The organism is Thermostilla marina, assembly GCF_054657455.1.
In genome coordinates, this window is sequence record NZ_BAAHYR010000001.1 from 288,357 (window position 1) to 346,027 (window position 57,671).

Sequence of the window (57,671 nt, forward strand, 5' to 3'; positions counted from 1 at the left end):
CGACGGGGTGATCTCGGGCGTGCGGCTGGAAGTCAAGCAGCCCTCGAGCTATCCCGTGACCGTCGAAGTCAAGACGACCGATTCCGATCTGGTCGCCACGGTAAAGACCTTCGTCGACAACTACAACAAGTTCCACGACCGGCTCAAAGAGCTGACCTATTACGACCCCGAAACGAACAAGGGCGAAGTCCTGGCAAACGACCCGACCGCCATCCGCGTCGAAAGCGACCTGCAATACCTGTTGACCGGCCGCTTCGTCGGTGCCGGTTCCGTCCAATCGTTGGGTGAGCTGGGCATCACCTTCTCGCAAGACGGCCAGATGCAGTTCGACGAGACACGGTTTCGCAATCGCTACCAAGACGATCCCGAAGGCGTCAAGAACTTCTTCCTCGACGAAGATTTCGGCTTCGCCAAGAAGTTCGATCAACTCGCCGAGCAATTGGTGGGGCAAGACGTCTCCCTGTTGGCCCAACGATTCATCGCCCTCACCCGCAAGTACGAATCGAACAATCAAAAAATCGAAGATTGGAACGAACGACTCGACGCGCAGCGCGAACGCTTGTTGCTCGAGTTCTATCGGATGGATATCGCCATCGGAAAAATGATGACGAACCTGAATGCGCTCTCGGCGATTCGCCCGATAACCTACGATACCGGCGGAAACGATAACTCATAGTCCAGGAGGATGCCGCCGCGGACGCGCCCGCATGCCGCTCCGCAGGCGACATCGCACGACGACCCGATTTCACCGTGACGACGGTTTGCACCATGGAGAAAGGAGGTTCCGGCCGAATGCCCGCTTCGGTTCGCGACAACTATCTTGAGGCCGAAATTCTGACCGCCAGCCCGCAAAAACTGCACCTGATGCTCATCGAAGGGGCGATTCGTTTCATCGAACGTACCCGCATCGCGTGGCAGGAAGAGAACTGGGATGTCGGCTGCGAAACGTTGATCCGCTCGCAGCAGATCATCGCCGAGATTCTCGCCGGGCTGAACCCGAACACCGGCGGCGACCTGCCCAAGAAGGTGGCGGCCCTTTACATTTGGATGTACCGCACCCTGATCGAGGCCGGTGCCTCGCGCGATCAGGACAAGCTGCGTGAGGTCGTCCGCGTGCTCGAAATCGAACGCGAGACATGGCGGCAACTGTGCGAACAGCTCGGCGACACGCGTCCCGAAGCGGCCGTCGACGAAGCCGAGATTGCCGAAACGCGCCCGGCCGACCAGGCGCCGGCGGCCCCGCCGCTCGACGTTCCTCCCACCCTCGACGAGTACGCCGGCGGCTTTTCGCTCGATGCCTGACGTCCGCCGCGAGGGCGGCCCTCGCACCCTCCCCGCCGAGTATGTTTTCGCGGCAGCATGCCACCCTGTTACGCCCGCCGATGCGCGTGCCCGGCGCGCATGACGCCGTCGCGGCGCTGTGACGACGCCGCAGAAGAAGAGGGCCGCCGAAATAGGCTGTTCACCCTACGCGCAGGCCCTGCGGCAAGGGCGGCAGCGAGGCGATGTACTCGGCGTATTGACGGTCGAGTTCGTCGAAGCGCGTGCCGCAGTAGCGGGCGAGCGTCTCGGGTACGTCCCTTCCGGCGTATACGTCGTTCAAATACAACGCCACCGCGTCCCGGTACTTGCCCCCGTCGTAGTGCATCAAGAAGTGCGTCAATCCCGCGGCCTGTGAGTAGAGGACCGCGATCCGCTCGTCCGTCTGGAACTGCTGCATCGTCATCCGGCAGAAGTCGGCCAGCGGAATGTAGAACCGGTCGACCTGGTAGCGGTACTGCGCGGCGATCATGCGGTTGTTGCGCGGATCCCCCAGCACGTAGAAGGGCCCTTGCTCTTTGAGCGTCTCCATGTACATGGCGACGCCCTCGATGATCCAAAAATTCCCCCGCCGCCCGATCGTGTTCGCCGGCTTGCGCATCTCAGAGAACAGCTGATGCGTCGCCTCGTGGAAAAGCGTCGTGCGGTCGGCCGAGTCGCGATCGTAAAAATACGCCGTGCGGGTTTCACCCACGTAAATACCGACCGACACCTCGATCTGCGGAAAGCGCGGCCGCAACGCCTGCACGTACTCGTCCCGCGAACGGTAATAGATCACCTGGTGCCGAACCGCGGCAGTGCGACGCGGTAAGCGACCCTCGAACATGGCGGCCACTTGGGCCCGAGTGGCGTAGAAACCCACGAACAATTGGCTCCACACCTGGTAGAGCTTTTCGAGCTGCTTGGCCAGTCGGGCGGCCGCCTCGAGCGACACGTTCGTCAGCACGTGATAATGCTCGGTCTCGACGACCCAACCGTTGCGGATGTCGCTGCGCAAGCGGGCTTCGTCCTCGGCCGAAACCCACTGTCGCCCGACCCGCCTTTGCCCCTGTTCGTACAGGTTGAGGTAGCTTTTCGGGATCCAGCCGAAGCGGTCGTCCCACACCTCGCCTTGGCGGCTCTTTTGGGCCTCGAAGGCCGTCTTCCAGTCGTCGCCGTAGCGGGTGTAGCCCAACAACCGACGGATCGCCGAGTGGTCGGGGTTCTCGTGGACGGCCGCCAGCGTCAGGTTCAGCGCCAAGGCCATCCGGCCCTGCTTGGCCGCCGATTGGGCAAGCGTGAACAGCTTGTCGGCCTGATCGCGCCGTAACGACATCCACTTGCGGAACCACTCCCGAACCGGATCCGAAGGGTTCTCCGGCGGCTTTGGATTCGTGTTCCGATCCAAGGCCGTCAGGTAGATGTGCTCAGGATCGTAGGGCTGCACATTCTCGAGGACGCGACGGGCCTCGTCCTCCAGCCCGTTTTCCCGACACCAAGCCACCAGCGCGTCGAGCTTGTGTCGATACTCGGCGAACGCGCGGGCGACGGCGTCGTCCAGGGGTGCGGCCTCGAGTTCGCGACATTGCACCGGCGCCAGCGACGCCAGCGCACCCCCGGCCAAGGCGGCCAACAGCCGCCGCCGGTCGAATCGAATGGTCGATGGCGGCCTCGTCTTGCCGAAAGGTGTCATCTTTTCTCGTTTTCTCGGCCGTGTCCGGCAGTTCACGTCGGGTGGGAGATACCGGTTCTTCCTTGTAGTGTACCACGCCGCACGCCGCGGCGGGGGCTCGAAAATCCCGGCATGGCCCCTGGGGACGGTCCGTCTGAAACGAAAAGGGACACCGTGCACGCTGTACCGCGGCATTTCCGGCGGCGGGCCGGTGCTGCATCCACCCCAGGACTGCGCCGTCCGACAAGTCCGGCCGTTGCCCACCGGACGCCTACCGAGCCGCCCGAGCGTTCTCACGTCGTCCCTGCGGCCCGCTCGGCGATCTCCCTGCCCGGCAGGCTTGACAAAATAGGGGCTTTCCGGTTTTTGGGTAGCGCAAAAGCGGCCGAGAAATCTTGTGAGAAGGGGTATCTTTTTTCTATAACGGGTGCACCCCGGCCGGGTTCGCCGCGGATTGGGCGCCCCTTTCGCCCGGCGACGCAAATCGACATGGAGCCGTTCTTCAATGCGCGACCCGAGTACGAATCGAGTCACTCCTCCGGCAAACGACGATCAACGTCCTCTGTGGACGCGCAGCTTCGTCGCGCTGTTGGTCGTTCAATTCACCGTCGCGCTGAACGACAACATCTTTCGCTGGTTATTGATCCCCATCGGCAAGGAACTGTATCAAGACCCGGACGCCGTGCGGTCGGTCGGATCGGTCATCTTCTTGCTGCCGTTCGTGCTGCTGGCCGGTTGGGCGGGAAGCATCGTCGACCGCTACAGCAAGCGAAGCGTCATGATGGCCGCCAAGTTCGCCGAGATCGTTGTAATGGTGCTGGGCATCGCGGCGATTCTGTCGGGCAATCTGGTGTTCTTGGCCGTCGTGTTGTTCTTGATGGGCGCGCAGAGCACGTTCTTCAGTCCCGCCAAGTACGGCAGCATTCCCGAGATCGTCGGCCATCGCAACGTGGCCGCCGCCAACGGTTGGGTCGGCATGACGACGATGATCGCCGTGATCCTCGGGGCGGTCGTGGGGAACGCCATCTTTTCGCTCACCACGTTACCCAACTGGGCCGAAACGGCCGGAGGCGCGATCGGCCCGGGCCAATATCGCTGGTGGATCAACGCCGCGGTCCTCATCGGTGTGGCGACCGTCGGATGGCTGGCGAGTTTCTTCATCCGCAAGCTGACCGCGGGCAATCCGCAGGCGAAGATTCCCGTCGTGCCGTTCGGTCAGTGCGTGCGCGACTTGAAGTTGCTGTTTTCCCACCGGGGCCTGTTCTTGGCGGCTTTGGGCAGTGCCTATTTTTGGAGTTTGGGCGTCGTCGCGCAGTTGAACGTCGACAAGCTGGCCGTGCCCGAGCTGGTCGGGCCGGCCGAGACGGGTCAAAGCCTCGTCGGCCCGATGCTGGCCGTGCTGACACTGGGAATCGGCCTGGGCAGCATGCTTGCCGGCTGGTGGTCGGGCGGTCGCATCGAGCTGGGTATGGTCGGCTTCGGCGCCTTGGGAATCGCGATCACGGGCATCTTGTTCGTCGTCATTCCGCAGGGCACCGGGTATTGGTTGTCGCCGGCCTATTTCGTCGCGTGCCTGCTTTTGTTCGCGCTGGGGCTGACGGCCGGATTGTACGACATTCCGCTGCTTTCGTACTTGCAGGATCGCAGTCCGCCGGAGATCCGCGGACGGATTCTCGCCGCGTACAACTTCTTGAGCTTCTTGGGAATGCTCAGCTTTTCGTTGCTGTTCGGCGTGGCCGCATCGAAGGGGGCGATGGCGATCTCGGCCCGGGGGATCTTCCTGACGGCCGGACTGGTCACGCTGCCGATCGCCGCGTTCATCTTCGTGCTGCTGCCGGTCGAGACCCTGCGATTTCTGTTCGCGAGGCTGTTTCGGCTCCTGTACCGCATGCGCGTGGTGGGTGCCGAAAACTTCCCGAAAGAAGGCGGGGCGGTCGTCGTCTGCAATCATATCAGTTGGCTCGACGGACTGATCGTGATGTTGGCCTGTCCGCGGGATGTGCGCATGGTCGCCGCCAGCGACTACGTGAGCAAAGGTCTGGCCGGTCGCCTGGCGCGCAAGGCGGGGGTGATTCCCATCCCGCTGGGACGAAAGGCCATGGCCCTGGCCATGCGCGAAGCGCGCGAGACGGTGCGCAACGGGGGCGTCGTGGGGTTGTTTCCCGAGGGCGGTATTTCGCGGACCGGGCAATTGATCGGCTTCAAGCCCGGGGTGATGCACCTGATCGACGACGAAACGCCGGTCGTTCCCATGTACATCGACGGCCTGTGGGGAAGCATCTTCTCGTTCGAGCGACGCCGTTTCTTCTGGAAGATTCCCAAGCGCTTGCGGTACCCGCTGACGGTCTACATCGGCGAGCCGCTGCACGGCAAGAAGACGCTGGAGCGTATCCATCGGGCGGTGGGCGAATTGAGCGTGCGGGCGGCCGACGACCACCGGGCACGGTTCCTGGTCCCGCCGCGACGGTTTCTGCGGATGGTACGGTCCAACCTCTTTCGTGAAAAGGCCGCAGACTCGCTCGGCATGCGCGTGACCGGGGCCACGTTGTGTATCGGCAGTCTCGTGTTGCGGCGCGTGTTGCGGCGAAAGTACCTGGCCGACCGCTATGCCGAAAAATACGTCGGCGTGCTGCTGCCGCCGTCGGTGGGCGGGTTGGTGGTCAACGCGGCTTTGGCGATCGACCGGCGGATATCGGCCAATTTGAACTACACGGTGTCGTCCGAGGTGCTGAATCACTGTATCCGCAGTTGCGGCATTCGGCATATCATCACCAGCCGCCGGTTCATGGAGCGGTTCGATTTCGACCTGGACGCCGAGCTGATCTACCTGGAAGACCTTCGCACCGAGGCGGGTTCGGGAGACAAGATTCTTGCCGCGTTGTGCACGTACCTGCTGCCCGCCGCCGTGCTCGAACGGTTGTTGGGGCTTACCGCGATCCGGCCCGACGACCTGCTGACGGTCGTGTTCACCTCCGGCTCGACGGGGCGTCCCAAGGGCGTGATGTTGTCGCAGATGAACGTCGGCTCGAACGTCGAATCGTTCGAACAGGTGCTCGACATTCGCGCCGACGACGTACTGTGCGGGATTCTGCCGTTCTTCCACTCGTTCGGCTACAGCACCACTTTGTGGGCGGCACTGCAATTGAAGCCGAAAGTCGTCTATCACTTCACGCCGCTGGAACCGAAGCAGGTGGGTAAATTGTGTCGCGAGCACGGCGCGACGATTCTGGTCGCCACACCGACGTTCCTGCGATCGTACATCCGCCGTTGCGAGCCGGAAGATTTCGCCAAGCTCGACGTGGTCATCACCGGCGCCGAAAAGTTGCCGCCGGAAGTCGCCGACGCATTCGAGCAGCGTTTCGGCGTGCGGCCGTGGGAAGGTTACGGCGCGACGGAAACCTCGCCGGTCATTTCGTCGAACATTCCGCCCAGCCGTATTCGGGACAAGTGGTTCGTCGATTGCCGTGAAGGCAGCGTCGGTCGCCCCATGCCTTACGTGATCGCCAAGGTCACCGACCTGGACACCGGCGAAGAACTTCCCTACGGCGAGCCGGGCATGCTATGGGTGAAAGGCCCCAACGTGATGCGGGGATACCTGAACGAGCCGGAGCGGACGGCCGAAGTCGTCGTCGACGGCTGGTACAAAACCGGCGACGTGGCCTTCCTGGACCGCGACAACTACATTCACATCACCGGCCGGTTGTCGCGATTCTCGAAGATCGGCGGCGAGATGGTGCCGCATCTGCGGATCGAGGAGGCGATCGGCCAGGTGCTCGAAGGCGACGAACAGGACGAACTCACCTACGCGGTCACCGGCGTCCCCGACGAAAAGAAAGGCGAACGAATCGTCGTCTTGTACACGACGTTGCCCTGTTCGCCCGAGGAAGTGTGTCGCAGGATAGCCGAGACCGATTTGCCTTCGCTGTGGATTCCCTCGCCCAAAAACTTCTTCCACGTCGAGAAGATTCCCGTCTTGGGAAGCGGCAAGTTGGACCTGCGGGCGGTGCAAGAGCTTGCCTTGCAAGTCGCCGATACCGGCCGATGAGCCGGTGCGGCTGCGACGCGATCACCGATCGAGGAAGCCGTCGTACACTCACGCCGCGGCAGGGCAGCGCAGGTCGAACAGGCCGAAGATCTCCTCTTGCGTGAGGCCCATCTTCGTCGGCCCTCGATGCCCGGAAAAGATCGTCTCGAACAACTCGCGTTTTTGTTCGAGTACAAGGTTGATCCGCTCTTCGATCGTGTCCACCGCCAAGAATCGCGTGACAGTGACCGGACCCGCCGCACCGATCCGATGCGCCCGGTTGATCGCCTGGTCTTCGACCGCCGGGTTCCACCAACGGTCGAACAGGAACACGTAGCCGCAAAATTGGAGGTTCAATCCGACGCTTCCGGCCCCGTAGCTCATCAGTAATACGCTGTGTTTCGGATCGTCGCGGAAGCGGCGGATCACGTCGTCCCGTTTTTGCGGGGGGATTCGGCCGTGGTAGGCCAACGGATGGAACCGCGCCAAACGGCGTTCGATCTCGTCCAGGGTCTTCACCCATTGACTGAAGACGATGGCCTTGCGGCCGCTTTGCGCGACTTCCTCCAGATCGGCTTCCAGCCGTTCCAATTTGGCGCTGGCGCCGGTGACCGGATCGAAGTTACAAATCTGCTTCAATCGCAGCACCAATTCGAAGACGTGTTGAATGGTCAACTCGCGTCCCATGTCGTTGAGCCGAATGACGCCTTCGGTCTGGGCGCGATCGTAGGTTTCGCGTTGCTCGGGCGTCAGTTCGACCTCGGCATCGCGCCACAGCTTCGGCGGTAGGTCGGTCAGCACCTGGTCCTTGGTGCGGCGAAGCACGAAGTCGGAGACCGTCTCGCCCATTCGCTGCGGCTTCAGTTCGGGAGAGAGATATCCCGGCGCGAGAAATTCGAAGATGCCGACCAGGTCTTCGGTACTATTCTCGACCGGCGTCCCGGTCAGGGCCCAACTGCGCCGACGCCGGATGCGATGGACGATCCTGCTGGTGGCGCTGGTGCGGTTCTTGATCCGTTGCGATTCGTCGAGGACGACCAGGTCGAAATCGAGCTTCGCCGACGCCGTCGCCTCGTGCGAGTTCCCGTCTTCATCGACCAACCGCAGCGGCGCCGAACGCGAATCGTCGGCAAGTAAGATGTCGTGGTCGCGATGCAGCAGCTCGTAGTTGGCGATTTTGACGGGAATATTCGCCAGGCGCCACAGGTATTCGCGTCGCGCTCGATCGCCTTCGACGATCACGACGGGAATCTCGGGCGCCCACAAATCGAATTCCCGCTTCCAGTTCGTGACCAAGGGTTTGGGACACACCAAGAGCACGTTACGGATTTCGCCCGACCGAACCAGCAGGCGAATCGACGTGATTGCCTGCATCGTCTTTCCGAGGCCCATTTCGTCGGCCAAGATCGCTGCGTGGCGGGCGTACAAGAAGGCGATCCCTTCCATTTGGTACGGAAACGGCAGGAAGGGAAACTCGAGTTGCCGCTCGATCAAGATCGATTCGAGCGACGGTTGCAACAAATAGTGCAAGCGGTCTTCCAGCCGCACGACGTCGCGCGGCGGCTTGACCCGCGTCCGGCTGCGGGCAAGCAGTTTCAACAGTTCTTCCTGCGACACCGCCAACTTGCGACCCGCCGATCGATCGGGCTTCGGCTTCGCCTCCTCGCGCGCCGGCGCAGGATCGCCTTCGACGGCAAAGTACCAGCTTTGCGTTCGGACCGGAACGCGCGGAACGGCCACCGAGATCGCCCGCACGTTCACATGATTGGTATCGAACGCGCGAACGCGACAATCGATTCCGCGTGCCAGCGCCGTGTTCCAACCCGTGGCGTAGGTACGGACGGGCACGTCGACCGGAACACTCTCGATCACGACCGGCAACTCGGCGACCGCCGCCTTCCAGCGGTCAGTGGATTGAACGCACGGCGACTCGCCGACCGCGGCGACCGGTTCCCGCTCGGCGGCGGGTGCGCGCGAGGTTTCTTCCGCGCTGCAAGCGGGCGATGCTACTGCGTGCGCGTCGGCCGGGTGGTGCGGCGCCTCGGTTGTTCGTCGCCGCGTCTTACCGCCGAACCAAAATCGAAACTTCATGACCTCAGCGCCCTCGTCGTGCTTCGTCGACGGCCTCGCGAATCCGTGTGAACGGCTCCACCAAATCGAGGACCTCGGCCCACGGTTCCAGCAAGGTGCGGACATTTTCCGCCCGCGCTGCGTGGGGTTGGGTGAAGACCAATCGATTCGTGCCGATCGTCACGACGACGGGTGCCCGAACGGTGGTCGCCGTGCTCCCTTCTGCCGCGGTGCCCCGATGCGCGAACTCGGCACCGCACGCCAAAGAAGTCTCGGAAACCTGTGCATTGTGGGCAAAGTGTGGGGCCGCGACTGCCGATTGCCGGGACCCGGCGTGCGCTTCCGCCCCATTCGCCTCGCGCGAACTCAAGGCGACCGGAACCGACACGTGATCCCCCAATTCGAGGAGTTCCGGTAAATCGACGCACACGAGGACAGGCGTCGATTTGGCATTTTCGAAGAGCGTGCGGGCGATGCGCTCCCCGTAAAGGTAGCCGCGAAACGTGGGACCGTAGAGAATCTGTTGCGCCTTGGTCGGTTGCACCGGGGCTGTGCAATGGAACTCCAACGGGCGCCCCAGGCCGTTGACGACGAGGTATCCCCCCACGTGGCCGAGTTCTTCGTACTCGACCACCGTCATGAATCCCAGGACTAGATCTGCCCTGAGTGTTGTCGCTGGTTCTTTATCCATATCTCGCAAGTTGCCTATTCTCAGGATGTGCTGCCCTCTCGTGTCCATCGAGAGGGGGATTTCGGTTCAGACTTCACCAGCATCGGGTATCGGTAGTACCGGACTTTAGATCTGCATGGATTGTTCGGGTTATACCAATCCCAAAGCAAGGCGAATGTTTTCTGTTTACGCCGGTCGGTCTTACAATTGCGGTAAAATGTTTCCCGAAAGATTCACGCATAACACTCGACTTTCCTGATCGGGCCTGCCTATACTGGATTTTTCAGACGAGCGGATCACTCCACATCGAGCGGGAAGCCGGATATGCGACCACCATTCTTCACGCAAATCGACGTGACGCAGGTCGGGGCCCAAACCGGCCCGCAGGGGGGCGGCATGGGCGAGTTGATCTTCCTGATGCGCCAAATCTTGGCCCAACAGGAGCAACAGACAAAATTGCTCGAACGGCTCGTACACCAGGTGAACGCAAACCAGCGTCAACGGGCCAACGAGTTGGAACAATGGCGCCAGGCGAATCCGCATTTGGCCAAGCGCTGCCGCAAGGCCGCCGAGGCCCTCAGCAAGATCCAAACCGAGTTTCTCTACCGTTTGACGGAAGAAATCGAAGACGGCTACGACGGCCTGATGGACGGCGAATTCTTTCTCAGTGAGTTTGTCGATCGTTTCGGGCCGCGGATGGCACACTTGAACGGGCTGGTGCAGGTGATGGCCCAGCTCAGCAGCGATCCGAGCCACACCGATTCTGAAAATACCTCGTCCTGAGGCACGACTTCGCAGCCGGCCGTCACTCTTGCCGTTTGTCACGTTGGATTCCACGCCGGCTTGCATGCTGCGCATACGCGAGCCTGCCGTTTCGTCGTCCACGGTCGCGGTGCGTCCGATCGTCCCCCTCGGCGCCGCGCGCTGCTAAGATGGGATACCAAAATCGGTCCTGCTTCCGCCTCTTTGTCTTCTTGTGTTGCGCGCGAAAAGGCTCATGAAATCGAACATTTCGTCTGCTTTCGTCTTCCGATGGCTGTGGGTCGCTGCGTGTGTGACGGCGATTGCCGGCGGCTGCCGCAAGAAGGTCGTTTCTCCGGCGGCGGGACCTTGGCCGATTCTCCAAAGCGATCCGCGGGAAGCAACGGCCGTCGAAAACTGGCCGCAGTTTCGCGGACCGAACGCGCAGGGAATCGGGACCGGCCGCCCGCCGATCACTTTTTCCGAGAAAGACGCGGTCTGGAAAACACCGCTGTCGGGTTCCGGGAACAGCTCGCCGGTTGTTTGGAAGGATCGCATTTTTCTGACCGCCGAAGAAGGTTCCCGCTCGGCGCCCGACTTGTACGTGATGGCCTTCGATCGCACCGACGGTCATCTCCTTTGGAAAGTCCGCGCCGCGAAGGCCTCGGGGCGAACGCATGCGAAAAACGGACATGCATCCGCATCGGCGGCCGTCGACGGCGAGCACGTCTACGTGTGCTTCGGATCACAGGGGCTCTTCTGCTACGACCTCGACGGGAATTTCGTTTGGCATGCCGAATTGGGAAAGCTCGAGCACATCTACGGAACGGCCGCCAGCCCGATCTTGTTTGAAAACAGCGTCATCCAGCTTTGCGACGCCTCCGAAAACTCGTACCTCGTCGCGTTCGAGAAGAACTCGGGCAAACTGCTGTGGCGCAGCTCGCGAGAAAGCACCGGCTCGTGGACGACGCCGGTCGTCGTTCCGGTCGAGACCGATCGCGGCACGCGCTTCGAATGTCTGGTCAACGGCGGCGAATTCGGTCGCACGGGTCGACTGACCGCCTATGATGCCCGCACCGGAAAAGAACTATGGTACGTCGACGGCCTCGAAACGCTGGTCACACCCGTCGCGTTGTATGCGAATGATTTGGTCTTCAGTTTGAGCGGTCGTAACGGGCCGATCATCGCGGTCGAGCCGGGCGGAGGGGGAAACGTCACCAAGAATCGCGTGCGCTGGCGCCTGCCGCGCGGCGGCCCCTACATTCCGTCGGGCATCGTCTACCGCAACCGGTTGTATGTGGTCGGCGATCAAAAGACGATCACCTGCTACAACCCCGGTGACGGTTCAACGATTTGGAGCGAGCGACTCGGCGGCACGTTTACCGCGTCGCTGGTGGCAGCCGACGGGCGCCTGTACGCGGCAAACGAACAAGGTCATCTGTTCGTCGTCGAGGCCGCCGACACGTTCAAGCTGTCGGCCGACAACGAGCTTCCCGGCCGTATCTTGGCCACACCGGCGATCGTCGAAGGCGATCTGATCGTCCGCACCGATCAAGCGTTGTACTTGTTCGCGGGCAGCCCGTCGCGGTCCCAGGAGACAAGCGACGAAGCACCGCAAAACGGCGAATCACGTGCCGGCCCGAATCCGAAGCCCGTCGTCGATTCGACACCTGATTCGGCAAGCCGCACGGAACCGGCAAACTTCGATGCGGCCGGGCCCTCGAGTTGGCCGTTGTATCGCGGAACGCCTTCCTGTACGGGCATCTCGCAGGCGAATTTGCCTGCGCGGTTGGAAACCGTCTGGGTACACACTGAAGAAAAGGAGAGCTTCTCGGCTTCGCCGGTGATTGCCGAAGGGACGGTCGTCGTCGGCAGCGTCATGGGTGCCCTGCTGGCGTTGGATGTCGATACCGGCGAAGTGAAATGGCGTTTCGAGAGCGAGGCAGGCTTCACCGCGTCGGCCGCGTATCACGACGGAGCGTTTTACGTAGGCGACGTCGACGGCGTGTTCTATTGCCTCGACGCCAAGGACGGATCCGTCCGCTGGAAGTTCGAAACCGACGGCGAAATCGACAACTCAGCGAACTTCTTCGGCAACGAAGTCGTCTTCGGGTCGCAAGACTTCAACCTGTACTGCCTCGACGCCCGAACGGGCGAAAAGCGTTGGGCCTTCGAGAACGAAGACCAAATCCGCTGCTGCCCGCCGATCGTCGATCACTTCACGTTGATCGCCGGCTGCGACGGAGCCTTGCACGTGCTGGACCTGTTCACCGGCGAAGAGGTGCGCAAGGTGGATCTCGAAGGGCCGACCGGCTGTACACCCGCGGTGGCAGGCAACATCGCCTACGTGGGCACCGAGGACGGCCTTTTCTTCGCCGTCGATTGGCAAGAAGGTTCGATCGCGTGGCGGTTCGAGGCCGAAAAAGCAGGCAGCCTGTCGTTTCGATCTTCCGCCGTGCTCGCCGACGAGCTCGTGATCGTCGGTGCCCGCGACAAAAGCGTTCGCGCCTTCGACCGCCGGACGGGGAAACCCCGCGGCCAATTCATGACGCGACGCTACGTCGACGGCTCGCCGGTGCGGGTGGGCGACCGGGTGTACATCGGCTCGATGGACGGGCGCCTGTATTGCCTCGACGCGCGCGACACAACGCTTCAAACACTGCTGTGGGAAAAGGATCTCGGCGGCGCCGTTTCCTGTTCACCGGCGGTCGTCGAGAACCGCCTCGTCGTCGCCACCGAGGAAGGTGATATCTACTGCTTTGGTCCTTCCGACAAACCACCCGAATGAGTGGTATTTTTGCGGCTCACAAAACCCCCTCAATCGGGTTAGTCGCAAGCGGATCGGACCTCGTAAAATCGGCGGAAATGCGGTAAAATAAGGACTTTGTGTATCGGCCGGTCGGCCCGGTTCGACATAGCCATCGAGGATGGTCCGGAAATCGTGCAGTCGAAGACACGCGTCCGCCAACGCGAGCGTTCCGACACGCCGCCGACGTTTTTCTACATCGACGGCGAGGACGAGACCGGTCTCCCTCGCCCCGACGATTTCGTCGTGGGATCCGAGAACCGCACCGCGGCCGTCGCCTGCGAGCTGTTTCTCGAAACCGCCGCGCGGCGACGCGAGGAGGATTCGCCCGCAGCCACCATTCCGCCGTTGTACGTGTACGGGCCGGAGGGATCGGGAAAGAGCTGTCTGGTTCGCACGTTGACGGCCGGTTGGCGGGCCCTGTTCCCCGACGTTCCCTTCGTGGTCCAGACGGCGGTCGACTATCGCCGCGCCCTGGCCCGCGCGATCGACCGCGATCAAGGAAACCTGCTGCGTGCGAGAATCACCGCGTTGGGCTTGTTCGTGCTGGAGGACATCGAACACTTGGCCGGGTATCCCGCGGCGATCGACGAGTTCCTCCAAGTGTTCGAGGCAGCCGTCGAATCGCAAACGGCCATCGCCTGCACGTCGCAGTTTGCACCGTGGGAGTTGCCGGGCTTTCCGAGGGCCTTGACAGCCCGGTTGGAAGGCGGATACACCGCGCCGGTGGCGTTTCCCGGCCCGGTCGCACGACGCCTGTTTTTGCGGCTGACTGCCGACAAGTTGGGATGCCGCATTACGGGAGCCGCGTTGGACTATCTGGCGGAATCGTTGGAAGGTTCGGCGGGCGCGATGACCGCTCGATTCGGCGAGCTGCTGGCTGCGGTCCGCCCCGAGGGCGCGACGCGCCGACCGTTGGATGTCGCCGACGTGCGCAAGTGGATCGAACGACGGCGCGCATCGCAGCGTCCGGACTTGCCGCTGATCGCCCGATTGGCCGCGCGAGCCTTCCGCCGCTCGGTCAAAGAATTGCGCAGCGCCGACCGCCGTCAAGTCGTCGTCCTGCCGCGAAACGTTGCCATGTATGTGGCACACGCGCATTTCGGCTACACGCTCAAAGAGATCGGAAAATACTTCGGCAATCGCGATCACAAGACCGTGTCGCATGGTTGCCACAAGATAGAACAATTACAAAAGACAGATAAAATACTTCAACGCGAAATTGAGCGGCTGCTTCGCGAGCTTCGCGTGGAGGACGCTTTGTGCGGCTGACAGCCCGCCGGCCGTCGACGGATCGAAATCCTTGGGGAAAACGTGTCGAATGACTGTCGATCGGTGTCACCGGTCGGCAACCATCGACATCGGCGCCCGTTGTCGCCGGTTGTAAACATTGCAGCGAACGGTTGATCGACAAATTATCGACGATCCGGCGACAGGTTTTCCCCATCGGTATGGTAGACGAGACAACATCCGAACTATTAGGGAAATAAGCGATTTCGAAATCCACCGAGAATCCGAGAGCGGGTTGTCGACACGCCGGATCCGAACACTAACGACAATACGGTTTACTTATACAAGATTCGAATCAATCGACACGCCCGCTCGGCCGGGACGAAGACGAACGGTTCCCTCGAACAGGAGCCTGATCACCATGAAGGTCGAAATTACCCGCGAAAAGTTTTTGCCCGCGTTCCAGACGGTGGCTTCCGTGGCACCCACTCGAACGCCGAAGCCCGTCTTGGGAACGATCAAGATGATCGCGACGAATCAAAAAGTCACCCTGTTGGGGACCGACCTGGAGATCGCGATCCGGATCGACGTGCCGGGCGTCGAAGTGGAGATTCCTGGATTAGCTCTTTTGCCTATCCGCCGCACGTTGGCCATCTTACGGGAAACGAACGATGAGAAAGTCGCGCTCGAGTGCGACGGGGCGAAAGTCGTTCTCTCGGGAAGCCGATTCAACTTCCAGTTGCCCATTCCGAACCCCGACGAGTTTCCCGACGTTGCCGATTTCGACGCCGAGGCCTATCAGAAGTTTTCCGCCAAGGCTTTGCGTGAAATGATTCAGCGAACCGTCTTCGCCACGGATCCGGAAAGCGGTCGGTACGCGTTGGGCGGCGTATTGTTCGATTTCGAAGACGACACGGTATCGGCCGTTGCAACCGACGGACGGCGCCTGGGATGGCAACTCGGATCGATCGACACGGTCGGCGACTACACACCCGAGAAAAACACGATCGTGCCGACGCGGGCGGTGCAACTGATCAGCCGCATCCTCGACGACGGCGACGACGAAGTGCTCTTTTGCGTCCAAGACAACGCGGCACTGTTGCGTCACGACCGAACGGTCGTTTATTGCCGGCTGCTGGAAGGCCGCTATCCGCCGTGGCGGGAAATCATTCCGAAGTATTCCGATGCGGTCGAGATCACCGTCCCGGTCGGCGAATTCTATTCGGCCGTTCGCCAGGCGGCGATCGTGGCCGACGTCGAACGCCGCGCGATCCATTTGATTTTCGGCGACGGCAAGATCGTGTTTACGACGCACGGTGCCGAGCTGGGCGAAGCCCGCATCGAGATGCCCGTCAGCTACGACGGCGAAGAAATCGTCAGCAAGCTCGACCCGCAGTACCTAAGCGATTTCCTGCGGGTGCTCGATGAGGATTCGAGCGTCACGATTCGCTTGCAGGACGGTAGCTCGCCGGTGGTTTTCGAGACCGACGACGGTTACACGCACGTCGTGATGCCGTTGTCGTAGGAACCTTTCCCCGTCGAGGCGAACGGAACCATGAACACCGGATCGAGTCGACGCGGGGGGCGACCGCAGCGATTGGGCGAGATTCTCGCTCAAGAGACGGCCCGGCTGGGGCTGGGGCGGGTGAAAGCGGCTCGGCGGCTCGAGCAAGTGTGGGCGCGGCTGGTCGATCCTCCCTTGGAAGAGTTTACCCAACCCGGTTCGATTCGGCGCGGAACGCTCGAAGTGCTGGTCGCCGCCTCGGTGATCATGCATGAGTTGACCTTCCGCAAACCCGAACTGATTGCACGGCTCCAAGAGGAGTTACCGGAGTTGGGCATTCAAGACATTCGCTTTCGGATCGGAACGTTGCCCTTCAAGTGACGTTGTGAATCGAAAGCTGCAAACGGTCGGCCGGTCATCCCGGCCGAAGCAAAAGGACGGATCCACGGAAAACATTCCACCCGATCGATTCACCGCCGTGCGTCGAGTCGATCGTCGAAATTGTCACGAGGAACGAATACAAACGATGTCGGAAGAGAATCACGTCGAGATGCAAGCGGCTCCCGAACCGGAGAAGAACAATTCCCATTCGTCGCAGCCGGAAAACGAAGATACCCGCACGAACGGCGGAAAGACCGAGTATTCGGCCGAAGACCTGGAACACCTCAGCGATCTCGAGCACGTACGGAAGCGGCCGAGTATGTACATCGGCGATACGGGCGTGCGAGGTCTGCATCACCTGGTGTACGAGGTCGTCGACAACTCGATCGACGAGGCGATGGCCGGCTTCGCCACCGAAGTGCGCGTCACGATCAACACCGACGGCTCGGTGACCGTCGAAGACGACGGCCGCGGCATTCCCGTCGAGATTCATCCCGACTTGGGCGTTTCGACGCTCGAAGGCGTGATGACGGTGTTGAAGTTCGGCGGTAAGTTCAGCAAAGGCGCCTACGCGACCTCGGGCGGTTTGCACGGCGTCGGCGTGACGGTCGTCAACTTCCTTTCGGAATGGTGCGAGGTCGAAGTTTCCCGCGACGGCGCCGTCCATCAACAGGAATATGAACGCGGCGTGCCGACCGGTCCCGTGCAGCGGATCGGAACGACGAAGCGGACGGGCACGAAGACGACCTTCAAGCCCGACCCCCAAATCTTTCAGACCGTCGAATTCAACTACAGTACGTTGTACCGGCGGCTTCAAGAGCTGGCGTTCCTCAATCGCGGTGTGAAGATCATCTATCGCGATGATCGCGTCGGTGAAGGTGAGACCTTTCACTACGAGCGCGGGATCATCGAGTTCGTCGAACATCTCAATCGCGGAAGCAACGCGCTGCACCCGGAAGTCATCTACTTCCACGAAACACGCGACGACATCGAAATGGAATTGGCGCTGCAATACAGCGACGATTACACCGAGAACTTCCATTCGTATGTGAACAACATCAACACGACCGAGGGCGGAACGCATGTTTCCGGCTTTCGGGCGGCGCTCACGCGCACGCTGAACCAGTACGGCAAGAATGCCGGAATGTTCAAAAACCTCGTTCCCTCCGGTGACGATTTGCGGGAAGGCCTGACGGCCGTGTTGTCGTTGCGCGTGCCGCATCCGCAGTTCGAAGGCCAAACGAAGACCAAACTCGGCAACAGTGAGATCGAAGGCATCGTCGGCTCGGCGGTCGGCGATTTCTTGACGAAGTTCCTGGAAGAGAATCCGAAGGTCGCCCGCGAAATCATCCGCAAAGGCATCCTCGCGGCCGAGGCCCGCGAAAGCGCCCGCAAGGCCCGTCAGTTGGTGCGGGAACGCAAAGGCGCCCTCAGCGGTGCGGGCTTGCCCGGCAAACTGCGCGATTGTACGAGCAAAGATTACGACAATTGCGAGTTGTATCTGGTCGAGGGTGATTCGGCCGGCGGGAGCGCCGAGGGGGGACGAATCCGCGAATTCCAGGCAATCTTGCCGTTGAGAGGTAAGATTATCAACGCCTACAAGTCGCGGGACGACAAGGTTCTGGCCAATGAGGAAGTCCGCAGTATCATCTCGGCGATCGGAGTCGGTGTGGGCGACGAAGTGGACCTCGCCAAGCGCCGCTACGGGAAGATCATCATCATGACCGACGCCGATGTCGACGGATCGCATATCCGCACGTTGCTGCTGACGTTCTTCTATCGGCAAATGTACGAGTTGGTGCGTGCCGGAATGGTCTACGTCGCCCAGCCGCCGCTTTTCCGTGTGCGTCAGAAGAAGAACGTCTACTACGTGCAAACCGAAGAAGAAATGAAGGCCCAATTGCTCGAGTTGGGCTTGGCCGACGCCGTGTTCGATCCCGGCGACGGACGACTGATCGAAGGCGCCGAGATGGAACGCCTGTGCCGTTGCCTCGCAGCCTTGGAAAACTCCGTGCTCGCCCTGGAACGGCGCGGCATCTCGCTGCGCGACCACGCGGCGCGGCGCGACCCCGAAAGCGGCCGGTTGCCCGTCTATCACGTGTTCATCGGACGCGAAGAGCACTGGTTCTGCCGTCGTCGCGATCTCGACGGTTTCCTCGCCGAACGCGAAGCCCGTACCGGCGAGCAGCTTCACGTGCAAAGCGACCGCAACGGTGAAGAAGAAAACGGCAATGCAGACGAACCTTCGGCGCCGCGCTTGCACATCACCGAATTGCACGAGGTGCGGTCGATCAACGCCCAACTGGAAGAGCTGCGGAGCATGGGTTTCGACGTCGACGCGCTCATCCCCGTCGAACGCACCGGCACGCAGGAACCGCGATACAAGCTGCGCCGCGGCGACAGCGTCACCGGCTTGCAGGATTTGCGGGCATTGGTGCCGGCGATCCGATCGGCCGGTGAAAAGGGCCTGCAAATCACCCGCTTCAAAGGATTGGGCGAAATGAACGCCGAGGAGCTTCGCGAAACGACGCTCGATCCGGCGAACCGCACGCTGCTGCAAGTCACCATGGAGGACGCCGGCGCCGCAGACGAGATGTTCCGCATCCTGATGGGCGAAACGGTCGCCCCGCGACGCGAATTCATCGAAAAACACGCGCTCGAGGTCCGCAACCTCGACGTTTGATGCGGCGCACGGTCGCTTCGACCGGGTGCGACGAGAAAAGCTTGGGGCGAGCAAAACCGGCGAATTACAATAGACGCGCTTCGCTTCGGCGGGCGCGTCTGTTTGTTGCGCCCGCCGACGGATACGACGGTAGTCGTCCCAGGTTTTCGAGAAGAGGTATTCACGATGCACAACGCGACTTTATTCTCGGCCGCAATCGACCGTGCTCTCCGTCGCCGGCTGACGGCGGCGCTCGTTACCGGAGTTTTCTTGCTGCCGCAGACCGTCTCGGCCCAATGGGTTCGCGACACGTTGCCCGAACCGCCCGCGGGAAAAACGTGGAAGCTCGTCTGGCATGATGAATTCGACGGCGACACGCTCGATTCCGACAAATGGGACGTGCCCGACAACCGGCGGCGCGACGGCTGGTGGTCGCCCAAGGCGGTCTCTCTCGACGGCAAGGGGCATCTCGTCATCAAGACGTTCAAGGAAGGCGACACGTACTACGACGCATGTGTTCGCACCCGCGGAAAATTTGAGCACGCGCAAGGTTACTACGTCGCGCGCATCCGCCTGCACAAGCAGCCCGGGCATTGGTGTGCCTTTTGGCTGTACAACACGTCGGTGGGTAAAGTCGGAAACGAAGGCCGCGACGGCACCGAGATCGACATCATGGAAAAGCCCTGGTTGGACGATCGCGTGCAACAAACCTTGCATTGGGACGGCTACGGCAAGGCCCATCGGTCGAAAGGAAACGTGGCGATCGTTCCCGGCGTCATGGAGGGATTCCACACCTTCTCCCTGTGGTGGAAGGACGATGAGTACGTGTTCTACGTCGACGGCAAAGAGACCTGGCGCACGTCGGCCGGCGGCGTCTGTCAGGTGCCGCTGTACGTGAAGCTTTCCGACGAGATCGGTTCCTGGGCGGGCGACATCCGCCGGGCCGAGCTGCCCGACGAGTTCGTCGTCGACTACGTGCGCGTGTACGACCTGGTCGACCGTCGGCCGTAGCCGATCCCGACATGCAGGAGATCCAGCGATGCGATGGTTGACGATTCTGTCGTTGTGTGTCGCCATGGGAACGTCCGCGGCGGCGGAAGAGCATCTTTGGCCGCGAACGCGTCTGCCCGATCCCAACGCGGGAAGTCAGCAAACGTGTGCCGTGGCGGCCGATTTCGACGGTGACGGACGCTGCGATTTCGTCGTCGGCGAGCGCACCCGCGCCCCGGCGGTCGTGTGGTATCGCTTCGACGGAAAGGAGTTCCATCGCAGCGTCATCGAGCCGCACACGCTCAAGCCCGAGGCGGGTGGGGCGGCCGCCGATCTCGACGGCGACGGCGACCTCGACTTGGTGCTCGGTCAAGACGCCTCGGGCAACGAGATGTGGTGGTGGGAAAACCCCAGTCCCGAATTCGACCGCCCGTGGCAACGCCGCACGATCAAAAGCGATGCGGCCGCCAAGCACCATGATCAGACGATCGCCGACTACGACGGTGACGGCCGCGCCGAGCTCCTCTCGTGGAACCAAAAAGGCCGGCGACTCCTTTGGTTCGAGGTTCCACACAAACCGCAATCGCTCGAAAAGTGGCCGTATCGCAGTGTGTTCGAATGGCGCGCAGGGGCCGAACTGGAAGGATTTCCGGCCCGGCCGGTCGATGTCGACGGCGACGGACGACTCGATCCCGTCGGCGGCGGTCGCTGGTTCTCACTGCGTGACGACGGCCGACTCGAGGCCCACCTGGTCGACGATGCCATGCGCTTCACCCAGTGCGCGGCAGGGCAACTGATCCCCGGCGGATGGTGCGAAATCGTCTTCTCACCCGGTGATGCCGACGGCACCGCAAGCTGGTACGAATATCGCGACGGTACTTGGAAACGGCATCCGCTGGCCGAGGTTTTCCACGGCCACACCTGCGACATCGCCGATTTCGACCTCGACGGCAAGCTCGACATCCTGATCGGCGAGATGGGGGATCCCGGTGCCGGCGACGACGCGCGGGTAATGCTCTTTTTCGGGGACGGCCGCGGAAATTTCACCCGGCAAGTCATCTGCCGCGGGCAGGGGATCCACGAAGGACGCACCGGCGATTTCGACGGCGACGGCGATCTCGACATCCTCCTCAAGCCGTACCATCACCACGCGCCGCGACTCGAGGTGTTGTGGAATCCCGCCCGGTAAACCTCGGCAACACCCCTGTTGCTCAATCGCGAAGTGCCAATCGCGATTGCAACTTTTTGCCGAGTTCTTCGACGATCTCGGGATGCTCCTCGGCAATGTTCTTCGTCTCGCCGGGGTCGGTCGCGTGGTCGTACAACTCGGCGTAACCGTCGTTGTAAAGAATCAAGTGATAACGAGCGGTCCGCAGCGAAGCCCGGCCCGACTGGTACGACACTGCCGGGTGCCCTTCGGCCTTCGGATCTTCCAAAATGGGGCGTAAGGAAACGCCGTGGACGAAGTCGGGCATCGGCAAACCCGCCACATCGCATAGGGTGGGGAAGATATCCAACGTCTCGACGACCGCGGTCGCCTTCTCGCCCGGCTTGGGCATGCCCGGATACCGAATCAAAAGCGGCGAGCGCAGCGATTCCTCGAACAACGAGTGCTTGCCCCAAATGGCGTGCTCGCCCAGGTGCCACCCGTGATCGCCCCACAAGACGACGATCGTCTTGTCGGCTTCGCCCGTCTTTTCCAGTGTTTCGAGCACACGGCCCACTTGGGCGTCGGCATAGCTCACGCACGCGGCGTAGTGTTTGCGAACGAGCTCGGCGAATTCGGCGTCCGTCCGCGGGTCGCGGTTCCAACGATGATATTTCATGAACTCCCCGGAGCCGTGCCACGTCGTTCGCCAATCGGGCTTTTCGGGGTGCGGAATAGGCGGCAGATCCACGTTTTCATACAGCTTGTAGTACTTGGCGGGACAGCCGAACGGCAAGTGCGGACGGAGAATTCCGACCGCCAAGAAAAACGGTTTGTCGTCGTCGGCCAGTTCTTCGAGTTGTTTCAAGGCCTCGGGGATCATGACCCCGTCGGGATAGATCGCATCGGGGCCGTCGACCGCCTGAAAGACGTCCATCTTGCTCGCGTCGCCGCGAATCTCGCCGTTGGCCAATCCGTGCATCCAGCCGCGAGGATGTTGCCACGGCCCGGCCGGCAGCAGGTGCCGATCCCAGGAAAGCGGCATCTCCAGCTCGTTCGGATCGTTCCAATCGGGACCGCCCATCCCGCCGGGATGGTGCGAGACCTTGCCGATCGAGACGGTCGTGTAGCCGTGCGTGCGGAACCATGCGGGCATGCTCGGCGGCACGGCCTGGGGGTCTTGCCGCATCTTTGCCGCCCGCTGAAAGATGGCGTTGTTGCCTGCACCGCCGTACCGGCCGGTCAACAGCGTGAACCGCGATGCGCCGCACGTCGGCGCCTGCACGTAGTTGTGCAGAAAGATGCGCCCCGTCGAGGCGAGCCGATCGATATTCGGCGAATGAATGTACGAGACGCCGTAGCACCCCAGCTCGGGGCGCAGGTCGTCGACGCAAATCAACAAGACATTGGGCCGTTCGGCGGCAGATGCAAAAACCGGCCCCAGGCACACGACAACCGACAGTAAGGCGACGATCCGCTTCATGGAACACTCCCGGTGAGTAAAGACACTGTAAGCGACGACCCGACACAACCCCCAGGAGTTCATTGTCGTATGATACCCTCACACCCGCAGGGGACGAAAGGAAGGAAAGTGGAACTCGGCACGGTTTTGCCGCACCGCGTCACCTTCGGGAAAGCCGGGCGTCATTCGAGCGGACCGACATCTTGCCGCCACGCTTCCCAAATACGACGCAGGCTTTCGAGAACAGCGGGATGAGACGCCGCAAGGTTCTCCGTTTCACTGCGATCTTCGGCAAGGTTGTACAACTCCCAACTCCCGTCGGGTCGGTTGCCGCGCCCGCGTCGCAAAAGGGCTTTCCACGGCCCTTGCCGTACGGCGGCGTATCGTTCGTAATTCCAGCACAACGTGCGTTCCGTCTCATGACCCGAGCGAAGATGCGGCAGCAAACTTCGGCCGTCCAACGGGTGTAGGTTCCGACCGGCATACTCCGCCGGATAGTCGAGTTCGGCGATTTCAAGAATAGTCGGAAAGATATCGACGACGTGGCCGACCTGCCGGGAGACGATCCCCGGTCGTCCAATGCCTGCGGGCCAATGGAAGATCATCGGTGTTGCGATGCCGCCTTCGTAGAGGGTCGATTTGAAGCCACGCATCGGTGTGTTGCAGACGGACGCGCCGACCGCGTTCAATCGGCCGTGCGTTCCGCGGTCGCCCAGACGGCGCCCGGGCGGAATGATAGTCGGATGGCCTTCGGCACTGGCCCCGTTGTCACTCAAGAAAAAGATCGCCGTGTTGTCGAACAGGTCGTTTGCCTTCAGATAGTCGAACAGACGTCCGAGTTCCTGATCCAAGCGATCGACCATCGCCGTGTGAACCGCCAACGCCGTGCGGTAATACTGTTTTTCGTCCTCTCTCAGCGCATCCCATGCTGGAGTCTTATCGTCCAGCGGCGATAACTTGCAGTGCCGTTGATCGACGATGCCCAGTCGAATCATCTGTTCATAACGCCGTCGGCGGGCGGCGTCGGTACCGTTTTCGAAAGTCTTCAAGTAACGATCGACATCGGCCCGCGGCGCCTGCAACGGCCAGTGCGGCGCGTGCGTCGCGTAATACATGAAAAACGGTTTCCGCTTCCCTTGGGTAACGACCTCCTCCTTCAAGAATCGAATCGCGAAGTTTGTATCTTCGACGGTAAGGTACCAGTCGTCGACCGGCACGGTCATATCGGCCTCGGTGTACGGTCGATCGTCGATCCAGATCGTGCTATTTGCCGTGTCGCTCTCCGGCCACCAGTAAATAGGCGTCAACGGGGAACCGAAATATCGCTCAAAACCCAGTTCCAGCGGCTTGGGACGAATATGCCATTTGTCGATCATCAAGCAAACATATTCGTCGGCCAGGGCCTCTGCCGGTGTCATACCGCACAATGTGACGTCGCCTGCGGCGTGATAGGCGCGGGTGCGCTGGTTCCACAGGCCGGTCATCAGCGCTGCGCGGGTGGGGGCGCACTTCGCATTGTTGTAAAAGTTGACGAACAAGACGCCGTGGGCAGCCAGCGAGTCGAGATTCGGGGTTCGGGCATCGCCGCCCATGCAGCCCAAATCCGAGTAGCCCATGTCGTCCGCCAGAATCAGCAAGATGTTCGGACGATCGGCGAACACAGTGCGCGACGGGCAGAGTACCGCCAAGATCCACAAGAACAGAAGGAGTCGAGAACGGTTCATAGATCACAAGTCCTCGTAAGAGCGGCATTCGAGAAAAAACGATGCCGATCGCACCACTCCGCCATGTGCCGCAACACGCGCGTTGCCGTTTCTTACAGGTAGAAAATTGCGACTACAAAGACACTCCATCGTAGTCAGATCGAGGCGGAAGAGCCAAAGAATATCCGATCCTCAAAACGTCGCGTAGAGACCGGAATCGGACGGGCGTGCCGAACGGGCGCCATCGCCGGACGCGGCGAACCGCCACGTTTCCGTATCGCTGGAGAACGACGACCAAATTCGCGGTACGTCTTTGTGTGGCCGGTCCGAGCGAGCCGGAGTCGCCCTGCGGTGGTCGGATCGAATCGGTTGCGCAAAAAAACCGCGGCGAAGGTTTTCCTGCCTTGGCCGCGGGGATTCGTCGGACGATCATCGTTGAAAGAAGCGTGCGTTCGGCGGCGCGCCGCCGGCTTGCGGGCAATCAGCCGGGCAACGGCCAGCCGGGGCGGTGCGCTTCGAAGATCAGTTCTTCGGCCTCGGGCGCGCCGATCGGCTTGAGGTTTGCCGCATCCCACGCGAACGGCTTGCCGACGCGGTATGCGACGTTCCCCAGCAAGACGGTCTCGGCCATCGGGCCGGAATAGTCGAAGTTGACCGTCGCCGGTTCGCCGCCCTTGCAGGCCGCCGTCCATTCCTTATAGAAGCCGGGCGAGTCGGGAATGAACTTCTCGGGATATTCGAAGTCGGCGAACTTGTCTTTCGGGAACAGTTCGTGCTTGCCGAACTCGGTCAGCAGCATCCCCTTGCTGCCGACGAACAACACGCCCGTCCCATAGTGCGGCAGGTTGTGCTCGCGAAGAATATCGGGGCCGGGTTTCGAGTGATACCAGTGCAATTCAAGCTCGGGCAGGTCGCCGCGGGCGGGGAACTTGTACGTCACGTGCATTTGCTTGGGCGTCCGTTCCGGATCGCGTTCGGGACCGGTCGCCGACACGTGCACGCAGTGCTCGAGCTTGAGCGCCCAATAAGGAATGTCCAGCACGTGGCAACCCCAATTGCCCGTCTCACCGGTGCCGTAGTCCCACCAGAACCGCCAGTTGTAGGGGCAGAGGGCGGGCGTGTACGGCCGGAACGGCGCGGGGCCGATCCACAGGTCCCACTTCAAGCCGGGCGGAATGGGCGGAAACTCGGTCGGTTTGGCGGGCATGCCGCGGTCGCCGCCGATCCAGGCGTGAACCTCGCGGACCTCGCCGATCGCACCCGACTGTACCAGCTCGACCACCCGATGCATGTTCGACATCGCGTGCCGCTGCGCGCCTAGTTGTGTGGCCAACTTCTTCGCTTTGGCGGTCTCGGTCATCCGGCGCACGTAAAACACGTTGTGCGCCATCGGCTTTTCGCAATACAAGTGCTTGTCGAGCAGCATTGCCGCCATGGCCGGATGCGCGTGGGTATGGTCGGGCGTCGAGACGACCACCGCGTCGATCTCGTTCGCCATCTCGTCGAACATCACGCGGTAGTCGTAATACTTCTTGGCTTTGGGGAACTTGTCGTACATTTTTCCGGCGCGGGCGTCGTCCACGTCGCACAGGGCGACGATGTTCTCACCGGCGCCCGCCACGCCGTTGACGTTGGCCGAGCCGCGTCCGCCGATGCCGATGCAGGCCACGTTCAGTTTTTCGTTGGGCGACTGCCCGAAAGCCAGCAGACCGGGCCGCAACACCATTGCCGCTGCTGCGGCCGCCCCGGCCGACTTGACGAAGTCGCGCCGCGTCGCTTTGCAGATGTTTCGCTTGCGTGCCATGGTGGATACCTCCAGTGAATCGAGACCGATACGCACCCTCGAGAGTTGCACGAAAGATTCCCCGCCGCTGCGTGCCAAAGCATGACTTGCTTCAGCATAGTCGGCCGTGGCGAGACTGTCACGAACGGATTCCCCGCGGCGAAGACCTTTTTTCGCACGTTGTCGACCGGCAGCGTGATTCGTGCGGCAAATAGGCAGACAAAATTGCCTACCGTTTCGAAGCGCGGTACCGTACGCGGCAGTCGATCGCCGACAAGCAAAGCGATTACGGTTCGGCCGAGTCGAGATCGATTTCGGTACCGCCGGCGAGCAAGCCGGGCGTCGGCTCACCTTGAGCACAATCGACGACGAAGATTTTTCCTGCGCCCATGCGGCCGGTGCGGGCGTGCGTCACGATCAGCCGCAATGTTTCTTCCAGCCGATAATCGTCGACCCACAAGTCGATTTGTACCTTGGGCAGAAAGGCGGCCTCGTACTCGCCGCCGCGGTACTCTTCGAGATAGTTCTTCTGGCGACCGAATCCCTTCACCTCGCGGACCAGGCACGCTTCCAGCGGCGCATGCGCCAACTCGCGCAAGACGCGCTCGGCCACGAACGGTTGAACCACGGCGGTGATCTGTTTCACGGCGGAGACCTCACGGCGGTCGTTCACCGTCATGCGGCTGGGAATCGTTCGGTAAAAAGCGCCCTCGCCGGAGGGGCGGTACCATTACCGCTGAGCATACCACCGGCCGAGGCAAAGTGCCAGCCGACGATCCCGCCTCGCATCACTCGACGGCGGCTCGGCTGTCCCGCTAGAATAAGAGCTTGCCCGTAGGCCGTGTTTCGCGGGCAGGCGGCAAGGTGGGCATTGCAGGCAGAATGGAAAAGACGGACGATCACGGAGGAACACGAGGTTTCATCGATGGCAAACCCCCAAGATACGCCGCATCGCACACCGTACCAGCAGCGGATCATCCGCAACTATTACGAAAACCGCGACACGTTGATGTTACAAAAGCTGGGCGAGTTGGTGGGCGATCTGTACCTCGCCGAGGGCAAAGCCCGCAAACGTTTGTGGGAACGTGCAGCGGCGGCGATGAAGAATTTGCAGGTTCCTCCGGCGCGGGTGGCGCACATTGTCGACAGTGACAACCCCTCGTTGCTCGCCCGGCTGCTCGAGGAGCTTCAACGCAAGGGGTGACCGAACACGCGACAGGCATGATCGGCCGGTGCGGTCGACACGCGCAACGAAGGAAACACGATGGCCGGCAACGCGGACGTGATCGAATCGTTACGCTGGAAGAAGTTTCCCGTCCTGGACGACGGCTTCGTCTGCCTGGTCGATTGCATGGGCGACGACGGGTCGATCGTTCAGGCCGCCCGCGTCAGCTACGGCGAAGGCACCCGCCGCGTCTCCGACGATCGCACTTTGATTCGCTACTTGATGCGGCATCAGCACACCACGCCGTTCGAGATGGCCGAGCTGAAGTTTCTGGTCCGCGTGCCGATGGACTGCTGGCGGCAGTGGATTCGGCATCGGACGGCCTCGGTGAACGAGTACAGCACGCGCTACTCGGTGGCGATCGACGCTGCGGTGCAAACCCCGCCCGACGGTTGGCGACTTCAGGCGACCAGTAACCGCCAGGGCAGCGAGGGATACCTCGATCCCGAGCAGGGTGCCGAGTTGACCCGCGACGAGGCGGCGCTTCAGGAACACGCCCGGCAGGTGTACAACCGGCGTTTGGAGTTAGGTGTCGCCCGCGAGCAGGCGCGCAAAGATCTCCCCCTGTCGACCTACACCGAAGCCTATTGGAAGATCGATCTGCACAATCTGTTGCATTTTTTGCACTTGCGGATGGACGTGCACGCGCAGGAGGAAATCCGCCGGTATGCGACGACGATCGGCGAACAGATCGTGGCTCCGCTGTTTCCCGAATGTTGGGCCGCCTTTTGCGACTATCGGCGCGAAGCATTGCACTTGAGCCGGTTGGATCGCGAGGTGATCCGCCGTCTGGCCGAGGCGGGCGCGTTGCCCGCCGACGAAGCGGCCTTTCTCGCGGCGCAAGATCCGGCGTGGAAGGAGCTTTCCCGCTGTCGCGAGCGCGACGAGTGCCGCGATAAACTTCGCCTGTTGGGCTTGTACCGCGACGATTCGTGATCGAAACACACCTCGGGCGACGGAAGACGCCGCACGATCGGGCAGCCAAGGGAGAAGGCGCATGCGATCCATCGTGATCATGAACCAAAAAGGAGGCGTGGGGAAGACGACCACCGCCGTCAACTTGAGTGCCGCACTCGCCGCGGCCGGAAAGACGGTGTGCCTGGTCGATATGGATCCGCAGGCGCATGCGTCGCTGCATTTGGGGATCGAGCCGCAGCTCGACATGCAATCGATCTACGACGTGCTGGTACGCGATCAAACGTTGGCCTCGGCCCGCCGGCAGGTCGACGAGCGGCTGTGGATCGTCCCTTCGCACCTCGACCTGGCCGCCGCCGAAGTCGAATTGGCCGGCGTCGTCGGGCGCGAGGTCATCTTGCGCGACAAGCTGCAAGAGGACGACCTGCGCCCCGATTACCTGATCATCGACTGCCCGCCGTCGTTGGGCATCTTGACCATCAACGCCCTGGCCGCCGTGGAAGAGGTCTTCATTCCGCTTCAGCCGCACTTCTTGGCGTTGCACGGCCTGAGCAAGCTGCTGCAAACGATCGACCTGGTCGCCCGGCGGTTGAACAATCGCCTGCGTTTGTCGGGCATCATCCTGTGCATGTACGACACGAACACGCGCCTGGCGATGGAAGTCACCGAAGACGTCAAAGGCTTTTTCGAAAGCCAGCGCGATCGCCAGACGATCTGGAAAGACGTCCGCATGTTCAAGACGCTCGTGCGGCGAAACGTGCGTCTGGCGGAGGCCCCCAGCTTCGGCAAGTCGATCTTCCAATACGCGCCGAACTCGAACGGGGCGGAAGACTACGCCAATTTGGCGCTGGAAGTCATTGAACAGGAACAATCCCGCGAAGGGTCGCACTCGACGTGACGCGCGCCGCGCGGCTCCTTCCCGACGGACGAAAGCCATGTGTCGCGAAACCCGGAGAATCGCGCACCGCCGAATGCCCGGTGCCGAACTGGTGTTTGCGTGCATTCTGTTATCGGCGTGTGCCGGAGTCGGTTTCACCGAGCCGCCCCCCTCGGCAACACCCCCGTTGCCTTCGATTCGCGGTGTCTTGCGCGTGTGTCCGCAGAATCCGCTCTTCTTTGCCGACGGCGACGGCCGTGCGATCTACCTGGCCGGGCATCAAGGCTTCGTCGATCTGCAGGACAATTCGTTCAACAAACCGTTCGTGTGGAAAGGGCAGCGACGGCTCGACTGGCCCGCGTATCTCGATTTTTTGACCGAGCACCGCTTCAATTACGTCCGTAATTGGATCATTTGGAGCACCGGCAGCGGGAGCATGGCGGCCGTGAACCAGGCGACGGCGTGGCCCATGCCGTATCGTCGGGTCGCCGGCTACGGAAAGGCCCGCGACGGCGGCGACAAGTTCGACCTGAACGCCTTCGACGAGCAGTTCTTCGAGCGCATGCGTCGGCGCTGCGAAGACTTGCAAGCGCGGGGTGTGTACGTGTCGATCATGCTGTTCGAGGTGTACGGTTTTCTCGACGGCGAGGCGTGCGGAAACCCGCCTCAAACCCTGTGGGACGGCAACGTCTTCAACAAGGCAAACAACATCAACGGCATCGACACCGATACGAACGGCGACGGCAAAGGCATCGAGTTCTTCTACACGAACGATCCGCGCATCCGCAGACTTCAGCGCGACTACGTGAAAAAGGTGATCGACACGGTCAATCACCTCGATAACGTGTTCTTCGAGATTGCCAACGAGTTGTACGCGCCGCAATGGCAATACGAGATGATCGACTTCGTGAAGTCGTACGAAAAGACAAAGCCCAAACAACACCTGGTGCTGATGTCGCCCGGCGGAAGAACACCGACAGGCACGTGGCGCCGGATGCCGCGCGAACTGGTCATCGACAGCCCCGCCGACTGTTTCGCCGTCGCCGGAAGCTGGAACAACAACGCCTTTCGACGGATGGATCCGCCGGCCAACAACGCACGAAAGCCGGGTATTGTCGATATGGATCACGTCGCCGCAGGCAGCACCGAAATCGGCTACGTATGGACGGCCTTCACCCGCGGCTACCATTTCAACCTGTACGACAAGCCGTTCGAGCGGCCCGAGACCGAAGGTCCCGACACGCAGCGCATTCGACGCAACCTCACACAAGTCGCGCGCTATGCGTCGCAGATGAATCTTCTTCACACGAAGCCCGCCGGCGCGCTTGCCGGTTCGGGCTTCTGCCTGGCCGAACCGGGACGCGCCTATGTCGTGTACGCACCGGAAGGCGGATCGATCGTGCTTGATCTGTCGGGCACCGAGGGGACGTTCGATACGGAATGGTTCGATCCGACGCGCGTGCGGACGCTTCCCGGCGGCGTCGCGGAAGGCGGCGCACCGGTACGCAGAACGGCCCCTTTTTCGGGACCGGCCGTCTTATGGCTCAAACGACGCGTAATCCCGGACACCGCACGCGCAGACCCTTGATGGGAAAGCCGAACGGGCATCGGCTCCCTGCCAAAATGCGTGCGGCGGCGTGGGGCGGAAGAAGCCGATCGTCCCTCTACCGCGATCGCGGCGCGGGTGATCCTTCCGCCACGGCCGGAAGCGGGGTGCTTTCAATCTGCACGTTCTTGCCCAGCAGGTGTTTCGCAAAAAACGCCTGGATGCGGGCGTCCAACCGCGGGTTGCGGAATCCGCCGTGCCGGCCGTCGATCATCGTTTGCAGGTAGCTTTCGACGCCCGCCTTTTGCAACGCCTCATAGAAAACCTTCGACTGCGGATAGGGAACCAGCGGATCCTTCGTGCCGTGAACGATGAAGCACGGCGCGTCGTCTTTGTCGACATAGCGGATCGGCGACGCGGCTTCGGCCTTCTCTTTGTTCTCCAGGATCGGGCCGCCGATCAACAACGACTCGGGCGAGTCGGGCGCATTGTGGTCCATCGTGCTTTCGTAGTCGCCCATCGTGAGCAGCTCGGTCGGGCCGTACTGATCGACGACGCAGGTGACGGCGCTGGAAAGAGTCGCGTAACGACCCAGGTCGCCTTCGAGCGCCGGCGCGTTGCCCGCAACGCCCAGCATCGCGACCAGGTGGCCTCCGGCCGACCAACCCATGACGCCGATCTTGTCGGGATCGAGTCCGTATTTGTCGGCGTTGCCGCGGATCCAGCGGATGGCGGCCTTGCAGTCGTGGATTTGCGCGGGCCAGGGGGCGTCGCTGGAAAGACGATAGCCGATCGACACGCCGGCGTACTCGCCCGACGCCAACAGCGGAAACAGCCGCGGCAGCACGGCCCGCTTGTCCCCCGCCCGCCAGGCGCCGCCGTGAATGATCGCAATCACCGGTAGCGGCTCCTTGCTCTTGCGGTTCTTGGGTAACAACAAGTCGAGTCGCTGTCGCGGATGGTCCGTCTCGGCATACGGGATGTCGAGATGGGCTTCGAGCGATTCAGGGATTCGCGGCCCTGCGGGGCGATCCTGCGGGTTCTGCCGCTGCCGCGCACGCAAGAGATCGGCCCGCAGTTCGTCGCGGGTGACTTTGCCGTCGCCGTCTTTGTCGATCTGCGCGAATCGCGGTCGCTGAGGCGGCGGAAACTCGTCGGCCGAAAGCGTCCCGTCGCGGTTGCGGTCCAGTCTGTCGAACAGTCCCGCCGCTCGATCGCCGCGCGGTTGCTGTGCCGAAAGGTTTCCCATCATCAGGCCGCAGAGGACCGCCGTCGTTACGAACGTCGTGAGTCGCATTGCGTCTTCCCCTCTCGCGATAAGGACCGTACCCCGTTCCCCCTTTGTCCGTCGATCGCAGGGTAAACAGCCGCCCGGGTGAAAGCAAGTTTTTCGTCTCGCCGCGGCGACCGCCCGACAACGGTCCGGCCGCGGGACGCAAAGCCCCGCCCGACTCACAATTGAAGGGGAATCGGCCGCGATTATACTGGCCTGCGGTCGTCTTCGTCGCGGTTCCCGTACATTGCGGACGCTTCTTCACCCGAACGCCGAACGGCGTTCCAGCCATTGTGAGGTCGATCATGCTGCGCCGACGGATCGTGATATGCGGTATTCTTGCGGGAATCGCCGGGTTGATGGGGCTTGCGACGGCGCGTCCTGCGCTTGCGGCGGAACGTCCGAACGTGGTGTTCATCTTCGTCGACGACCAACGCTTCGACGCCTTGGGATGCGTGAACCCGGCGGCGTACACGCCGAACATGGATCGGATCGCTGCGGCCGGGGTGCGGTTCGAGAACGCATTCGTGACGTTGTCGATATGCAGTCCGTCGCGGGCGGCCGTCCTCACCGGACATTACGGCAGCCGCAACGGTGTGACGACCCTCGGCAAACCGTTGGCCGAAGGGGAAATTACTTTCGCGCAACTGTGCCGTCGCGCGGGATACGCCACGGCCTTGATCGGCAAGTGGCATCTGGCGACCTCGCCGCAAGCATGCGGGTTCGATCGTTGCGTGTGGTTCCGATCGAACGGACCGCACTACGACCGCACGGTACACAACGGCGACCGCGTCGAAACCGCCGAAGGTTTCATCGAAGAGTACAACGTGCGGCGGTCGCTGGAATTCATCGACGCGGCATGCGAGGCCGGCAAGCCGTTCGTTTTGCACTGGTGCACGCAGGTGCCGCACATGACCGGCAAGTTCACGTGGGAACCGAGCGAGCGTGCGCGTCGCCTGCTGGCCGATCGACCGATGCCGCTTCCGGCGAGTTGGCGCGACGACCTGGCGGGGAAACCGCCGTATTTGAAAGGCGCCCGCAGTCGGGTCAAGGCCCAAACCGAATACGGCTACACCGATCCGGAGCGTATCCGGGCGCACTTCCGCGATTACCTCGCCGAGATTGCCGACTTGGACCGCGCGATCGGCGTGTTGTTGGACGGGCTTGCCGCACGCGGCCTCGACGACCGCACGTACATCATCCTGATGGGCGACAACGGCTGGATGATGGGCGACCACGGATTGACCAGCAAGGTACTGGCCTACGAACCGTCGATCCGCGTTCCCCTGCTGATTGCCGGGCCCGGGATTCGACCCGGTGTGTGTGCGGCTCCGGCGCTGAATATCGACGTGATGCCGACCATTTTGGAGATGACCGGGGTGCCCGCTCCTGACGACTTACACGGCCGCAGCCTGATGCCGTTGTGCCGGGGAGAGTCGATCGCGTGGCGCGACGGGTTTTTCTACGAGGCGCCGACCTCGGCTCTGGAGGTCAAACCGCACTTCGCCTGGCGGGAGGCGGGTTGGAAGTACATTCGCACGTTCGCCGCGGAAGGTTCTTCGCAGGTGATCTTCGAAGAACTCTACGATCTACGGTCCGATCCCGACGAAATGGACAACCTGGCCGACGATCCGCAGTACCGGGATGTTCTGGCGAGACTGCGGGCGCGCCTCGAGGCCGAACGGGAAAAGATCCAAGGCCCTACCGAATAGCCCGGGGACGCGCGGGCACGGCCGCCTACTCGACCTCGGCGATCGCTTCGAAATACAGAAGCACCTCGCACGGCTCGGCCTGTGCCCGGCTCAAGCGCGCGGTGATCCGCACCCCCTGCGGAAACACCTGGCTGTTCAGTCGCACGTCGGGACCTTCCAGCGGCTCGATGCGCACCTTAGGCTGCGACGAAAAAGGCGGGCAGAACGCGACGTGGACGACCTTGGCCTTTTCTCCGGGCTCGAACAACACGCGGTAGAAGCCGCTGATCGACTCTCCGCCGGGCGATTGCTGCCTGACGATCTGCTGCACGCAACCGGGGGGCAACAGTTCCTCGTCGTCTTTCGGCTCCTCCTCGAGCGCTTCGGCGTCGGCTTCGAAATCGACCGGCGCCGGCGATTCGGCAACAGCGGTGTTGCTTTCGAGTGCCGTCGATTCGGTGTCGAGTTCGCCCTTCGGCAAAGCGCCGTCCGCCGGTTCGGCCGATCTCGCCGTCGTGTCCGGTACGGGCATTTGCATGCACCATTCGATGATTAGCGGGATGAAGGCACACACCAGCGCAAGCCCGAGCGGCAGTATGTTCGCGGCCGTGCAGGGGAGGAGAAAAGCCGAACCGGTCGTCGCCGAGAGAAGCAGCAGGGCATCCGGTTCGCGGGGGAAGCGGCCCGCGCCGATCCGATTCCGCACGAAATAGCGCAGTCCCAAAAGGGCCGCTTGCAGGGTAAGAACCAGGATCGTCCCTTGGACCGCCGTGGGGTGCAAGGCGCCGCTTGCCAGTCGCCACGCGAACCACCACGCGATCAGCGGGATCCAGGCGGCGCAGGCAAGAAGCGTCCGCTCCCGCACGCGGCGGAAGCCGGACGCTTCGTCGAGTTTCCACGTCACGATTCGGGCGACCATTCCATTCACCGGTCGCGCGGCGTGCGGCAGGCCGATAGGATCAGCGGGCACCGGCGAGTCGACCGGCGGCCTCCTGCAAGTCCGACACGCGATCGGTCTTTTCCCAAGTGAATTCCGGCTCGCTGCGGCCGAAGTGACCGCCCGAGGCCGTCTTGCGGAAAATGGGACGCAACAGATCCAGGTACTCGATGATTCCGCCGGGGGTCAGCGGGAACAGCTCGCGGACGATCTCGCACAGCCGTTCTTCGGGAATCGTGCTCGTCCCCTCGGTTTCGACGAACACGCTCACCGGATCGGCGACGCCGATCGCGTAGGCCAACTGCACTTCGCAGCGCTTGGCCAATCCGGCGGCGACGATGTTCTTGGCGATGTGACGGCACATGTAGGCGGCGCTGCGGTCGACCTTGGTGGGGTCTTTGCCGCTGAAGGCGCCTCCGCCGTGGCGTGCCCAACCGCCGTAGGTATCGACGATGATCTTTCGGCCGGTCAACCCGCAATCGCCGTGCGGACCGCCCGTCACGAACTTGCCGGTGGGATTCACGTGATAGACGATGTCGCCGTTGATCAGCTCTTCCGGCAAGACCGGCTTGACGGCGTTTTCGATGACCCACTCGCGAATTTCGGCCTGGGTGACGCTTTCGGCGTGCTGTGTCGAAACGACGACCGTGTCGATCCGCACGGGCCGGTCGTCTTCGAACTCGATGGTCACCTGGCTCTTGCTGTCGGGCCGCAACCAATCGACCGCCCCTTGTTTTCGCAGGTCGGTCAGTTTGTTCAAAATGCGATGCGCGAGGGCGATGGGCAACGGCATCAGCTCGGGCGTGTGATCACATGCGTAGCCGAACATCAAACCTTGGTCGCCGGCCCCGATGGGCTTGCCCTTGTTCTCGTCGGCGTCGACACCCATGGCGATGTCGGGGCTTTGCCGTCGCAGCGAGACCAAGACCGAGCATGTCTTGTAGTTGAAGCCCATCTCGTCGCTGGTGTATCCGACGTCGCGGATCACGTCGCGGACGATGTCGCTGTAGTCGACTTTCGTCTCGGTCGTGATCTCACCGGCGATGATCGCCATGCCGGTGGCGACCATCGTTTCGCATGCGACGCGGCTTTTCGGATCACCGGCAATGAGGGCATCGAGCACGCCGTCGGAAATCTGGTCGGCCAACTTGTCGGGATGTCCCATGCTGACCGATTCACTGGTGAACAGATACTTGCCTTTTGCCACGGAGACGCCCTCCTACGAAGAAACGATCGATTGTGTTTTTGGTCGGAAATGGACGATACGGACAGAATCGGATCGATCCGGTCTTGCCGCAAAACGCGGCTTCGACCGACGAATCGCCCCCGATTATAGGACTGCTTGAAAGCCGTCCGCAAGCGACGCGCCGCCGCAGGGACGGATACCGGCCGTTCGCGATCACACCGAGCTCAACGCCTCGACGACCAGATCGCCGACCTCGGTGGTGCTGTAGCCCATCTTGCCTGCGGCCTGGCTTTTCATCTTGGTGCCGGTCACGATCTGGATGGCCTTGTTGACACGTTCACCGGCCTTTTCGTGTCCGGTGTGTTCGAGCAACATACCGGCGGCGGCGATGGCCGCGATCGGGTTGATGACGTTCTTACCGGTGTACTTGGGTGCCGAACCGCCCATCGGCTCGAACATGCTCGTTCCGCCCGGTTCGGGATTGATGTTCCCGCCGGCGGCCACGCCCATACCGCCCTGAATGATCGCCGCCAGGTCGGTAATGATGTCGCCGAACATGTTGGTGGTCACGATCACGTCGTAGTAGTCAGGGTTCTTGACCATCCACATGCAGCAGGCATCGACGTGGTTGTAGTCGGTTTCGATGTCGGGATACTCTTTGGCGACCTCTTGGAACGTCCGCCACCACAAGTCGTGGCCGTAGGTCAGCACGTTCGTCTTGGCGACCAAGGTGAGTCGCTTTTTCTTGTTTCGCTTGCGGGTGTACTCGAACGCCCAGCGGATGCAGCGTTCGCATCCTTTGCGGGTGAAGACGGCGGTCTGGGTGGCGACCTCGTCGGGCGTTCCCTTTTTGAGGAAGCCGCCGATACCGGCGTACAGGTCCTCGGTGTTCTCCCGCACGACGACGAAGTCGATGTCGTCCGGCCCGCGACCGGCCAAGGGCGTCTCGACGCCGGGATACAGCTTCACGGGACGCAGATTGATGTACTGATCGAAGCGGAACCGCAGTTCCAGCAGCAAGCCGCGTTCGAGGACTCCCGGTGGAACCTTCGGATGGCCGATCGCACCCAACAGAATGGCCGGGAAGGTCGCCAACTTTTCGATGACGTCTTCGGGCAGGATTTCGCCGGTCTCCAGGTAACGATCGCCCCCAAGGTCGAAATCTTCGAGTTCCAAGGGGATGTTTTCCTGTTCGCACACCGCCTTGAGCACTTTGACCGCCTCGGCGGTAACCTCGGGACCGGTTCCGTCGCCGCCGATGACGGCAACGCGCAGCTTGTTTTCCTCGGCCATCTTACGTATTTCCTCGTTCTTCCCAGCAAAAACTAAAGACAGACTTCTTTCGTCGCTTCGCTCGTGGATGCGTCCGGCCGTTCCGACGCGATAGAACGTCTGTGCACCGGCGAAGAGAGCCATTTTACCCGTCTGCCGGTCGGGCGACAATGAACTACGCGCGCTGAACCCCGTCCGAAGAGGGGTGACGGGCCAAAGAGAACGCCGAATCACATGCGGCGCAAAACGGCGAGGACTTCTTCGACGACCCGGCGGACGACTTCGGGGTCTTCGTGGCACTCGACGCCCGAGGCGACCGGGTCGGCGATCCCCGCCTGGGCCAGCAGGTCGGGCAAGCGCGTTGCCAACTCGGCCAGCGATTGCCGGTCTTTACGCCCCACGGTTTGGGGGCCTTCGCCCATTTGAAATCCGCGGACGGTCACCGCCGTCCGCACGCCCTCGGGGAAATCGGCCGCCTGGATGACTGCATCGAAAATGGGCAGCAACGCGAACTGGAGCGAGCGGGCCGTTTCGTAATCACCGCGAACGACCGCGTCATACAGCGGCTGGGTAATCTCGGGTACGAAGCCGCTCGAACAGATCGTCGCACCGTCGCAGCCGGTGGCCAACATGGCGAACAGCATCGTGTCCCAGCCGGTCAAGAAGCTGAAATCGGGCCGTTGCGGCCGAATGGCGGCCATCATCCGCATCATTTGGGCCATATCGCCGGAGGAATCCTTGATCCCCACGACGTTGGGGCATTCTTCGGCCAGGCGGATGACGGTCTCGGCATCCAGCGGGCTGGCGAACAACGGAATGTTGTACAACGTGACGTCGACCGGGGAATGGTCGGCGATTTCTTTGTAATAGGCGTAGATGTTGTCCGTTTTCTGCCGGTAATAGAAGGGACACACGATCGCCACCGCCCGCACGCCCAACGCATGATACGCCTCGCACGCGGCGATCGTTTGGGCGACGTTCGGTTCGGCGGCTCCGGCCAGCACGGGCACGCGTCCTGCGGCCTGATCGACGGTGATCTCAACGATCCGGCGCCGCTGTTCGGCCGACAAGCGGGTGAACTCGCCGGTCGAGCCGTTCGGGTACAAGCCGTGCACACCTTTGGCGATCAACCAGTCGATGTAACGGCGCAATTCCGACTCGTGGATCCGTCCCCGCGCGTCGAAGGGGACGACCATCGGCGTGAAAATTCCCGAAATGCGTTGTGCGGCCATGTTGTGCCCGAGTCCTCCGCCTGCTTCGGCGGACGTGGTTCACGAAATCTCCAAGGCGATCGGCGACACGTTTCCGACCGGCGGCCGATACGTGATGCCGACACCACCATTTTCGACACCGCCGGGGCCGGCAACTTGAACGGTTTTGTCGATTCTTTGCCCTGCGATCACGTGCGCCCGGTGGCGAAAAGTGCCGCACGCTGGAAAATGCGGCACTACGCCGCCACAATGCCGGTCGATGACGCGCCCGACCGCCTTCCGGCACGCCGGGTGAAAGTCTGTTAGTATACACAATTGTGGCGATTTAGGGGGACAGCCCAAAGATTGCTCGGGGAAAACGGCGAGTCCGGGTGCCCATGGATACCAAGACGAATCGACGCTCGCGATACACCGCCGTTGGGTCGGCCGGTCTTGCGGCCGCCGTGGCATACGCGGTCGCCTATCTTGCCGCGCCGCTTGGCGAGCTCGCCGCAGACGGAACGGCACCTCCCCGACTGGCGATCCTGCAACTGATTCTCGTTCCCGAGATTCTCGTCGAGGCGTGGTTCGGCGATCCGCCCGTGCCTTACGTGCTCGATCGCTTCTTCGTCGCGGCGGGCGCGACGGCGATCCTCGTGTGCACGTGGCGATGGGGTGTTTGGGCGCTGCGCGCGTTGCGGTACGAGACCGCCTTACGGCCGGGCGAACGGGCGGCGACGGCGATCTCTCTCGGGCTTGCTGCGCTTTCAACGATTGTGTTTTGCCTCGCCCTTTCGGGGTTTCCGGGCGGTCGGTTGATTCTCGCGGGCATGCTGGTGCTTCCGGCGGTGTTCGACGGCCTGCGGTTCGCCGTCCGGCGCATCGATCCGGGGACGGCCGTCCCGTCGATGAAAGGGGCTTTACGGGCCGCGTCTCGATACCGGTGGTGGATTGCCGTCGCGGTCTTGTTCGCCGCGCCGATCCTACTGGGCGGCATGTTGCCGCCGTTGGAGTTCGACGTCCTTGAATATCATTTGCAAGCCCCCAAGGAGTTCTTCTCGGCGGGCCGTCTGCACTTCTTACCGCACAACGTGTATGGGAACATGCCTTTGGGCGCCGAGATGTTTCCCTTGGCCGGTATGGTCCTGACCGGCGACGTGCTCACCGGCGCGATGATCGGAAAAACGGTGATTGCCGCGTTCGCCCTGCTGGGGGCCGTTTGGGCTTACGTCGTCGCCGCCCGGTTGGGCGGCCGAGCGGCCGGTTGGTGTGCCGCGATCGTGTTGCTTTCAAGCCCGTGGACCGTCCGCGTTTCGACCTTGGGCCTGATCGACCTGGTGCCGGGAGTGTATCTGCTTGCCGGTCTGTGGTTGCTGCTTCGGCCGGGACGATCCCAAGCGCGGCGCGACCCGCAGGGCGAGGGGCCGTCGGCTGCCGCCGTGTTCTTGGCGGGCGCTTTCGCCGGTACCGCGGCGGGATGCAAGTATCCGGCCGTGCTCTTTTGCACGCTCCCGGTTGCCTTCGTTTTGGCGGTGCGGCTGCGCCGGTGCCCGCAGTCGTGGCTGGTTTCAGGACTGGTCTTCTTCGGAGGCGCACTGGCGGCCGGAGGCGGCTGGTACCTGAAGAACTGGTGGTTTACGGGGAACCCGGTCTATCCGCTGCTCGACGATTGGTTCGGCGGACCTGCCTGGGACGTCGCCCAGCAGGCGAGCTGGCATCGAGTCCATCGTCCGCCCGATTTCGCGGTCGCAAGCTTGCTGCACGATCTTCGGCAGCTCGCATTCGGCAGCGCTCAAAGCCCGTTCGTCTTGCCCGGCGTCGTTTTGGGGGTGCTCGCCGCAATTCGCCGGCGCCGTTTGCGCGGAATGCTCGGCGTGCTTGCCTTCGGTGTCGTCGCATGGTGGTCGGCGACGCACCGTTTGGAGCGATTTCTCGTGCCGCTTTTGCCGCTAGCCGCCGTGGTGGGCGGCGTGGGGGCCGCCGATGCCTTTCGCCGCCTGCGGGCGACCTTTGCCGTTGCCGACGATCGACGATCGCCGGTGGGAAAGAGGACCGAGCGAAAGCCGAGTGCTTCGAGCCGAAAGGGACGGCACTCGCGGCGGCTTTCCCGTGCCGCTGCTTCCGCCGAAACCACCGAGCCGCCTCGGGGATCGCTCGTGTGGCGGATGGTCGCGGCGGGCCTCGTCTTCCTCATCGCCGTCGATTGGTTTTCGGTGACGACCTCGTTGGGAGGCGATAACCGCTACTTCGTGTCGTTGGAGACATTGAAACACGATCGGACGTCGGCACCGATTCGCGTCCTGAACACCCTCGAAACCGATCCGGGAGAAAGGATCCTGGCGGTAGGCGATGCCGCGTTGTTCTACCTCGATAAACCGGTGATGTACGCCACTTGTTTCGACCGGCATCCCTGGAGGACGATCGCCGAGGGCCGCTCGCCGAGGGAAATCGCCCGCGAGTTGAACGCGCGACGCATTCGCTATGTCTACGTAAACCTCACCGAGTTGGACCGCTATCGATCACCCGGCAACTACGGATTCGATCCGTTCGTTCAGGCCGAGCAGTTTACGGCGCTGGAACGGGCGGGCGTGCTGCGGCGCATCGCCGAGGGCGACCGGCCGCGGTACGTGATTTACCGAGTCGAATCGCCCTAGCCGGTTCACACGGCGACTGGCCCGACGGCCGAGGTCGCATACAATAAGGCTTTCGGTGTTCCGCCTTGCGGCATCTATTGAGGTTTCCCTTCGAGCAGGAAGATCGTCGATGACCCGCGTTCGCCCCGGCTTGCCCCGATGGTTGAAGCGAAACGTTCCCAAGGGCAACGGGAACCATTTCACGGCCCGATTGATCGACGAACTGGGCCTGGCCACGGTGTGCGAGCACGCGAAGTGTCCGAACCGGATGGAATGCTACGCGCAAAAGACGGCCACCTTCATGATCTTGGGCGAGGTGTGCACCCGACGATGTGGATTTTGCAGTGTGCGCAAAGGCAAAACGCAACCGCCCGATCCGGCCGAGCCGCAACGCGTGGCCGACGCCGCAAAGCGGTTGGGGTTGAAGCACGTCGTCATCACCTGCGTCACCCGCGACGACCTGCCCGACGGCGGCGCCGCCCATTACGTGAAAACGATCGAAGCCGTTCGAGCCGCAACCGGCGCGACGATCGAAGTGCTTCCCTCGGACTTCGCGGGCAATCGTGACGCAGTGAAGAAAGTCGTCGCCGCCCGGCCCGAGGTCTACAACCATAACACCGAGACCGTGCCGCGATTGTTTGCGAGCGTGCGAGGCCGCAAGGCCGACTACCGCTGGACGCTCGAGATGTTCCGGCTGATCAAGGAACTCGATCCGTCGATCCGAACGAAGACCGGCTTCATGCTGGGGCTGGGGGAAACGCACGACGAGCTGTTCGACACGCTGGCGGACCTGCTGGCCGCCGGAGTCGAGATGCTCACCCTGGGCCAGTACCTTCAGCCGACGCCGCAGAGCTTGCCGGTCGTGCGCTATCTGCCGCCGGAGGAATTCGAGGAACTCGGTCGGCAGGCGAAGGCGATGGGCTTTCGGCAGGTGGCAGCGGGACCGTTCGTCCGCTCGAGCTACCACGCGAGGGATATGATTGCCCCCCAAGACCCTTCCGAGATCGAAGCGGCGGCGACCGCGCTGAACGTGCTCGAAGGCGACCGGTAGCGTCGATCCGCTTGGGAAGCGCCGGCGTTCGAGCGGGCATTGGGATCGATGTCGAAACCCGGAAAGCCGGTAGAATTCGCACGATCGTTTTTGTCCGACCGATGCGATGCCTCGAAAAAACGCAAGCCTTCCTCAGATTCCCGCCAAAACGACGAATAACCGGCCGTAGGCATGCCCGTCCGGCCGGAGGCCCCCGAGAGGTCTTCTGTCGGAGGGGAAATCTTTGGCTTAGAATAGCGTAGTCGATCAGGATCGACGGTATTGAGCACGCAATCCACCCCATATCGGGGCGGTTCGATTACGGGGACGGAAAGAATCGCATGAATCCACCGAAACTCAACGGAACGAAACCGGGCCGAAACGGGAATCGGCGCCGGCCGTTGGATCCGTTTCGAGCCGCGGTATGGCGGGGCCTGTCGGCGATTTTGCCCCCGCTGTTGACGATCGTCATCTTCATTTGGGTTGGGACGACTCTCAACACGTATATCTTCCAGCCGATCTCGCACGGCATGCGCGACATGATCGTGTGGAGCATTGCCGAGATCGTCCCGCCGAACAGCGTGCCGCCGGAGGAGCGCGGCAAGGAAGAAATCCGCCTTGACGGCAAGCCCTTTCGTCGGCTTCCCAGCGGGCGGTATATCCCGCTGAACGTCTACGTCACCGTGGCCGAAGAAGAAGGCCACGAAATGGTGCCCGCCAACGCCAAGGCGTGCTACCAGCGCTACGTCGAGCTGACCTACCTGCGGCCCAGCGTCGTGATCCCGTTCTTGACGGCGCTGTTGATCTTGCTGGTGTACTTGATCGGGAAGTTTCTGACTGCCCGCATCGGCCGCATGATGTGGACGCTCGTCGAATCGACGATCATCCGACTGCCGCTGGTGAGTAACGTGTACGGGGCGGTCAAGCAGGTGATCGACTTCCTGCTTTCCGAACGCGAGATGGAATACAACCGCGTCGTGGCGGTGGAATATCCGCGGAAAGGCATCTGGTCGCTGGGGATGGTGACGGGCGTGAGCTTTCGCGATCTCGAGGCGGCGGCGAACGAGCCGGTGCTCTCGATCTTGATTCCGACTTCGCCCATGCCGGTGACCGGTTTCACCATCAATGTGCCCAAGAGCGAGGTCGTCGATCTCGACATCACCGTCGACCAGGCGTTGCAGTTCATCATCAGTTGCGGAGTGGTCGTGCCGCCGCACCAACTGCCGACGGGCGCACTGGGACCGCCGCCACCGGAAATTCCGACCCCCGAAGCGGACGACACCGGCGAAACGAAGACCGCTTCGCAGGCACCGTCCGACGAAACGGCCGCGGCGTCGGACGACGATCCGCCGTCGACCGGCGACGACGCCCCGTCCGATGCGGCGAACGACTGACCGTCCCGTTCTTTCTGACGAGCAAGGAATATCTTCGATGACGATGCGACCGTTGCGAATCGGCACCCGCGGCAGCAAGTTGGCTCGTCGGCAGGCCGATTGGGTCGCGTCGGAACTGGCCCGCCGGGGCGTCGATTGCGAACAGGTGCTCATCGATACCCGCGGCGACAAGCAACAGGACTGGTCGATCGCCGCCTTGGGATCCACCGGCGTGTTCACGAAGGAAATTCAACACGCCTTGTTGGCGGGCGAGGTCGATCTGGCCGTTCACAGTCTCAAAGACCTGCCGACCGAACCCGTGCCGGGCCTGACGCTGGCCGCCGTGCCGGCACGTGCCCCGTGCGGCGATGTGCTCGTGTCGCGGGGAAACGTCCGCTTCGAACAGCTTCCGACAGGCGCGAAGGTGGGAACCGGCAGCCGACGCCGACACGCGCAACTGGCGGCCGCCCGAGACGACCTCGAGATCGTCTCCGTTCGCGGCAATGTCGATACGCGATTGGCCAAGCTCGACGCGGGCGAGTTCGACGCGATCGTGCTGGCCGAGGCCGGACTCGTGCGCCTGGAACATGCCGATCGCATCACGCAGCGTCTTTCACCGGCGTACTTGCTACCGGCGGTCGGCCAAGGGGCGCTCGGCCTGGAAACCCGCGTCGACGACGCCTTTGCCCAATCCCGCGCGGCACTGTTGGACGATGCGGCCACGCACGCGGCGGTGCGTGCCGAGCGGGCATTTCTCGCGGCATTGCGGGCGGGGTGCCTGGCACCGGTCGCAGCCTGGGGGCGGTTCTACCGCGGATGGCTGCTGCTCACCGGTCGCGTGTTGTCCCTCGACGGACGCATGAAATGCGAGGCGACGTGCAGCGGAAACCCGGCCGAACCGGAGGAACTCGGCAGGCGGACGGCCGGTATCCTGCTGGCCCAAGGGGCCGGTGACTTGATCGCCGCCGCGCATGAATAACATTCCCCAGTCTGCCTGTATTTGCTATTTGTTTGCGGCACTCGCCCGAATTGAGCTCTTGACGAGATAGTGTAAATATGTATACTTATTCCGTGCTGCGGCCGATAAACCGTTCAGCGGGGCGAATGATCGAAAAACGGGAGGAGCGGAATCGGGGGGCACACTCCCCTACCTCTCCCCCTGTCCGCTAAAATACCCCCAGGCGTATCCGCCGCATCGCGTTCCCGGCGGCCGACTCACGGAGGCAATCTGATGGCGAAGAAAGCAAAGACGGCAAAGGCATCGACGACCGATTCCGGCAAAAAGCGGGCCATCGAAATCATCGAAAGCAATCCCGCGCTGAAGAACACGGTCGCCCAAATCGAAAAACAGTTCGGCGAAGGGGCCATCATGCCGCTGGGGGCCGAGCAGGCCGTCCAGATCGAAGGGATTCCGACCGGCAGCTTATCACTCGATTTGGCGCTGGGAGGCCAAGGGATTCCTCGGGGTCGAATCATCGAAATCTTCGGTCCCGAATCGAGCGGAAAAACGACCCTGGCCTTGCACGTGGTCGCCAAGGCCCAAGAGGCCGGCGGCATCGCCGCGTTCATCGACGCCGAGCACGCCCTCGATCCCTCGTGGGCAAAACGGTTGGGCGTCGATCTGGAAACCTTGCTGGTCAGCCAGCCTTCCAGCGGCGAAGAAGCCATGCACATCGCCGAGATGCTCATCCGATCGAACGCCGTCGACGTCATCATCATCGATTCGGTTGCGGCACTCGTCCCCAAGAAGGAACTCGAAGGCGAAATCGGCGATTCGCACGTCGGTTTACAAGCCCGCTTGATGAGTCAGTCGTTGCGAAAGCTCACCGGGGCGATTTCCAAGGCGAAGACGGCCGTCATCTTCATCAACCAGATCCGCGAGAAAATCGGCGTCATGTTCGGCTCGCCCGAAACGACGCCCGGCGGCCGCGCCTTGAAGTTCTACGCCACTTGCCGCGTGGACGTTCGGCGTATCGCCCAACTGCGCGAGGGCGAAAACATCATCGGCCAGCGGGTCAAGGCGAAGGTCGTCAAAAACAAGGTCGCCCCGCCGTTCCGCGTGGCCGAGTTCGACATGCTGCACGGCTCGGGCATCAGTTACGAAGGCGACCTGCTTGACTTGGGGGTCGAGCACAAATTGATTGCCAAGAGCGGATCGTGGCTGCGCTACGGCGATTTGCAGTTAGGGCAAGGTCGGGAGCGCGCCCGCGAGTTCCTCAAGACCAACCCCGAAGTCGCCAAAGAACTGGAAACCAAGATCCGCGAGGCGATCGCCGCCGCGGCAAAATGATGCCGAAGCGGCCGTCCGGCGCCGCATTCGCGAGACTGCGAACCGATGGAATACGAGAACACGCAGCACGGACATTGGTACTTGCTCGTCGCCCTGCTGGGCGTGGTGGTGATGGTCGTCTATGAACTCGCACCGCAAGGGCTCGTGCCGTCGCTGATCGGGATGGGGGCGGTCGCCCTGGTGCTGTTGTGCTTCGGCAGTTTGACGATTCGCGACGAAGGCGACGCCCTGGTCGCCCGCTTCGGCCCGATTCCCCTTTTTCGCAAACGAATCCCCTATATTCTCATCGAAAAGGTGGAACCGGTCCGTACCTCGATTTGGGTCGGCTGGGGAATCCATTTCGTGCCCGGCCACGGGGCGGTCTGGAACGTGTGGGGGTTCGACGCCGTGCGGATCGTCTACGGCGATCGGACGGTCACCTTGGGCACGAACGACCAGGAAGGACTGATCCGTTTCTTAGAAGAGAAAGTAGCCCGAGTGCGTCGCCGCGCGAACAGCTAGGGACGAGATTTTCTTTCGCGACGTTTCGCAAAGTCGCAAAGCAAAAACCCCCGGCATGCACGGCCGGGGGTTTGTATCGCAGGCTTCGTTTGCGGCAAGGATCAGGTTCCCGAAAGAACCGGGATCCGGACGCGTTTCTGCTCGGGCGCCACACCGCTGACCAGCTGCAACGGGTATTTCGGCATCGGCGGTCCTTCGTGGAATTCGATCGGACCGGTCGCCAGTCGATACAACCAGTCGCGTGAATTCCAAATCGATTTCGCCAAGCCGATCATTCCCTTCACCTGGCAGTAGAGCCGCGGCATCCACATGCTGTCGAACCGGGCCAACGATCGCACCAGGTTTACCGGGTTATAGAACGCGGCATAAGCCGCCAGCATGTTCCACTGGCGTTGCCAGGGATGCTCATGCGAGGTAGCCACGCAATGGTTGCCGTCGTAGTGCCAATCTTCGACCGGTTTGCCGCCGGCCGACTTGAGGACGACACCGTCTTCGAACGGCTTTTCGTAACCCTTGCTGCCGACCGAAGGAGTGAGCAGCGTCACCTGGCACGTTACCGCCCCTTGCTTGAACAAGAAGGCGACCTGGTTGATGATCCCGTAAAGGCCTTTCCAGGACCACAGCGGTTGGCCGTCGTGGTGCATCATCATCGGCATCGGGGCGATGCCGTTGTCGAGCAGCATTTTGAAGACCGAGGCCGTCTTTTCCGGCGTTTGGCCCTTCTTGATCAATTCGGCGGTCATATCTTCGATGCCGAACCAGATGTACCGCAACCCGCCTTCACGCCCCAGCGGGACGAGGTCGCGGTTCTTGTCGACGTCGAACTCGGTTCCTTCGGTGCCGAAGCGGATCGCGTCGCGGAAGGGCTTTCCGTGGACCGTACCCTTGGCCATCGCCGAGAAGATTTCTTCGACCGATTGCCGCGAGTTGAAAAAGTTGTCGTCGGTCCCGAAGAAGAAGCTGATTCCCGTCCGCTCGGCCACGCCCTTGAACTCTTCGACCAGGCGTTCGGGGCTGCGATAACGGAACGTTCGCTGGTTGTACGCGGGAATGGGGCAATACGAGCAGCGGAATTTGCATCCGTGGGTCGTCACCATCGCCAAGATCTTCGCCTTGTCGCCGATTTTTTCGATCGGCATCGGCGACGGCGAAAGGGTCTCGCGGTTGTGCGGCGGCTCGAACAAGCCCAACGCATCGAACGGCAAAGGCAGTTCGTCCAAATCCTGCACCAACCGCTGAATACCCGTGTCGACCAGGTATTCGGGATGTCCCTGCGGATCATCCGGCCGGAAGACCAACCCGGGGATGTCGTCGAGCAACCCGTTTCGCTTGGCACGATAGAACGCGTCGCGGATGTGTTCGCCTTCGTGACGCTCCTCCATGATGCGATCGAGGGCCTCGATCAGGACGTATTCTTCGCCCGTGCACACGAGGTCGGCACCGACGGAGCCGTCTTTCGACAGGCCGAAGAAATCCCACGGTTCGTAGATCGCCTTGGGGCCGCCGGCGATGATCAAGGGCCGATCGTCGCCCATCGACCAGGCGTCGCGGATCAAATCGTACGCCGGGGCACTGTGAATCTGCATGGCCGAAACCAGCAACAACTCGATCGGACGTCCGTCGATCTTCGCCTTGCTGGGGCGTATCCGCGGATTCCACTGTTGCATGACCACGCGGGTTTTGTGAAACCCCGCCGCGTACAGCGCCGATCCGATCGCCCGCGGGCTCCCCGGGATCAACGCCTTTTCTACCATCACATACGGACCGACACTGGTTCGCTTGTCGAACGCGTACACGTACAACGTCGGGATATCGGCTTTGGCCGCCTTGCGGGCGAGGCTTCGTTCCAGCTCGCGGTATCGACCGGGAGCGGTATATTCGTCACCTTTGGCTCGTTTCGGAAGTTCCACGGAACCCCCTCCTCTCAAATCAACTCTTTAGGAAAACACACGATTCTCGACACAAATCGGTCGAAGATGATCATCGCAACACCGCGACGCGTGTGCAAAGAACAGGAACCGCAGGAGCACCGACACGCGCTTGCGCGAGATCGACGATCGCTGAGAATTCCCGAAAACCGGAAGAGCCCGTTCGGGCATCAGCTTGCATAGCAAACGAATCGTAATGGCTTCGTCTCACTTCTTCCCTGGATCAGAGCTCCAGTCGACGACAAAACACGCGGTTGGGCAGGGACGAAGCATTCACTGATAAACTGTTTCGACTCTTCTGTGCCCACATCCGCCGATCGAACAACCGGTTATTGTGCGTCGCCGCATCGGGCCACGCAAGCAATCGACATTTATTTCTTCGGCGACATATCGGGGTATTTTCCCCAGTCGCCGGAAAGACGACCGCCGGGTGATGCACCCGACCGGTTGTCTCTAACCTATCGGCAAACTCGCCGAGTCGACTGTCGGCGAATTGAATGCGTCGTTTTCAAAAACGACATCCCCCACCTTCCCGAGGGCATTAGACAATGCTAGTCCCCATGCCCTCAGACGGCAATAGCACAAGGGGTTTCCCGTGCCGAAACCTTCGACTGCAAGGCGACTTACGATTTTATCGCGGCCCTGTCGGCCGACCGGGCCAGACGATTTCGTCGCCGTTGGTCGCGGGCGTCGAGAAAGGGGCGAGAGAGCGTCGGCGGGGCGGTTCTTCCCACCCCGCCGACGGACTGTGCAGTCGACACCGAACTCAGCGGGGACGCACGGAGGCGGCACGCGGACCGCGACCGCGACGCGAATCGCCCGCGTCGTCGCTCAGTTCGTACTCGACGGGCTGCCCTTCCGTCAAGTCTTCGAAACGGGCACCTTCGACGGCCGAGAAGTGGAAGAACACGTCGTTGCGTCGTGCTCCGCCTTCTGCCGCGATGAAGCCGAACCCTCGATCGACCACCAACTTCTTGATAACACCCTGGGCCATTCCAGCCACTCCTCGAAACGTGCGCGACGCACCCTCGGCGCAGACCACGTGCCGTAACCGACCGGCAGAATCAAACGCGGAAAGCACGAGAACTCGTCGCAACCAAAACGAAAACACTCCTCGGCAAGATAAACCTTGCCAACCCGACTCGGACCGTTTTGTGGCGACGAGGTGCTTCCTCTCGGCCGAGAATTCGGACGAAGCGAAAGACACGCCCGAAAAACACACAAAAGACGTCCGCACTCACCCGCTACCTACGCAACGTCCGATTGCCGCAGTGCCGGGTGAACAAGCCTCAATATACTCCTGAATGAAATCCGCGATCAAGCGAATTTTTCCGTAAATCGTGCGTCTATACGCGGCAAAGCCGCCGGATTCGCTCCCGCGGCTTTGCACGACTCACATCGGTTTGCAGTCCGACGGTTCAACATCTCGAAACACGCCGTCGATAGGCCTTCGAGACGGGCCGCCGGAAGAGGAAGTCGGTGTGCCGACTCAGACGGGCGTGACCGAGGCAGCCCGCGGGCCGCGACCGCGACGCGAATCACCCTCGTCGCTCAATTCGTAGGTCACCGCCTGGCCTTCCGTGAGATCCTCGAAGCGGGCGCCCTGCACCGCCGAGAAATGGAAGAACACGTCGTTGTCACGAGGACCGCCGCCGGTCGAAATGAAACCGAATCCCCGATCGAACACCAACTTCTTGATCGTACCTTGGCTCATCGAAAGCCACTCCTTAAAGAAAACTTTCGCGACGAAAGAGAGTCGCCGGCGGGCGCAAAGCCCGGGTTCCCGAGAGACAGAACCTCCGTCGCATCCACAAAAAAACCTTCGGCGAACTCCAGCAGCTCGCCGCTCCTCGGACTCACTCTGCGGCGACGGGCTGCTCTCGTTCCCAAACCGAAGGATCTCGGCGACGGATCGAAGAGTGGCTCGAATAACACACAACAGACGTCCGCAGTCTCACCGGCCATGCCGGTTCTGACCAAAGTTCGCGTCGTCGAGACGGCCGATCGGGCTGCGTTACCCAATTTTGGTAGCTCGCCTCGTGCAACGCTTGCTGTACTCTACCTGTCTTCCTCGGAAAAAACAAGGACGTTTCGCCGACATTTTCCCGTATTTTCCCGTTTTGGAAGCCGACGGAGCGCTTTCTCGTGAAGTTGCCGTCCGTTTCTTTCCCTGCGCCGTTGCAAACGAGGCCGTTGCAAACGAGACCGTCGACAAAACCGACATCATCGCGCGATTCGGTCGACGAAATCGCGCCACGCCTGGTCGATCGCCGTCCGCTTGGGAACGCCGTCGTGCACCCACAGACCGTAAACGACGGTCAACGGTTCGGTCGACGTCGCCTCGCGCGGCCCGTCGAGTGTCAGGCAAATTCCCATCCAACCGTCGTTGCGCACGTGGAAAGGGGAGGGAAACCCCGGATTGGCCGGGTGATCGAACAATGCGATTCCGGCGGTTTTCGAAGCGGTGATGCAGCCCGAATAATCGACCCAGCGGGCAGGCTTTCGAAACACGGCTTTTTCGTTCCGTGCCCCCTCGCTGTTGAGGATGCGTCCGCCCCCGTCGTTCACGCCGATCGTCTTCGCCATTCGGACGCCGATCAGCCCGAAGGGCGTCGTTTCAAACATCACCGACGGCTTACCCGCGGGCTGGAACCGCGATTCGATCGTCACCAAGTATGCCCGCGGAATCCCCGTCGCTTCGGCGATCGGCGTTTCGGGATCGACCCACAGGCTGATCGTGCGGACCTCGTCGACCAGCGGTTTTTCTTCGGGGTCGAGCCACCGGATTTCGGCGGTGACGGCCGCACGCCGGTCGCCGTCGTCGAACCTGACGATCTTTTGACAAGCGATCCGCTGCGGGCCGGGATCTTCCCAAAAATTCACACCCTCGACGTTCTGATGCGACATCCACACCGAGTTGTGATGACTGTGCGATACCGGATCGTGCGGATGCCCCATCCGCGTCAGCGACCGTCCCGCCGATCCGCGAACCGGGAACAAGAACGGGCGCTTCAATGACGCGCCGAAATGGAACCGAACCAATTCGACGCCGCGATATTGGAACGACGCCTGATCGTAGGGCAATGGGACGACCTGCACGTCGGGCACGGGCTTTGCGTCGGGAAGTTCGTCGTCGGCCGGTTGTGCCGCGACGGGGACGGCCGTTCCCCAGCACGCCCAAATCCCCCAAATCAATGCGAGACGAACGGGGGTCGACCAGACAGGTTTTCGGTTGCAAGCGCACCTTTGCATTGCGAGTCTCCTTTCATGTCGCCCGCGGTGAAGGCACGAAAAAAGCCGACTCGCACGGCGTTTTCGGCCGTTCGGGTCGGCTGTAGTATGGTCGGGCAACAGGGCTGTTGCAAATCGGTTACCACTTCAGGCCGAAGCGTTCTCCGGCGGAACCTGCGGAGCGTCCCAGGCCGCCCTTGAGCGGGCCTTGCGGCTTGCGTTTGACCTTTTGGGCCGGTTCCGGGGCGGGCGGTTCTTCTTCCGCCGCCTCGTCTTGTTGCGGCGCTTCTTTGGCCGTCAGCAGACTCTTCATCGACAGGCTGATGCGACGTTGCTCTTTGTCGATCGACAGGACGGCCACGTCGACCTCATCCCCTTCGGAAACCACGTCACTGACCCGCCACACCCGCTTGTTCGCCAATTCCGAGATGTGCACCAGGCCTTCGACGCCGGGTTCCAACTCGACGAACGCGCCGAATTCCATGATCTTGACGACCTTGCCGCGGACGGCCGAGTTGATCGGATACTTGCGTTCGACATCGAGCCAGGGGTCTTGAGCCATGTCGCGGTAGGAAAGGCTGATCCGCCGGGCGTCGCGATCGACTTTATCGACGCGGACCCGGATCGTTTGCCCCTCTTGAACGACCTCGCTGGGGTGCTTGATCCGGCCCCAACCCATCTGGCTGACGTGCAACAGCCCGTCGACGCCGCCGATGTCGACAAACGCCCCGAAGTCGGTCAACCGGCGGACCACGCCCTCGCGGACCTGCCCGGGGGCGAGGGAGTCCCAAAGCAGCTTTTCGGCCTGTTCTTTTTCACGTTCCAAGACGGCGCGACGGCTGAGAACGAGGTTTTTCCGCTGCGGATTGCACTCGACGACCAGGCACGTGAACGACTGGCCGACGTATTCGTCCGTCTTTTCGACGCGGTACAGGTCGATTTGGCTGATGGGAATGAACCCACGGATATGGTTGACTTCGCACTCCAACCCGCCCGAGTTCGTCCCGGTCACCTTGGCCTCGACGAGCATCCCTTCTTCCAGATCGCCCCAATCACCCACGTCGGCGGCCGCAGCCGGCAGCGACAGCTCGTACAACCCTTCGTCGGGACGAAATCGCACGACGCGGACCTCGACCGAATCGCCGACTTGAGGCGGCTCGGAAAACATCTTGGCCGGTACGACGCCCTGCTCGCGCAAACCGAGCTCGATGAAGACGTCTTCGGCGTGAACGGCCAGGACCTTTCCTACGTGCCGCGATTCCGGCTCCAGTCGGCCGACTTTCGTTTGCGAAACCGAGGCGTCGACCAAGGCGTCGAGTTCGGCACCTTCCAAGGCGGCTTCGAACTCGGCCTCGAGATCGGCAGGCAGTCCGCGACGCGGCGACAGCGCTGCAAGCGATGCCGTCTCGCGCTCGATCCGCTCCTCCAGCGCGTCGACTTCTTCGCTCAGCCGCGACACTGCGGCATCGACCTCGCGGGTGCGCTCGTCTTCTTCCAATTCTTCGGGGCTGAAAACCGGCTTTTCGGCATCCTCTTGCTTCTCTTGCGGGGCCGGCGCGGCTGCGTCGTCTTCGGTGACGCTCGGTTTCGCGCCGGGGGTGATCGGTTTGCCCGGGCGCGGACGATACGCCGCCGGATCGCGCTGCGAACCGATCAAGATGCGCCGCTTACGCGGTTGCGAATCGGTGGACGGCGATGCCGCGTTCGAGTCCTCGTTCGACGGCGACTCGGGTTGAGCGGGCGCCTGCGATTCGGCAAGGGAATCTTCGGGACGGGACGATTCGGGAGTGGGTTGGTCGTTCGACATGATCCAGTGATTTCGGCCAATAAACGAACAAATCGACTACTCGGGACCGCGCTCGGCCCACCATTTTCCGCCGTGCACACAAGAGCGAAGAGCGCTTCGACGGAAACAGCCCCTTATTCTACCCGGCCGAAGGAACTGCCGGAAGCGACGGAAAGTCGAAATCTCCCTAAGAGAACGGCCGAGCCGACGGCGAAAAGAACGAGCGCGTTTCCCTCGAACAGGGGTCACGCCCTCGCCGCGCGGTATTCGGTACGACCTTCCACCCGGCAGCCGTTCGGGTGATCGGTCTCGGGATGCGGTGCCCAAGAAAGAAAAAAGCGACAACGATCGCGGGCTCCTTCCCGTCGAATCGCAGCCGCTTCTGGTTGGGTTTCGTTCGTGGTCCGGCGGCTCGTCACGTGCGCACGATTCACGCTGATCGCTTCGCCGAATACCTCGTGCGTCGTCGTGGCCGGTCAGGGCTGTGCGGCCTGTTCGGCGCGGGCGGCCTGCTGGGCGGCCGCTTCACGCGACAGCAAGAATTCCGGACCGCTGGGGAAGTACTGGACGTCGTCGGTCATGTAGTAGGGACTCGGCAGTGTTTGACCGCCGACGTCTACCTGGCAACCGGTCATGCCGCTCAAGGCGACCAGCCCGATGACGGCCGGCATCCAGCGCAGGATTCGGGTCCACCGTTTGGCGCGTTGCATTCGCCACCTCCCGTCGTGTCGTGGGGTTGTCTGTATCGAAACCGGTAGCCGGGTCTCGCTCGGCGAGAAACACAGGAAACCGTCACAATCGTTAGAACCGTCGGATTCGTTATCGTCTGCCCGTGGCGGACGACTTTAACTCCAGTTGGATTCTTCCTCCGACAAGCCGTAAGATCGTAGTATCGAGAGGCATGGCACCCGCCGGTCGGGGGTAGTGCGGCGATCAGCCGTCGCGAGGCCGGGATTCCCGGCTTTTCGTGTTGTCCTTGGCGGCGGATCGTTTTCGCTCGAGCCGATCGGTCGGTCATAATTGAGAAACGGGAATGCCGCCCCTTTGGCGACCAGAGGAGAGGATCATGTTCGACCATCCCGCTGCATCGGCCCGGTCTCGTCCATCGAACGCCGAATCGACCGATGTACCCCGCGGCAAGCGTGCGACGCCGGCGACGGCTCGCCTGACCCGATGGGGAATCGGCATCGCGACCGTTCTCCTGCTTTGGGCGATTGGTCCTCGATGGGCCTGTGCCCAGCTTGTCGGGCGAGACCTTCCCTCGACCGCCTATTTTGCCGCGTTTTCCCTGTTTTATGACGGCGAATACGAAGACGCCCTCGACGTATTCGAGCAGCAGCTTCGCGGGGCGATGCGGGTCGGATCGAGCCGGTGGATCGATTCGATCTGTTACTACACGATGATCGGCGAATGCTATTACCGGATGGGGCGGTTCGATCAGGCGCTTGCTTCGTACACGGCCGCCGCCCAACTCATGCTTGCTTATCGCGACTGGGTGCTGCACGTCCAGTATCCGCCTCAAATCCAACCGTTGTCGCTGGGATCGACGAATCGGCGTTTTCCGTGGGCGAACCGCACACGAGCGAGCGTGTTCGGCGAGTTTCCCGATCGAATGGGCATCAACATCGGCCAGTCGATCATCAGCAGAGAACAGATCATCCGCCAAGGCGGCGGGGTCGTGACGAATCCGCACACGTTGGTGGTCGACGTCGACGAGGTCATGCGGTGTTCGGTGTTGGCGATTCGACGGCGAAACGAACTGCTCGGTCCGCTGGCCCCTCACGACGAAGTCACGAAACAGTTGCTCACGTATTATTCGAGTCGACCGGGATTGCCCAACCACTGGTCGCAATGTTGGATGGACGTTCACCTCGGCATGGCGTTGCTGGGTGCAGGAAAGGACTCGGAGGCCGTTTCGACGCTCACGCGAGGGACGTTGGCCGCGGGTCGGTTCGAACATCCGCTGTCGGGGCAAGCCTTGCTCGCCTTGGGCAACTTGGCGATGGAGCGCGGCGATTACAAGTCGGCGATCGTCTTCTACCAAGAGGCCAGCATCGACAGCGTCGTCTATCCCGATCCGGGGCTTACGGAAGAAGCCCTTCAACGTGCGGCGACGGCGTACATGCTGGCGAATCCCGGCAAGACGTATCCGGCTTTGGGACCGGCGCTCGACTGGGCCAAACGCCAGCGTTACACGACGATGTACGCCTCGTTGTCGTTGGCGGCGGCCGACAACGCCTTGCAAAACGGCGACGTGAATTCCGCCTCGCGATTCTTGAGTCAGGCCCAAAGCGCACTGGCCCGCCGGACGGCCTGGAACAGCCGCCTGGGCGCGCGGCATCAATATCTTTCGGCGGTCCTCGCATATCGGACGGGGCGCTACACCGATGGTGAATCGGCACTGCAAGCCGCGCTGGGTTACATGAGCCACGGCGGCTTGTGGCTGTATCATCTGAAGCAGTTGCAAAGCGCGTACGCGAGCGGGCAGATCAACCTGCGCGGTCCGATCACACCGCGCGCGGCGACGGACTTGTACGCCCGACTGTTGCGCACGCCCAACGGCGTCGACTGGGACCTCGATCCGCTCGAGGCGTTGTCGATCGCCGTCACACCGCACCTTGGGGCTTACGAGCAATGGTTCCTGATCGCGTTGGAACGCAAGTCGTTCGAAGAGGCGATCGAGATTTCCGATTACGGCCGACAACATCGGTTCTTGACCACGCTGCCCTTGGGCGGCCGACTTTTCTCCCTGCGACGGCTGTTGGAAAGCGATCCGGCCACCTTGCCGCCGACCGCCCAACAGCAACGGCAACTGCTGCTGACGCGCTATCCCGACTACGCCAAACTGGCCGATCAGGCGAAGGCGTTGCGTGCTTCGTTGGCGGGCGTGTCGCCCGTCCCGCAGTCCGAGACCGAAGCCAAACGACTGCTCGCGGTGCTCGGGCAATTGGCGACCGTCGGTGCGCAACAAGAGCTGATCATCCGGCAAATGTCGATCGAGCGGAATGCCGTCGCGAGTCTGTTTCCGCTGGTCGTTCCGACCAAAGAAATTCAAGCCCGCATTCCTGAAGGAACGGCGGTGCTGGCTTTCTATCAGGTCGGCAACGACATGTACGGCGTGCTGATGAACCGTACGCGGTATGCAACCTGGCGTGTGCCCACGACGGCCTACTTCGCCCGCGAAATCGCCGCCTTGGAAACCGCCATGGGCTTGATCGACGCGAACCGCGAAATGAACGTCGAGGACCTTCAAAAGAGCGACTGGAAGGCGGCTGCCAAGCGGGCGGCGCAGGTGTTGCTGCGCGACTCGCCGCTGGATCCGGCGGACGAGTTCCCCGAGCTGGTGATCGTTCCCGACGGGTTGTTGTGGTACCTGCCGTTCGAGGCGCTCCCCACGACAGCGGAAGACGACGCCCTTCCGTGGATCGCCCTGCATCAAATTCGCTATGCACCGACCGTGTCGTCGGCGGTCAATTTCGGTCGCCCGCTGCCGACGACGGGAACGACGGGCGTCATCCTGGGCAAGCTCCATCCGCGTGAAGAGGCCGAGGCGCCCCAATTCGCTTTCGAGAAACTGGCGGCCGCCTCACCGCAGACGGTGGCCGTCACCCAGGAGCCGCGGACGGTACCTTCGCCCGTCTTGGCCTCGTTGTTCAACCGCCTGATCGTGTGGGACGACCTACAAAACCTCGATCAGGGCGTGTACGGGTGGATTCCGGCCCCGTTTTCGCGCACGCCCAACGGGAACACGCTGGATCACTGGCTCGAATTGCCTTGGGGACGTCCGGCGATGATGATCTTGCCCGGCTATCACACGCCGGCCGAGAGCGGCTTGCGGCGTCTACCCGCCTCGCTGCCGCCGGGCCGCGACATGTTTCTTTCGACCTGTGCCTTGATGGCCGGCGGCACGCAGTCGATCGTTCTCAGCCGCTGGCGAAACGGCGGCCGGACGACCGTCGAACAGATCGCCGAGTTCTTGAAGCAGCAGCCCGACATGACCCCGTCCGAGGCCTTCCAACGCTCGGTGTTGGTGGCGGCCGATTTGCCGGTCGATCCGCAGGCCGAGCCTCGGGTGCGGGCGGATCCGAAAGACCCGCCGATCAAGACGGACCATCCGTTCTTTTGGGCGAGCCTGATGCTGCTCGATTCCGGTGTTCCGCCGCAAAAAGAGCAGGCGGTCCCGGAACAACCGCCCGAGATGCGCCCGGCACCACAGGGACCGGTGAATCCGCGACCGGCACCGGCCGCCCCGGCGGTGCAGCCGCAAGGCGACGGCGAACAAGTCGAACCGGCACAACCGGCCGAGGGGGCACCGAAGGAACCCGACGCGCAAGAGAAACCGCGCGCGGGACGCCAACGCCTGCCGATCGAAAACCTACCGGGATTGCCCGATCCGTTGAAGTGATGCGACGCCCGGCGGGAACCGTTACCCGCGGCGACCTTTGACACCAATTTCACCGCAGACCACGACAATGAGCGATTACGCCCTGGTCATGACGACCATCGACGACGCATCGAAGGCGCAGGCACTGGCCGACGGCCTGGTCGATGCGGGCCTGGCCGCGTGCATCCAAATCACCGGGCCGATCCGCAGCATTTATCCCTGGAAGGGAAAGGTCGCGCACGCGACCGAGTGGCTGCTG

42 protein-coding genes (2 of these 42 cut by a window edge) are annotated in these 57,671 nt (G+C 62.2%); 24 read left to right on the forward strand and 18 right to left on the reverse strand.

Annotation, left to right across the window (positions count from 1 at the left end; all coding sequences use genetic code 11):
- Window positions 1–676: the end of a flagellar filament capping protein FliD gene (gene fliD / locus ACYQ2I_RS01015; protein ID WP_460165121.1), read on the forward strand. It extends 2,084 nt beyond the left edge of the window; the window shows 676 of its 2,760 coding nt (coding positions 2,085–2,760); its start codon lies beyond the left edge, outside the window; the stop codon is at window positions 674–676.
- 116 nt (window positions 677–792) lie between these two features.
- Window positions 793–1,302, forward strand: coding sequence for a flagellar export chaperone FliS (gene fliS, locus ACYQ2I_RS01020; protein WP_460165122.1), 510 nt, complete (start codon window positions 793–795; stop codon window positions 1,300–1,302).
- A gap of 160 nt (window positions 1,303–1,462) precedes the next feature.
- Here the strand turns inward: fliS and ACYQ2I_RS01025 are convergent, their stop codons facing one another.
- Window positions 1,463–2,992 carry a hypothetical protein gene (locus ACYQ2I_RS01025; RefSeq protein WP_460165123.1) on the reverse strand — a complete coding sequence of 510 codons (1,530 nt, stop codon included), beginning with the start codon at window positions 2,990–2,992 and terminating at the stop codon, window positions 1,463–1,465.
- Between the two features lie 484 nt (window positions 2,993–3,476).
- On the opposite strand from ACYQ2I_RS01025, the gene ACYQ2I_RS01030 reads away from it, so the two are divergent.
- A complete protein-coding gene (locus ACYQ2I_RS01030; RefSeq protein ID WP_460165124.1) occupies window positions 3,477–7,016 on the forward strand; it encodes an acyl-[ACP]--phospholipid O-acyltransferase in 3,540 nt (1,179 codons plus the stop codon).
- A gap of 48 nt (window positions 7,017–7,064) precedes the next feature.
- On the opposite strand, the gene ACYQ2I_RS01035 is transcribed toward ACYQ2I_RS01030, so the two are convergent.
- Together ACYQ2I_RS01035 and ACYQ2I_RS01040 are read right to left on the reverse strand one after the other, a co-directional pair.
- On the reverse strand, window positions 7,065–9,086 hold the full coding sequence (locus ACYQ2I_RS01035) for a DEAD/DEAH box helicase (protein WP_460165125.1): 2,022 nt from the start codon (window positions 9,084–9,086) through the stop codon (window positions 7,065–7,067).
- Window positions 9,087–9,090: 4 nt separating this feature from the next.
- Window positions 9,091–9,705 (reverse strand): hypothetical protein, encoded by a 615-nt coding sequence (locus tag ACYQ2I_RS01040; RefSeq protein ID WP_460165126.1) that lies wholly within the window; start codon window positions 9,703–9,705, stop codon window positions 9,091–9,093.
- A 354-nt stretch (window positions 9,706–10,059) separates the two neighbouring features.
- On the opposite strand from ACYQ2I_RS01040, the gene ACYQ2I_RS01045 reads away from it, so the two are divergent.
- From ACYQ2I_RS01045 to ACYQ2I_RS01080, 8 genes are all read left to right on the forward strand, one after another.
- Window positions 10,060–10,518, forward strand: a complete 459-nt coding sequence (locus ACYQ2I_RS01045; protein WP_460165127.1) for a hypothetical protein — start codon at window positions 10,060–10,062, stop codon at window positions 10,516–10,518.
- Window positions 10,519–10,732: 214 nt separating this feature from the next.
- Complete coding sequence (locus ACYQ2I_RS01050) at window positions 10,733–13,264, forward strand: outer membrane protein assembly factor BamB family protein (protein WP_460165128.1); 2,532 nt, start codon at window positions 10,733–10,735, stop codon at window positions 13,262–13,264.
- 153 nt (window positions 13,265–13,417) lie between these two features.
- Window positions 13,418–14,554, forward strand: coding sequence for a DnaA/Hda family protein (locus tag ACYQ2I_RS01055; RefSeq protein WP_460165129.1), 1,137 nt, complete (start codon window positions 13,418–13,420; stop codon window positions 14,552–14,554).
- A gap of 379 nt (window positions 14,555–14,933) precedes the next feature.
- Window positions 14,934–16,037, forward strand: a complete 1,104-nt coding sequence (gene dnaN / locus ACYQ2I_RS01060; protein WP_460165130.1) for a DNA polymerase III subunit beta — start codon at window positions 14,934–14,936, stop codon at window positions 16,035–16,037.
- Between the two features lie 30 nt (window positions 16,038–16,067).
- Window positions 16,068–16,397, forward strand: coding sequence for a DciA family protein (locus ACYQ2I_RS01065; protein ID WP_460165131.1), 330 nt, complete (start codon window positions 16,068–16,070; stop codon window positions 16,395–16,397).
- 145 nt (window positions 16,398–16,542) lie between these two features.
- On the forward strand, window positions 16,543–19,080 hold the full coding sequence (gene gyrB, locus ACYQ2I_RS01070) for a DNA topoisomerase (ATP-hydrolyzing) subunit B (RefSeq protein WP_460165132.1): 2,538 nt from the start codon (window positions 16,543–16,545) through the stop codon (window positions 19,078–19,080).
- 165 nt (window positions 19,081–19,245) lie between these two features.
- Entirely contained in the window at window positions 19,246–20,070 is an 825-nt protein-coding gene (locus ACYQ2I_RS01075) for a glycoside hydrolase family 16 protein (protein ID WP_460165133.1), read from the forward strand.
- 28 nt (window positions 20,071–20,098) lie between these two features.
- A complete protein-coding gene (locus ACYQ2I_RS01080; RefSeq protein ID WP_460165134.1) occupies window positions 20,099–21,238 on the forward strand; it encodes an FG-GAP repeat domain-containing protein in 1,140 nt (379 codons plus the stop codon).
- Between the two features lie 22 nt (window positions 21,239–21,260).
- Here the strand turns inward: ACYQ2I_RS01080 and ACYQ2I_RS01085 are convergent, their stop codons facing one another.
- The 4 genes from ACYQ2I_RS01085 to ACYQ2I_RS01100 form a co-directional block, all read right to left on the reverse strand.
- Entirely contained in the window at window positions 21,261–22,679 is a 1,419-nt protein-coding gene (locus ACYQ2I_RS01085; RefSeq protein WP_460165135.1) for a sulfatase, read from the reverse strand.
- A gap of 161 nt (window positions 22,680–22,840) precedes the next feature.
- A complete protein-coding gene (locus tag ACYQ2I_RS01090) occupies window positions 22,841–24,382 on the reverse strand; it encodes an arylsulfatase (protein WP_460165136.1) in 1,542 nt (513 codons plus the stop codon).
- A gap of 460 nt (window positions 24,383–24,842) precedes the next feature.
- Entirely contained in the window at window positions 24,843–26,165 is a 1,323-nt protein-coding gene (locus tag ACYQ2I_RS01095; protein ID WP_460165137.1) for a Gfo/Idh/MocA family protein, read from the reverse strand.
- Window positions 26,166–26,430: 265 nt separating this feature from the next.
- Entirely contained in the window at window positions 26,431–26,823 is a 393-nt protein-coding gene (locus ACYQ2I_RS01100; RefSeq protein ID WP_460165138.1) for a P-II family nitrogen regulator, read from the reverse strand.
- 246 nt (window positions 26,824–27,069) lie between these two features.
- On the opposite strand from ACYQ2I_RS01100, the gene ACYQ2I_RS01105 reads away from it, so the two are divergent.
- The 4 genes from ACYQ2I_RS01105 to ACYQ2I_RS01120 all read left to right on the forward strand — a co-directional run bounded on the left by ACYQ2I_RS01105 (window position 27,070) and on the right by ACYQ2I_RS01120 (window position 30,749).
- The gene (locus ACYQ2I_RS01105) at window positions 27,070–27,348 is read left to right on the forward strand and encodes a hypothetical protein (RefSeq protein WP_460165139.1); all 279 of its coding nucleotides are present in this window, start codon (window positions 27,070–27,072) and stop codon (window positions 27,346–27,348) included.
- Between the two features lie 60 nt (window positions 27,349–27,408).
- Window positions 27,409–28,305, forward strand: a complete 897-nt coding sequence (gene thyX / locus ACYQ2I_RS01110; RefSeq protein WP_460165140.1) for an FAD-dependent thymidylate synthase — start codon at window positions 27,409–27,411, stop codon at window positions 28,303–28,305.
- Window positions 28,306–28,366: 61 nt separating this feature from the next.
- On the forward strand, window positions 28,367–29,182 hold the full coding sequence (locus tag ACYQ2I_RS01115; RefSeq protein WP_460165141.1) for a ParA family protein: 816 nt from the start codon (window positions 28,367–28,369) through the stop codon (window positions 29,180–29,182).
- A 37-nt stretch (window positions 29,183–29,219) separates the two neighbouring features.
- Window positions 29,220–30,749 carry a DUF6298 domain-containing protein gene (locus ACYQ2I_RS01120; RefSeq protein WP_460165142.1) on the forward strand — a complete coding sequence of 510 codons (1,530 nt, stop codon included), beginning with the start codon at window positions 29,220–29,222 and terminating at the stop codon, window positions 30,747–30,749.
- A 76-nt stretch (window positions 30,750–30,825) separates the two neighbouring features.
- Here ACYQ2I_RS01120 and ACYQ2I_RS01125 read toward each other — a convergent pair whose 3' ends face one another.
- Window positions 30,826–32,004: an alpha/beta hydrolase fold domain-containing protein gene (locus tag ACYQ2I_RS01125; RefSeq protein WP_460165143.1), complete on the reverse strand. Its 1,179-nt coding sequence runs from the start codon at window positions 32,002–32,004 to the stop codon at window positions 30,826–30,828.
- A 281-nt stretch (window positions 32,005–32,285) separates the two neighbouring features.
- Here ACYQ2I_RS01125 and ACYQ2I_RS01130 point away from each other — a divergent pair, with 281 nt between their 5' ends.
- The gene (locus ACYQ2I_RS01130) at window positions 32,286–33,692 is read left to right on the forward strand and encodes a sulfatase-like hydrolase/transferase (protein WP_460165144.1); all 1,407 of its coding nucleotides are present in this window, start codon (window positions 32,286–32,288) and stop codon (window positions 33,690–33,692) included.
- A 25-nt stretch (window positions 33,693–33,717) separates the two neighbouring features.
- Here the strand turns inward: ACYQ2I_RS01130 and ACYQ2I_RS01135 are convergent, their stop codons facing one another.
- The 4 genes from ACYQ2I_RS01135 to ACYQ2I_RS01150 form a co-directional block, all read right to left on the reverse strand.
- Entirely contained in the window at window positions 33,718–34,590 is an 873-nt protein-coding gene (locus ACYQ2I_RS01135; protein ID WP_460165145.1) for a hypothetical protein, read from the reverse strand.
- A gap of 40 nt (window positions 34,591–34,630) precedes the next feature.
- Window positions 34,631–35,815, reverse strand: a complete 1,185-nt coding sequence (metK, locus tag ACYQ2I_RS01140; RefSeq protein WP_460165146.1) for a methionine adenosyltransferase — start codon at window positions 35,813–35,815, stop codon at window positions 34,631–34,633.
- A gap of 192 nt (window positions 35,816–36,007) precedes the next feature.
- On the reverse strand, window positions 36,008–37,087 hold the full coding sequence (locus tag ACYQ2I_RS01145) for a 3-isopropylmalate dehydrogenase (protein ID WP_460165147.1): 1,080 nt from the start codon (window positions 37,085–37,087) through the stop codon (window positions 36,008–36,010).
- A gap of 209 nt (window positions 37,088–37,296) precedes the next feature.
- Complete coding sequence (locus ACYQ2I_RS01150) at window positions 37,297–38,298, reverse strand: dihydrodipicolinate synthase family protein (protein ID WP_460165148.1); 1,002 nt, start codon at window positions 38,296–38,298, stop codon at window positions 37,297–37,299.
- Between the two features lie 356 nt (window positions 38,299–38,654).
- On the opposite strand from ACYQ2I_RS01150, the gene ACYQ2I_RS01155 reads away from it, so the two are divergent.
- The 6 genes from ACYQ2I_RS01155 to ACYQ2I_RS01180 all read left to right on the forward strand — a co-directional run bounded on the left by ACYQ2I_RS01155 (window position 38,655) and on the right by ACYQ2I_RS01180 (window position 46,083).
- Entirely contained in the window at window positions 38,655–40,910 is a 2,256-nt protein-coding gene (locus ACYQ2I_RS01155; protein WP_460165149.1) for a hypothetical protein, read from the forward strand.
- A 109-nt stretch (window positions 40,911–41,019) separates the two neighbouring features.
- Window positions 41,020–41,940, forward strand: a complete 921-nt coding sequence (gene lipA, locus ACYQ2I_RS01160) for a lipoyl synthase (protein WP_460165150.1) — start codon at window positions 41,020–41,022, stop codon at window positions 41,938–41,940.
- Between the two features lie 320 nt (window positions 41,941–42,260).
- A complete protein-coding gene (locus ACYQ2I_RS01165; RefSeq protein WP_460165151.1) occupies window positions 42,261–43,313 on the forward strand; it encodes a DUF502 domain-containing protein in 1,053 nt (350 codons plus the stop codon).
- A 37-nt stretch (window positions 43,314–43,350) separates the two neighbouring features.
- Entirely contained in the window at window positions 43,351–44,271 is a 921-nt protein-coding gene (hemC, locus tag ACYQ2I_RS01170; RefSeq protein ID WP_460165152.1) for a hydroxymethylbilane synthase, read from the forward strand.
- Between the two features lie 252 nt (window positions 44,272–44,523).
- Window positions 44,524–45,582, forward strand: coding sequence for a recombinase RecA (gene recA, locus ACYQ2I_RS01175; protein ID WP_460165153.1), 1,059 nt, complete (start codon window positions 44,524–44,526; stop codon window positions 45,580–45,582).
- A 45-nt stretch (window positions 45,583–45,627) separates the two neighbouring features.
- Window positions 45,628–46,083: a PH domain-containing protein gene (locus tag ACYQ2I_RS01180; RefSeq protein WP_460165154.1), complete on the forward strand. Its 456-nt coding sequence runs from the start codon at window positions 45,628–45,630 to the stop codon at window positions 46,081–46,083.
- Between the two features lie 101 nt (window positions 46,084–46,184).
- Here ACYQ2I_RS01180 and ACYQ2I_RS01185 read toward each other — a convergent pair whose 3' ends face one another.
- From ACYQ2I_RS01185 to ACYQ2I_RS01210, 6 genes are all read right to left on the reverse strand, one after another.
- The gene (locus ACYQ2I_RS01185; protein ID WP_460165155.1) at window positions 46,185–47,993 is read right to left on the reverse strand and encodes a B12-binding domain-containing radical SAM protein; all 1,809 of its coding nucleotides are present in this window, start codon (window positions 47,991–47,993) and stop codon (window positions 46,185–46,187) included.
- Window positions 47,994–48,777: 784 nt separating this feature from the next.
- A complete protein-coding gene (locus tag ACYQ2I_RS01190; RefSeq protein WP_460165156.1) occupies window positions 48,778–49,005 on the reverse strand; it encodes a cold-shock protein in 228 nt (75 codons plus the stop codon).
- Between the two features lie 495 nt (window positions 49,006–49,500).
- Complete coding sequence (locus ACYQ2I_RS01195) at window positions 49,501–49,725, reverse strand: cold-shock protein (protein WP_460165157.1); 225 nt, start codon at window positions 49,723–49,725, stop codon at window positions 49,501–49,503.
- Window positions 49,726–50,234: 509 nt separating this feature from the next.
- Entirely contained in the window at window positions 50,235–51,263 is a 1,029-nt protein-coding gene (locus ACYQ2I_RS01200; RefSeq protein WP_460165158.1) for a DUF6807 domain-containing protein, read from the reverse strand.
- Window positions 51,264–51,381: 118 nt separating this feature from the next.
- A complete protein-coding gene (locus tag ACYQ2I_RS01205) occupies window positions 51,382–53,049 on the reverse strand; it encodes a S1 RNA-binding domain-containing protein (RefSeq protein WP_460165159.1) in 1,668 nt (555 codons plus the stop codon).
- 455 nt (window positions 53,050–53,504) lie between these two features.
- Window positions 53,505–53,738 carry a hypothetical protein gene (locus ACYQ2I_RS01210; RefSeq protein ID WP_460165160.1) on the reverse strand — a complete coding sequence of 78 codons (234 nt, stop codon included), beginning with the start codon at window positions 53,736–53,738 and terminating at the stop codon, window positions 53,505–53,507.
- A gap of 356 nt (window positions 53,739–54,094) precedes the next feature.
- Here ACYQ2I_RS01210 and ACYQ2I_RS01215 point away from each other — a divergent pair, with 356 nt between their 5' ends.
- Window positions 54,095–57,433 carry a tetratricopeptide repeat protein gene (locus ACYQ2I_RS01215; protein WP_460165161.1) on the forward strand — a complete coding sequence of 1,113 codons (3,339 nt, stop codon included), beginning with the start codon at window positions 54,095–54,097 and terminating at the stop codon, window positions 57,431–57,433.
- A gap of 67 nt (window positions 57,434–57,500) precedes the next feature.
- On the forward strand, window positions 57,501–57,671 hold the 5' portion of the coding sequence (cutA, locus tag ACYQ2I_RS01220; protein ID WP_460165162.1) for a divalent-cation tolerance protein CutA. 162 nt of this gene lie beyond the right edge of the window; the window shows 171 of its 333 coding nt (coding positions 1–171); the start codon lies at window positions 57,501–57,503; the stop codon falls past the right edge of the window.

What these genes read in the sequence shown, in the direction of transcription:
- fliS (WP_460165122.1), top strand. Translation starts at nt 793, where the DNA reads ATGCCCGCTTCGGTTCGCGACAACTATCTTGAGGCCGAAATTCTGACC.
- ACYQ2I_RS01025 (WP_460165123.1), bottom strand. Translation starts at nt 2,992, where the DNA reads ATGACACCTTTCGGCAAGACGAGGCCGCCATCGACCATTCGATTCGAC.
- ACYQ2I_RS01030 (WP_460165124.1), top strand. Translation starts at nt 3,477, where the DNA reads ATGCGCGACCCGAGTACGAATCGAGTCACTCCTCCGGCAAACGACGAT.
- ACYQ2I_RS01035 (WP_460165125.1), bottom strand. Translation starts at nt 9,086, where the DNA reads ATGAAGTTTCGATTTTGGTTCGGCGGTAAGACGCGGCGACGAACAACC.
- ACYQ2I_RS01040 (WP_460165126.1), bottom strand. Translation starts at nt 9,705, where the DNA reads ATGACGGTGGTCGAGTACGAAGAACTCGGCCACGTGGGGGGATACCTC.
- ACYQ2I_RS01045 (WP_460165127.1), top strand. Translation starts at nt 10,060, where the DNA reads ATGCGACCACCATTCTTCACGCAAATCGACGTGACGCAGGTCGGGGCC.
- ACYQ2I_RS01050 (WP_460165128.1), top strand. Translation starts at nt 10,733, where the DNA reads ATGAAATCGAACATTTCGTCTGCTTTCGTCTTCCGATGGCTGTGGGTC.
- dnaN (WP_460165130.1), top strand. Translation starts at nt 14,934, where the DNA reads ATGAAGGTCGAAATTACCCGCGAAAAGTTTTTGCCCGCGTTCCAGACG.
- ACYQ2I_RS01065 (WP_460165131.1), top strand. Translation starts at nt 16,068, where the DNA reads ATGAACACCGGATCGAGTCGACGCGGGGGGCGACCGCAGCGATTGGGC.
- gyrB (WP_460165132.1), top strand. Translation starts at nt 16,543, where the DNA reads ATGTCGGAAGAGAATCACGTCGAGATGCAAGCGGCTCCCGAACCGGAG.
- ACYQ2I_RS01075 (WP_460165133.1), top strand. Translation starts at nt 19,246, where the DNA reads ATGCACAACGCGACTTTATTCTCGGCCGCAATCGACCGTGCTCTCCGT.
- ACYQ2I_RS01080 (WP_460165134.1), top strand. Translation starts at nt 20,099, where the DNA reads ATGCGATGGTTGACGATTCTGTCGTTGTGTGTCGCCATGGGAACGTCC.
- ACYQ2I_RS01085 (WP_460165135.1), bottom strand. Translation starts at nt 22,679, where the DNA reads ATGAAGCGGATCGTCGCCTTACTGTCGGTTGTCGTGTGCCTGGGGCCG.
- ACYQ2I_RS01090 (WP_460165136.1), bottom strand. Translation starts at nt 24,382, where the DNA reads ATGAACCGTTCTCGACTCCTTCTGTTCTTGTGGATCTTGGCGGTACTC.
- ACYQ2I_RS01095 (WP_460165137.1), bottom strand. Translation starts at nt 26,165, where the DNA reads ATGGCACGCAAGCGAAACATCTGCAAAGCGACGCGGCGCGACTTCGTC.
- ACYQ2I_RS01100 (WP_460165138.1), bottom strand. Translation starts at nt 26,823, where the DNA reads ATGACGGTGAACGACCGCCGTGAGGTCTCCGCCGTGAAACAGATCACC.
- ACYQ2I_RS01105 (WP_460165139.1), top strand. Translation starts at nt 27,070, where the DNA reads ATGGCAAACCCCCAAGATACGCCGCATCGCACACCGTACCAGCAGCGG.
- thyX (WP_460165140.1), top strand. Translation starts at nt 27,409, where the DNA reads ATGGCCGGCAACGCGGACGTGATCGAATCGTTACGCTGGAAGAAGTTT.
- ACYQ2I_RS01115 (WP_460165141.1), top strand. Translation starts at nt 28,367, where the DNA reads ATGCGATCCATCGTGATCATGAACCAAAAAGGAGGCGTGGGGAAGACG.
- ACYQ2I_RS01120 (WP_460165142.1), top strand. Translation starts at nt 29,220, where the DNA reads ATGTGTCGCGAAACCCGGAGAATCGCGCACCGCCGAATGCCCGGTGCC.
- ACYQ2I_RS01125 (WP_460165143.1), bottom strand. Translation starts at nt 32,004, where the DNA reads ATGCGACTCACGACGTTCGTAACGACGGCGGTCCTCTGCGGCCTGATG.
- ACYQ2I_RS01130 (WP_460165144.1), top strand. Translation starts at nt 32,286, where the DNA reads ATGCTGCGCCGACGGATCGTGATATGCGGTATTCTTGCGGGAATCGCC.
- ACYQ2I_RS01135 (WP_460165145.1), bottom strand. Translation starts at nt 34,590, where the DNA reads ATGGTCGCCCGAATCGTGACGTGGAAACTCGACGAAGCGTCCGGCTTC.
- ACYQ2I_RS01145 (WP_460165147.1), bottom strand. Translation starts at nt 37,087, where the DNA reads ATGGCCGAGGAAAACAAGCTGCGCGTTGCCGTCATCGGCGGCGACGGA.
- ACYQ2I_RS01150 (WP_460165148.1), bottom strand. Translation starts at nt 38,298, where the DNA reads ATGGCCGCACAACGCATTTCGGGAATTTTCACGCCGATGGTCGTCCCC.
- ACYQ2I_RS01155 (WP_460165149.1), top strand. Translation starts at nt 38,655, where the DNA reads ATGGATACCAAGACGAATCGACGCTCGCGATACACCGCCGTTGGGTCG.
- lipA (WP_460165150.1), top strand. Translation starts at nt 41,020, where the DNA reads ATGACCCGCGTTCGCCCCGGCTTGCCCCGATGGTTGAAGCGAAACGTT.
- ACYQ2I_RS01165 (WP_460165151.1), top strand. Translation starts at nt 42,261, where the DNA reads ATGAATCCACCGAAACTCAACGGAACGAAACCGGGCCGAAACGGGAAT.
- hemC (WP_460165152.1), top strand. Translation starts at nt 43,351, where the DNA reads ATGACGATGCGACCGTTGCGAATCGGCACCCGCGGCAGCAAGTTGGCT.
- recA (WP_460165153.1), top strand. Translation starts at nt 44,524, where the DNA reads ATGGCGAAGAAAGCAAAGACGGCAAAGGCATCGACGACCGATTCCGGC.
- ACYQ2I_RS01180 (WP_460165154.1), top strand. Translation starts at nt 45,628, where the DNA reads ATGGAATACGAGAACACGCAGCACGGACATTGGTACTTGCTCGTCGCC.
- ACYQ2I_RS01190 (WP_460165156.1), bottom strand. Translation starts at nt 49,005, where the DNA reads ATGGCCCAGGGTGTTATCAAGAAGTTGGTGGTCGATCGAGGGTTCGGC.
- ACYQ2I_RS01195 (WP_460165157.1), bottom strand. Translation starts at nt 49,725, where the DNA reads ATGAGCCAAGGTACGATCAAGAAGTTGGTGTTCGATCGGGGATTCGGT.
- ACYQ2I_RS01200 (WP_460165158.1), bottom strand. Translation starts at nt 51,263, where the DNA reads ATGCAAAGGTGCGCTTGCAACCGAAAACCTGTCTGGTCGACCCCCGTT.
- ACYQ2I_RS01205 (WP_460165159.1), bottom strand. Translation starts at nt 53,049, where the DNA reads ATGTCGAACGACCAACCCACTCCCGAATCGTCCCGTCCCGAAGATTCC.
- ACYQ2I_RS01210 (WP_460165160.1), bottom strand. Translation starts at nt 53,738, where the DNA reads ATGCAACGCGCCAAACGGTGGACCCGAATCCTGCGCTGGATGCCGGCC.
- ACYQ2I_RS01215 (WP_460165161.1), top strand. Translation starts at nt 54,095, where the DNA reads ATGTTCGACCATCCCGCTGCATCGGCCCGGTCTCGTCCATCGAACGCC.